The sequence below is a fragment of the Vibrio sp. JZG120 genome, assembly GCF_053890955.1.
Genome location: NZ_JBSRRK010000001.1, coordinates 461,370 through 519,040, shown reverse-complemented (window position 1 = coordinate 519,040; position 57,671 = coordinate 461,370). Strand labels below are relative to the sequence as shown.

Annotated in this window: 46 protein-coding genes (1 of these 46 only partly in view); 9 read left to right on the top strand and 37 right to left on the bottom strand. The window is 43.5% G+C overall.

Translation table 11 applies throughout. The features are described from left to right. Positions 1-248, top strand: the final stretch of a protein-coding gene (locus ACWPOD_RS02230) for an electron transfer flavoprotein subunit alpha/FixB family protein (protein WP_005392603.1). The gene continues 679 nt to the left of window position 1, outside the view; only the last 248 of its 927 coding nucleotides appear in the window; its start codon lies beyond the left edge, outside the window; it ends in the stop codon at positions 246-248. Between the two features lie 87 nt (positions 249-335). Next, a complete protein-coding gene (locus ACWPOD_RS02225; protein WP_456231509.1) occupies positions 336-2,342 on the top strand; it encodes an acetoacetate--CoA ligase in 2,007 nt (668 codons plus the stop codon). A 25-nt stretch (positions 2,343-2,367) separates the two neighbouring features. Here the strand turns inward: ACWPOD_RS02225 and mnhG are convergent, their stop codons facing one another. The 9 genes from mnhG to ACWPOD_RS02180 all read right to left on the bottom strand — a co-directional run bounded on the left by mnhG (position 2,368) and on the right by ACWPOD_RS02180 (position 10,440). After that, positions 2,368-2,661 carry a monovalent cation/H(+) antiporter subunit G gene (gene mnhG / locus ACWPOD_RS02220; protein ID WP_109169828.1) on the bottom strand — a complete coding sequence of 98 codons (294 nt, stop codon included), beginning with the start codon at positions 2,659-2,661 and terminating at the stop codon, positions 2,368-2,370. Next, positions 2,661-2,939, bottom strand: coding sequence for a cation:proton antiporter (locus tag ACWPOD_RS02215; protein WP_005392606.1), 279 nt, complete (start codon positions 2,937-2,939; stop codon positions 2,661-2,663). The genes mnhG and ACWPOD_RS02215 overlap by 1 nt, the downstream gene beginning before the upstream one ends. Further along, the gene (locus tag ACWPOD_RS02210) at positions 2,932-3,408 is read right to left on the bottom strand and encodes a Na+/H+ antiporter subunit E (protein WP_432595736.1); all 477 of its coding nucleotides are present in this window, start codon (positions 3,406-3,408) and stop codon (positions 2,932-2,934) included. Before ACWPOD_RS02210 ends, ACWPOD_RS02215 begins: the two co-directional genes overlap by 8 nt. Beyond that, the gene (locus tag ACWPOD_RS02205) at positions 3,405-4,901 is read right to left on the bottom strand and encodes a Na+/H+ antiporter subunit D (RefSeq protein ID WP_456231508.1); all 1,497 of its coding nucleotides are present in this window, start codon (positions 4,899-4,901) and stop codon (positions 3,405-3,407) included. Before ACWPOD_RS02205 ends, ACWPOD_RS02210 begins: the two co-directional genes overlap by 4 nt. Continuing rightward, positions 4,898-5,251 carry a Na+/H+ antiporter subunit C gene (locus ACWPOD_RS02200; RefSeq protein ID WP_456231507.1) on the bottom strand — a complete coding sequence of 118 codons (354 nt, stop codon included), beginning with the start codon at positions 5,249-5,251 and terminating at the stop codon, positions 4,898-4,900. Before ACWPOD_RS02200 ends, ACWPOD_RS02205 begins: the two co-directional genes overlap by 4 nt. Then, positions 5,251-7,920 carry a hydrogen gas-evolving membrane-bound hydrogenase subunit E gene (gene mbhE / locus ACWPOD_RS02195; protein ID WP_456231506.1) on the bottom strand — a complete coding sequence of 890 codons (2,670 nt, stop codon included), beginning with the start codon at positions 7,918-7,920 and terminating at the stop codon, positions 5,251-5,253. Before mbhE ends, ACWPOD_RS02200 begins: the two co-directional genes overlap by 1 nt. 166 nt (positions 7,921-8,086) lie before the next feature. After that, a complete protein-coding gene (locus ACWPOD_RS02190; protein WP_005392611.1) occupies positions 8,087-8,278 on the bottom strand; it encodes a hypothetical protein in 192 nt (63 codons plus the stop codon). Between the two features lie 110 nt (positions 8,279-8,388). Continuing rightward, positions 8,389-9,324: a universal stress protein gene (locus ACWPOD_RS02185; RefSeq protein WP_456231505.1), complete on the bottom strand. Its 936-nt coding sequence runs from the start codon at positions 9,322-9,324 to the stop codon at positions 8,389-8,391. Between the two features lie 396 nt (positions 9,325-9,720). Then, positions 9,721-10,440: an SDR family oxidoreductase gene (locus tag ACWPOD_RS02180; RefSeq protein WP_046875926.1), complete on the bottom strand. Its 720-nt coding sequence runs from the start codon at positions 10,438-10,440 to the stop codon at positions 9,721-9,723. Between the two features lie 135 nt (positions 10,441-10,575). Here ACWPOD_RS02180 and ACWPOD_RS02175 point away from each other — a divergent pair, with 135 nt between their 5' ends. After that, positions 10,576-11,484 carry a LysR family transcriptional regulator gene (locus ACWPOD_RS02175; protein WP_456231504.1) on the top strand — a complete coding sequence of 303 codons (909 nt, stop codon included), beginning with the start codon at positions 10,576-10,578 and terminating at the stop codon, positions 11,482-11,484. 93 nt (positions 11,485-11,577) lie between these two features. On the opposite strand, the gene ACWPOD_RS02170 is transcribed toward ACWPOD_RS02175, so the two are convergent. Next, positions 11,578-12,351 carry an AraC family transcriptional regulator gene (locus ACWPOD_RS02170; RefSeq protein WP_456231503.1) on the bottom strand — a complete coding sequence of 258 codons (774 nt, stop codon included), beginning with the start codon at positions 12,349-12,351 and terminating at the stop codon, positions 11,578-11,580. 99 nt (positions 12,352-12,450) lie between these two features. Between ACWPOD_RS02170 and ACWPOD_RS02165 the strand changes: the two genes are divergently transcribed. Further along, positions 12,451-13,587 carry a multidrug effflux MFS transporter gene (locus ACWPOD_RS02165; RefSeq protein ID WP_456231502.1) on the top strand — a complete coding sequence of 379 codons (1,137 nt, stop codon included), beginning with the start codon at positions 12,451-12,453 and terminating at the stop codon, positions 13,585-13,587. A gap of 116 nt (positions 13,588-13,703) precedes the next feature. Here ACWPOD_RS02165 and ACWPOD_RS02160 read toward each other — a convergent pair whose 3' ends face one another. From ACWPOD_RS02160 to ACWPOD_RS02110, 11 genes are all read right to left on the bottom strand, one after another. Further along, entirely contained in the window at positions 13,704-14,807 is a 1,104-nt protein-coding gene (locus ACWPOD_RS02160) for an alpha/beta hydrolase (RefSeq protein ID WP_456231501.1), read from the bottom strand. A gap of 223 nt (positions 14,808-15,030) precedes the next feature. Then, positions 15,031-15,441: a hypothetical protein gene (locus ACWPOD_RS02155; RefSeq protein ID WP_053807869.1), complete on the bottom strand. Its 411-nt coding sequence runs from the start codon at positions 15,439-15,441 to the stop codon at positions 15,031-15,033. Positions 15,442-15,539: 98 nt separating this feature from the next. Beyond that, a complete protein-coding gene (locus ACWPOD_RS02150; protein ID WP_053807556.1) occupies positions 15,540-16,031 on the bottom strand; it encodes a hypothetical protein in 492 nt (163 codons plus the stop codon). Positions 16,032-16,039: 8 nt separating this feature from the next. Next, complete coding sequence (locus ACWPOD_RS02145) at positions 16,040-16,612, bottom strand: imm11 family protein (RefSeq protein WP_038899731.1); 573 nt, start codon at positions 16,610-16,612, stop codon at positions 16,040-16,042. 3 nt (positions 16,613-16,615) lie between these two features. Continuing rightward, the gene (locus ACWPOD_RS02140) at positions 16,616-17,383 is read right to left on the bottom strand and encodes an AHH domain-containing protein (RefSeq protein ID WP_053807557.1); all 768 of its coding nucleotides are present in this window, start codon (positions 17,381-17,383) and stop codon (positions 16,616-16,618) included. A 7-nt stretch (positions 17,384-17,390) separates the two neighbouring features. Then, positions 17,391-18,899, bottom strand: coding sequence for a PAAR-like domain-containing protein (locus ACWPOD_RS02135; RefSeq protein ID WP_456231500.1), 1,509 nt, complete (start codon positions 18,897-18,899; stop codon positions 17,391-17,393). A 148-nt stretch (positions 18,900-19,047) separates the two neighbouring features. Then, on the bottom strand, positions 19,048-19,839 hold the full coding sequence (gene icmH, locus ACWPOD_RS02130) for a type IVB secretion system protein IcmH/DotU (RefSeq protein WP_006741083.1): 792 nt from the start codon (positions 19,837-19,839) through the stop codon (positions 19,048-19,050). Beyond that, the gene (gene tssK / locus ACWPOD_RS02125) at positions 19,836-21,161 is read right to left on the bottom strand and encodes a type VI secretion system baseplate subunit TssK (RefSeq protein WP_047008196.1); all 1,326 of its coding nucleotides are present in this window, start codon (positions 21,159-21,161) and stop codon (positions 19,836-19,838) included. Before tssK ends, icmH begins: the two co-directional genes overlap by 4 nt. An 11-nt stretch (positions 21,162-21,172) precedes the next feature. Continuing rightward, positions 21,173-21,673 carry a type VI secretion system lipoprotein TssJ gene (gene tssJ / locus ACWPOD_RS02120; RefSeq protein WP_225460992.1) on the bottom strand — a complete coding sequence of 167 codons (501 nt, stop codon included), beginning with the start codon at positions 21,671-21,673 and terminating at the stop codon, positions 21,173-21,175. After that, the gene (locus tag ACWPOD_RS02115) at positions 21,666-23,165 is read right to left on the bottom strand and encodes a type VI secretion system-associated FHA domain protein (RefSeq protein ID WP_456231499.1); all 1,500 of its coding nucleotides are present in this window, start codon (positions 23,163-23,165) and stop codon (positions 21,666-21,668) included. The genes tssJ and ACWPOD_RS02115 overlap by 8 nt, the downstream gene beginning before the upstream one ends. A 9-nt stretch (positions 23,166-23,174) precedes the next feature. Further along, positions 23,175-23,774 (bottom strand): hypothetical protein, encoded by a 600-nt coding sequence (locus ACWPOD_RS02110; RefSeq protein ID WP_104972407.1) that lies wholly within the window; start codon positions 23,772-23,774, stop codon positions 23,175-23,177. Positions 23,775-24,312: 538 nt separating this feature from the next. On the opposite strand from ACWPOD_RS02110, the gene ACWPOD_RS02105 reads away from it, so the two are divergent. Genes ACWPOD_RS02105 through ACWPOD_RS02095 form a run of 3 tightly spaced genes read left to right on the top strand, consistent with a single transcriptional unit; the run spans position 24,313 to position 29,527 of the window. Next, positions 24,313-25,626 (top strand): type VI secretion system ImpA family N-terminal domain-containing protein, encoded by a 1,314-nt coding sequence (locus ACWPOD_RS02105; RefSeq protein WP_456231498.1) that lies wholly within the window; start codon positions 24,313-24,315, stop codon positions 25,624-25,626. Positions 25,627-25,653: 27 nt separating this feature from the next. After that, a complete protein-coding gene (tssM, locus tag ACWPOD_RS02100; protein ID WP_167427370.1) occupies positions 25,654-29,046 on the top strand; it encodes a type VI secretion system membrane subunit TssM in 3,393 nt (1,130 codons plus the stop codon). A 28-nt stretch (positions 29,047-29,074) separates the two neighbouring features. Further along, on the top strand, positions 29,075-29,527 hold the full coding sequence (locus tag ACWPOD_RS02095; RefSeq protein ID WP_005373369.1) for an Lrp/AsnC family transcriptional regulator: 453 nt from the start codon (positions 29,075-29,077) through the stop codon (positions 29,525-29,527). Positions 29,528-29,581: 54 nt separating this feature from the next. Here ACWPOD_RS02095 and tssG read toward each other — a convergent pair whose 3' ends face one another. From tssG to ACWPOD_RS02030, 13 genes are all read right to left on the bottom strand, one after another. After that, the gene (gene tssG, locus ACWPOD_RS02090; RefSeq protein ID WP_167427369.1) at positions 29,582-30,580 is read right to left on the bottom strand and encodes a type VI secretion system baseplate subunit TssG; all 999 of its coding nucleotides are present in this window, start codon (positions 30,578-30,580) and stop codon (positions 29,582-29,584) included. After that, the gene (tssF, locus tag ACWPOD_RS02085) at positions 30,577-32,325 is read right to left on the bottom strand and encodes a type VI secretion system baseplate subunit TssF (RefSeq protein WP_006741090.1); all 1,749 of its coding nucleotides are present in this window, start codon (positions 32,323-32,325) and stop codon (positions 30,577-30,579) included. Before tssF ends, tssG begins: the two co-directional genes overlap by 4 nt. Positions 32,326-32,335: 10 nt before the next feature. Further along, a complete protein-coding gene (gene tssE, locus ACWPOD_RS02080; RefSeq protein WP_005392634.1) occupies positions 32,336-32,746 on the bottom strand; it encodes a type VI secretion system baseplate subunit TssE in 411 nt (136 codons plus the stop codon). 61 nt (positions 32,747-32,807) lie between these two features. Beyond that, positions 32,808-34,283, bottom strand: a complete 1,476-nt coding sequence (tssC, locus tag ACWPOD_RS02075; RefSeq protein ID WP_005392635.1) for a type VI secretion system contractile sheath large subunit — start codon at positions 34,281-34,283, stop codon at positions 32,808-32,810. Between the two features lie 8 nt (positions 34,284-34,291). Next, the gene (tssB, locus tag ACWPOD_RS02070) at positions 34,292-34,798 is read right to left on the bottom strand and encodes a type VI secretion system contractile sheath small subunit (RefSeq protein ID WP_006741091.1); all 507 of its coding nucleotides are present in this window, start codon (positions 34,796-34,798) and stop codon (positions 34,292-34,294) included. A gap of 26 nt (positions 34,799-34,824) precedes the next feature. Beyond that, a complete protein-coding gene (gene tssA, locus ACWPOD_RS02065) occupies positions 34,825-36,393 on the bottom strand; it encodes a type VI secretion system protein TssA (protein WP_456231497.1) in 1,569 nt (522 codons plus the stop codon). Beyond that, positions 36,380-38,380, bottom strand: a complete 2,001-nt coding sequence (locus ACWPOD_RS02060) for a serine/threonine protein kinase (RefSeq protein ID WP_456231496.1) — start codon at positions 38,378-38,380, stop codon at positions 36,380-36,382. The genes tssA and ACWPOD_RS02060 overlap by 14 nt, the downstream gene beginning before the upstream one ends. Before the next feature lie 237 nt (positions 38,381-38,617). Continuing rightward, positions 38,618-39,562 (bottom strand): hypothetical protein, encoded by a 945-nt coding sequence (locus tag ACWPOD_RS02055; protein WP_337168887.1) that lies wholly within the window; start codon positions 39,560-39,562, stop codon positions 38,618-38,620. Continuing rightward, positions 39,555-40,547, bottom strand: a complete 993-nt coding sequence (locus tag ACWPOD_RS02050) for a DUF2169 family type VI secretion system accessory protein (RefSeq protein ID WP_456231495.1) — start codon at positions 40,545-40,547, stop codon at positions 39,555-39,557. The genes ACWPOD_RS02055 and ACWPOD_RS02050 overlap by 8 nt, the downstream gene beginning before the upstream one ends. Then, positions 40,528-41,847: a hypothetical protein gene (locus ACWPOD_RS02045; RefSeq protein WP_456231494.1), complete on the bottom strand. Its 1,320-nt coding sequence runs from the start codon at positions 41,845-41,847 to the stop codon at positions 40,528-40,530. Before ACWPOD_RS02045 ends, ACWPOD_RS02050 begins: the two co-directional genes overlap by 20 nt. 111 nt (positions 41,848-41,958) lie before the next feature. After that, on the bottom strand, positions 41,959-42,441 hold the full coding sequence (locus ACWPOD_RS02040; RefSeq protein WP_456231493.1) for a hypothetical protein: 483 nt from the start codon (positions 42,439-42,441) through the stop codon (positions 41,959-41,961). Positions 42,442-42,443: 2 nt separating this feature from the next. After that, positions 42,444-44,522: a type VI secretion system Vgr family protein gene (tssI, locus tag ACWPOD_RS02035; protein ID WP_109169809.1), complete on the bottom strand. Its 2,079-nt coding sequence runs from the start codon at positions 44,520-44,522 to the stop codon at positions 42,444-42,446. Positions 44,523-44,594: 72 nt separating this feature from the next. Further along, positions 44,595-45,113, bottom strand: coding sequence for an Hcp family type VI secretion system effector (locus tag ACWPOD_RS02030; protein ID WP_005373415.1), 519 nt, complete (start codon positions 45,111-45,113; stop codon positions 44,595-44,597). 455 nt (positions 45,114-45,568) lie between these two features. Between ACWPOD_RS02030 and tssH the strand changes: the two genes are divergently transcribed. Both tssH and ACWPOD_RS02020 read left to right on the top strand, forming a co-directional pair. Next, positions 45,569-48,241 (top strand): type VI secretion system ATPase TssH, encoded by a 2,673-nt coding sequence (gene tssH / locus ACWPOD_RS02025; protein WP_167427862.1) that lies wholly within the window; start codon positions 45,569-45,571, stop codon positions 48,239-48,241. Then, positions 48,228-49,859 (top strand): sigma-54-dependent Fis family transcriptional regulator, encoded by a 1,632-nt coding sequence (locus ACWPOD_RS02020; protein WP_085343953.1) that lies wholly within the window; start codon positions 48,228-48,230, stop codon positions 49,857-49,859. Before tssH ends, ACWPOD_RS02020 begins: the two co-directional genes overlap by 14 nt. A gap of 80 nt (positions 49,860-49,939) precedes the next feature. Here ACWPOD_RS02020 and ACWPOD_RS02015 read toward each other — a convergent pair whose 3' ends face one another. The 3 genes from ACWPOD_RS02015 to ACWPOD_RS02005 form a co-directional block, all read right to left on the bottom strand. Beyond that, a complete protein-coding gene (locus ACWPOD_RS02015; protein WP_456231492.1) occupies positions 49,940-54,682 on the bottom strand; it encodes an OmpA family protein in 4,743 nt (1,580 codons plus the stop codon). Beyond that, positions 54,679-55,803: an SMP-30/gluconolactonase/LRE family protein gene (locus tag ACWPOD_RS02010; RefSeq protein WP_151515697.1), complete on the bottom strand. Its 1,125-nt coding sequence runs from the start codon at positions 55,801-55,803 to the stop codon at positions 54,679-54,681. The genes ACWPOD_RS02015 and ACWPOD_RS02010 overlap by 4 nt, the downstream gene beginning before the upstream one ends. 72 nt (positions 55,804-55,875) lie before the next feature. After that, positions 55,876-57,627, bottom strand: coding sequence for a hypothetical protein (locus tag ACWPOD_RS02005; RefSeq protein WP_456231491.1), 1,752 nt, complete (start codon positions 57,625-57,627; stop codon positions 55,876-55,878). Between the last annotated feature and the right edge of the window lie 44 nt (positions 57,628-57,671).

Genomic DNA, 57,671 nt, shown 5'->3' with positions numbered 1-57,671 from the left:
GCGCGGCGGTTGATGCTGGGTTTGTTGCCAACGATTTACAAGTGGGTCAAACCGGTAAAATCGTTGCGCCTAAGCTTTATATTGCAGTTGGGATCTCCGGTGCCATCCAACACCTTGCAGGAATGAAGGAATCCAAAGTGATTGTCGCGATCAACAAAGATCCAGAATCTCCTATCTTTGAAGTTGCCGACTATGGATTGGTTGGTGATTTATTTGAGGTACTACCTCAACTTGCCGAACAACTTTAAACAATCAGATAAGGGGCGAACACTGCTATGTTCGCCCCTTTATTTTGTTTTGGTCATATTCAAAAAGAATCGAAATTAGAGGGACCTATGCAAAATTCTGCACCTATTTGGTCACCATCTGCTGATCGCATCAGCAATAGCAACTTGCTACGATTTATCGAGACGGTTAATGCGCACCAAACCGAAGATATCTCAATCAATAATTACACGTCTTTACACCAGTGGTCCATTGACCACAATGACGAATTTTGGCGACATACCTGGCATTTCTGTAACGTCATTGGAAATATTGGCTCGCAAGTCAAAAGCCTTGGCAGTCCCAAATGGACACAACCAAGTTCTACTTATAACCATGTAAATAGAGACACAGTATGGTTTGCTGACGCCACGCTTAACTACGCAGAGAATCTCCTCTCTCAGGCCGAACAAACACCTGAGCGTGAGTTTATCGTTTTTACTAATGAAAGCGGTGAACACAGGCAGCTCACCGGGAAACAGTTACTGGAACAAGTGTCTGTCGTTCAGCAATGGCTACTCACTTGTGATGTTGGTAAAGGCGATGTCGTTGCAGGCTACTTGCCCTATCTCCCAGAGACCGTTATAGGTATGTTAGCAACTACAAGCCTTGGTGCCATTTGGACTTCAACCTCGCCTGATTTTGGTATCGATAGCGTTGTAGAGCGTTTTGGTCAGGTCAAACCGAAAGTAATTTTTTGCTGTGACGGATACCAGTTCGGAGGCAAAACCTTCGATATGGTAGAGAAAAACATCACTCTTAGTAGTAAGTTAAGCAGTACCTCCGAAGACGCTACTATTAGCGTATGCCAAATCGAATATTTACAAAATGCTAAGAACGCTAGCACTTCTGACTTTGTGTATTGGTCTGATATTACTCACCACTTTTCTCCACAATCAATTCAATATCAATCAACACTGTTTAATGACCCGTTATTCATTTTGTATTCTTCTGGCACAACGGGGCAACCAAAGTGTATTGTCCATTCCGTGGGCGGAACCCTGCTCAATCACCTCAAAGAACACCAACTACATTGCGATATCAAACCACAAGACAAGGTTTTCTACTACACAACATGTGGTTGGATGATGTGGAACTGGCATGTTTCCGCTCTTGCGAGTGGTGCAACCTTAGTGATTTACGACGGTAGTCCGGTTTACCCTGATCACTCCGTCTTATGGCGATTAGCAGAAGAACATAGCGTGTCGCTGTTTGGTACTTCAGCGAAATACTTAGAGGCACTGGAGCATGCGAGCTACTCTCCCAAGTCAGAACATGACCTGAAATCACTCACAACCCTGTGTTCGACTGGTTCGGTGCTTTACCCAGAACAATTTAATTATGTCTATCAGCACATCAAGCAGGACTTGCATCTCGCTTCTATCGCTGGCGGCACGGATATTTGCGGGTGCTTTGTACTTGGAAACCCTATCTCACCAGTTTACAAAGGTGAATGCCAAGGCGCAGGGCTGGGAATCGACGTGCGTGTTTTGGACGACGAGGGAAAAACCATTACACAGCAACGCGGCGAACTGACTTGCAATAACTCACTACCTAACTTCCCTATTGGGTTTTGGCACGACAACGGCGAACGCTATCACAACGCTTATTGGAGCAAGTTTACTGATATCTGGCACCACGGCGACGATGTGATGCAAACCGAACATGGCGGCTTTATTTTTTATGGCCGTAGCGATGCGACATTGAATCCAGGCGGCGTACGAATCGGCACCGCTGAGATCTATCAGCAAGTGAACGCGTTACCCGAGGTCGAGGACTCCATCGCCGTCGGCAAGTTAAACCAGCAGTCTGAAGAAATCTGGTTACTAGTAAAACTCGCTCACGAGGTCGAGTTAACCCAACAACTCACCGATTCAATTCGCCAAACACTAAAATCAAAATGTTCACCACGCCATGTGCCACGCCAAATTTTTGCTATCAGTGATATTCCTAAAACGCGATCAGGCAAACTCGTTGAACTAGCCGTGAAACAATTGGTGAACGGGCAAGCTGTAAAAAATATTGGTGCCATTGCTAACCCAGAAGTGCTGGAAGAAATTAGCCAGCTGAATCAATAGTGACAATTGGTTAAACAAGAAAAACTTAATCATTACGCCAAATTTTGTAGCCGACCTCTCGCATTGCTCTTCCGAGCAGGTGGGAGGCGATTGGTGCCGTGAGAACGATAAACAACATCGTACCGATAACTCGGGAGATCACGGTGACTTCAGGAATTGAGAAGGCAACTGCTAGTAGTAAGCAACTAACTCCGACGGTACCGGCTTTGGTTGCGGCATGCATTCGGGTATATAAATCTGGCAACCGCAACACACCTAAACTAGCGCTTAGGATCAATAACGTCCCTAAACATAAAAACAGCCCAATCAGCACATCCATTATTCTTTCTCCTTCCTTTTAACGATCAAACGCGCAAATGCGATTGTGCCAAGAAATGCGACCAAACCTAATGTAATGGCGATATCTAACAAGGCATCCTCACCACTGTCTAAGGTGTAAACCGTAATAAAACCGATGGTGATAAATGAAATCAAATCTAACGCCACAACTCGGTCAGCCAGCGTTGGTCCTAAAATTAAACGGAAGAAAGCCATAACAAAACTGAGTAATAGCCCTGCATAGGCAAAAGTGACACTTATTTGCAGCCAACTATCCACGCGTCACCTCCAAAATTCGATGCTCTAATCCGTTTTTAATTCCACGGATAACTTCTTCATGCTCAGGCGCAAACATGGCATGAACGATAAGATGCTTTTTATCAGGCGTAACGTCCAAACTGAGTGTGCCCGGTGTTAAAGAAACCATATTCGCAAGTAAGGTGATTTCAAGGTCGGAATCGACGTCCAAAGGAACATAGACGATATCTGGCTGGCTCAAATGCGTTGGCGTCACGACATCCCACACGACTCTTGCAACCGATATGATCATTTCATAAGCGAAGTACACCAGTAACTTTAATGCCGACGCAAAACGTCGAAAGTAGCTGGTTTTTAATCCAAATGGTTGGCTCAACCGTAAGGCAAAAAAACCGACCGTAAATCCGACAATAAAATTCAAACTCGAATAACTGCCGTTTAACAACATCCATGCTAATGCTAAGAAAAGATTGAGGAATAGATAGATCATAAATTTCCTCCCAATACCGCTCGAATGTATTCATTCGGATTTAACAGTTGTTCAGCGGCTTGAACAGAAAACTGATAAAAAGGCTCCGCCACCAAGCCTATGATCAACGTGAACATGGTCAATACGGCAATTGGAACGCAATACAACCAATGTACTTTGACTTGCAGAGTCTGTTCTGTTTTCTCCCTAACCGGCTTTTTCCAGAATGCCTCACTCCAAATTTTCGTCATCGAGTAGACGGTAAGCAGCCCCACCAATAGCGCGGTACCTGCTAACCAGTAATATTCAGCCTGTAAACTCGATTTGATCACCAAGAATTTGCCCCAGAAACCAGAGAGCGGCGGAAATCCTGCCAGAGAAAACGCAGGGACAAGAAACAAGAACGCTAACCAAGGCATTGCTTTATATACCCCGCCCAACTGTTCAAGTTGACTAGACCCATATTTGCGCTCAATAAAGCCACCGATTAAGAACAAATTCGCTTTTACAATGATGTGATGGATAATGTAGAAAATAGCGCCAGCCAAAGCTAAAGGAGTGTAAATCGCTAATCCCATTATCATGTAACCTATTTGGCTAATAATGTGAAAAGAAAGAATTTTCTTAATGTCGAATTGACTTGCCGCCCCCAAAACGCCCGTTAACATGGTGAGGCCAGCAATCCAAATCAACGTCGGCTGCCAACCACTCTCGGCGAGCGGAAATACTAATGTGAAGACTCGTATTAACGCGTATACGCCGACTTTAGTAAGCAACGCAGCAAACAGCGCAACCACACCACTTGGTAAGGTGTGATAAGAAGCTGGCAACCAAGCAAATAAAGGAAATAGTGCCGCTTTGATAGAAAAGGCAAACAAAAACAAGGCGGACAACATCATGTTGATGCTCAGTTCGCTCTCTCCCGCTTTGGTATAGAGATCGGCCAAGTTCAAGGTGCCCGTTGCGCCATACAACAAACCGATGGCAAGTAAGAACACTAGCGTCGAAATCAGGTTCAACATCACATACTTCACTGCCCCATCAATTTGAGTTTTCGTTGCATCTAATACCATTAAACCAAATGACGCGATGAGCATGACCTCGAACCAAACATACAGATTAAAAATATCTCCGGTGAGGAACGCGCCATAAACACCAGCAAGCAACACGTGCGTCAACGCATGGTAATTGCTATAGGAAGGTTTTCGGTGAAGGTCCGCCATGGCATAGAAAACACATATCGCACCAATTACTGCCGTAGTCATCACCATGGCAACGCTGAAGTAATCTGCGACAAAGACGATACCAAACGGTGCTTGCCACTGGCCAAAAGCAACGGCTTGAATACCATTACTTATGATGTTTTCTGTGAGAAGGCCTGTGACAACAAGGTTCAAAATCGCACTCGCGCCACTTAACCACTCAGCACTTTTTGTTGAGCGACGTACAAAGAAAATGGTCAGCGCCGTACTCAATGAAAGAACAACAGGTAACGTCAGCAAAATCGAACTCATTGACCCTCCTCAGAACGTTGCATTTCGTCGACGTCTGCGGTTCCAGAATCTTTATAAGCTCGATAGAACAACATTAAAGCAAAAATAAGTAGCCCAAAACCGATGACTATCGCGGTTAAAATTAGCGCTTGAGGTAATGGGTTTGCTGCGCTATCTGGTGGCAAAAGAGCATTATCGCCAATCAATGGCGGCTCTCCAGGAGTCAGCCTTCCCGCGGTAAAAATAGCAAGGTTAACCGCACTGCTGAGTAACATGATACCGAACAAAAGACGCAAGATATGTTTTTCTAGCATTAAGTAAATGCCTGCGGCGACAAATACTCCAACGACAACACTCCAGACTATTTCCATCACTCTAGCTCCTCATTAATACGAAGCAGCATCCCCATCACGCCACCTATAACGGCAAGATAAACACCAACATCAAAAACCAATGGCGTCCCTAGTGGTATCACATCTTTCCACCACAACCCGGTTAAAAACGGTTTATCAAACGCAAAGCTCAAAGCTCCTGATATCAAGCTCAATGCGATGCCAAATAACGCAATGAAAAACGGCTTGAAATACAATCTAGAACGAACGTATTTCGGTGATTCCGCGAACATGAGAAGCGATAAGCCAATAACGGCAATCAATGCACCAATGAAGCCACCACCCGGTTCGTTATGACCACGTAATAACAGATACACTGAGAACACGAGCATGAGCGCCGCAACGATATGTGCCGTGGTTGCAAAAATTAATGATTGAATACGGTTTTGCTTTTTCGCTCTTGTCTTAAGCAAGCTCACTGCTGCAATCCCAGCAATGACAACGACGACAACCTCTCCCAATGTATCGAACGCACGAAAGTCGACGAGAATGACGTTGACAATATTGCGCCCATGCCCGCCTGGGACACTATTTTCCGCAAAGAAATCCGACACCGATGAATCCATCGGCTGGGACGTGATTCCTAACAAGAGGAAAGTAATCGAAACACCTATCACGCCCGCTATACAAACATTCGCCAATTTGCGTTTTATTGAATGCTTGGGCACGGTGGTTAAACGCGGCATATGACGCATTAACAATGCTAAAAAGACCACCATTAATGTTTCCACTAACAGTAGAGTCTTCGCGACGTCCGGAGCACTGTAGATCATAAAAACAAGCGTGGTCATAAAACCAATCATACCTAGCGCAGAAATCGCAAGAAGCCTTGAGTGAGACAACGTACATACGATCGCTGCACCAACCAGCAATAAGGCAATGCCAATTTCATAGAAAGCCACGTTTGAAAGCTGTTCAAACAAAGGCAGAGGAATAAATGCTACCTGACCAAGCAAAGCGACGGCGAGTACCGTGAAAAATAGCAGAACATAACGACTCAACTGCTTTTGCTGCAACAGCGCCGTTTGCCACTTCGCCAGTGTCATCATGCCATCTAATAGTCGTTCAAAAGCGTTCTCCGCTTTAGGTACGAACAGATGTAACCGCTGAAAAAATGCAGACACAGTAGGATAAACACGGTACACCACATACCCCAATACTAGCGTGATAACGCTTAGGACCAGCGGTACATTCACGCCATGCCATAATAATGTAGCTTTAATATCGGCTGCAGGCAGAATGTCAGCAGAACCAGGAAAGATGATGTGGTGATCTAACCAATTTAAACCGACTAAAGGAACGATGAGACTGCCAAGTGCCAAGAGTAAAGGTGAGATCCACATGGCTTTTTTTGTCTCAACTGGCTTCGTTTCAATTGGCACGAGATCACGGCGAGCAAAGAATGGTCTCGCAATAAGCATAATGGTTAGCGCAACCATCAATATATTGACCATTAAAAGTACAAAGGCGATCCAGTTATTGAGCTCTACTGCGGATTTGTACATGTATTCTTTGCTCAAAAAGCCTAACAACGGCGGAAACCCAGCTTTAGACAATGCAGCCAAACTCGCCGCAACCATACTGATGACGAGCACTGACTTCAAGCCGTACAGTTGATCGATATCTCGTGTTCCTGTCGCTTTGTCGATATTGCCCACCACCATAAACAGTGCAGCTTTATAGAAAGAGTGAGCGAGAATAAACATCAATACTGCACTAACGGCCAAATCTGTGCCCATACCTAGTAATAATGTTAATTTACCCAAAGCAACATTCGTGCTGTAGGCTAGCATCAGCTTCAAGTCAGTTTGTTTTAATGCGACAAACGTGCACCAAACGGCGGTGATACTCCCTGTGATCACTAGGGCATAAAACCAAACCTCGCTATGAGCATAAACTGGCGATAAACGCGCTAACAAGTAAATGCCCGCCTTTACCATTGTTGCCGAGTGTAAATACGCACTGACTGGAGTGGGCGCTGCCATCGCGTTAGGTAGCCAAAAATGAAACGGGAACTGCGCAGATTTAGTAAATGCACCAAGTAGTATGAGCACTAGAGATGGCATAAACCATTCGTGCTGCGCAATCGTGTCCGCCTGAGCGATGATCGTATGTAACTCATAACTCCCTGCCATCGCTCCCAACAAGATAAGGCCAGCTAACAACGCTAATCCACCAGCACCGGTAACGATCAACGACTGCAGTGCATTTTTTCGTGACGTTTTGTTTTCGTGATTAAAACCAATCAGCAAGTAAGAAGTGATGGTGGTGAGTTCCCAGAAAACGAACAACAATAGGATGTTATCGCTCATCACAATCCCTAGCATGGCAAGCATGAATAGGGTTAGGTATAAATGAAAGGAAAATCGGCTATCACTCTCTCGTAAGTAAGCCAAAGCGTATATTTGGATCAGTGCGCCAATCCCGCTGATCAGCCCGGCAAAAAGGAATGACAGACCATCTAACCTAAAGCTGAAGTTAATATCGAGGCCAGGTATCCATTCCGCATTCCAGCTTACGCCTGCGGGTGTGTAGATGTAAAAAAGAAAAGAGAAGATTAAAATTGGCAGCACAGGGAAAATCAGTAAGACCAACTGATTATCGGGATTTTTCGGCAGGTTTTCTTTACCCGTTATGCTATTCAACATCGCAGCCCATTCATTTTTATAAGAAAGTTCGCCCTATTTGGCGCAAAGATAAAAAGCTCCACTTGATTGATTTAGCCCAAGTATTTCAAAAAAGATCATAAAACCAAGGGATAAGTAGCAAACAGCAATCACTGAATGCTACTTAAAGGAACGTTAATACAAACAGCTACTTACTGTCCGCTACGGTGTAAGAACGTAGATCACTACTTACGTGTTCTCGACTGAATGTGTATGGATTATCGTCATCAGTTAACTCGAACGCATCGTAGGTGCAGTCACCGATATCATTTCTCGGACAAACATAAACGTTCGAACGTTCTATCATTTCTGTGTGGCATTTCGGGCATAGGTTTTTCATGTCACTCTCCTCTGATAACTTATTGATACACTGATAATTCCATGTTCTAGAACTCCGTCTCCCTCCTTTACCTAAAACAACCACTTAAACCTAGGTTTGTTACACACCAATTACTGAATCGGCGATACAAAACCATCGGGCTTAAGAGCGACCAAACTACAGTTTATAGATTGCAAAATGTTTTCAGCCGTATTACCAATGACGTAGCCAGATATCCCAGTTCTCGCTAAGGTACCCATGACTAGAACGTCCACTTCTATGCTTTCTACGTAATCCGGGATTTTTTCATCAGGCTTTCCGTGTAAATGATGAATCACAATTTCACCCGTAATCCCCGACTCTTCCAGCAGTTGTTGTAGAGCTTGTTTATGATCGGCTTTTGCTTTGTCGAGTTCATGTTCCAACTCAGCATCATCGACTTGAATCCAAGCGTTGTCATGTAGGTAGTTCTCTAAGTAATATTCCCAGCAAGAAATCACATGTAAACGACTGTCACAGGTGTCGGCTATTGAACGAGATAATTCAAGCAAACGCACCGCTAATGAGTGCTGTTCATCGCTCGCCGTTAACGGATCTATAGCAACAGCCACACGGCGTTTTTCTCTCGGCTTATCAATCGGTCGGTGTAACCATAATGGACAAGGACATTTGCGTAACAGTGTCATATCAATAGCTTTGAAGCCTTCAGCGCCTTCACCGAGTGGTTCAGCTTCTTTGATGATAAGATCTTTGTTGTCAGCTAATGCTTCTTTAATGATACAGACAGCGGGTTTTTCACTGCTTTTCACAGTAAGAGGAAATGCCAGATCATCTTCAAAAAGATCGAGCTTCTGTCTGTATTCCTGAATGCTTTGTTTGAGGGAGTCTTGTAGCGATTGCTCATAACTTTGCTGATACTGGAGCATATCCGCGGGGAAATTGGGGCACGCAATTAGCCCTGAAACAGGTACTTTGTTGCTGGATGCGATCCTCATCGCTTGTTCGAGCGCCTCACTATGACCAGGCAATCCTTGTGTTGCAAAAAGTATGTTCGCGAATCGTTTCATACACACCTCCTTGTTTGGTTAAATATTAACCACCCACAAAGTATAATACCTAACGGATAATTGTAACGGCTTGTGACGTTGATGAAATCAATTCTCATTAAGCTATGGATATTGCTTCATTTTGCTTTACGTCACCTTCTCCTTTTCTTTACGACTGTGGCCCGCTGACCCCAATAGAGCTACATACTAAAAATTGAGACCAAATAAAAACCCAAATTACTCAAAGTTTTTTCTCACCTTGAGTAACTTGGGTATAAGCAATAACACACTTAGACTACGGACTTAAATGGGTAACCTAAATTTTCATACGACTTAGTTGAAAGATGCCATATCAATCACGAATCAGTGTGCAAATATTCACAGCCCTAATGATCCAGAAGTCGCTGTAAATTAATGTTAAGGTTGCTGTTTTGTTGGTGCCAAAGCAATTTCGCGAACACATACACCTTGCGGTTGCTGATAAGCAAACAGCACTGCTCGTGCAATATCGTCGGCTGCCAACACGCCCCCCATATCCTCTTTCCAAGCATCATAGCCATCTTTAATATCTTGAGACGTAGTATGTGAAAGTAATTCAGTTTCCACTGCGCCAGGTGCAATAGTCGTAACACGAACATTCGATGATGCGACTTCTTCACGTACGTTTTCAGAAATCGCATGAACCGCAAATTTGGTACCACAGTAAGCGGCATGATCAGGAAATGTTTTCTTGCCCGCAATAGAGCTGATATTAATGATCGTACCACTGTTACGCGCTTTCATCGGTGCTAAAACGGACTGCATGCCATTTAGCAAGCCAAGTACGTTCACATCAAACATGCGCTTCCACTCCGATGCGTCCTGAGTATCTATCTGGCCTAGAAGCATAACGCCTGCGTTATTTACAAGTGCATCTACCGGACCATACAACGCTTCTGCTTTCTCAATTGCCGCTTCAAAAGAAGCTTTATCGGTCACATCTACCTTTTCACAAAGCGTATTTGGTAAGTTTAATGCTTCTAAACGTTCTACACGTCTTGCTAACAAAAGAAGAGCATGGCCCTGTTCGCTGAAATGACGTGCAATCGCTTCACCAATGCCTGAACTAGCGCCTGTAATAACAATTAACTTTTTCATTTTGAATCCTTAGTAGAACGGTTTACCTCAATGGCGATAAGTTTAAGAAAACTTTGTTTGTTGATATATACCGACCTAGTTGAAACACTGTTGTTATACTGCAACAATACTTTTTTGAATTACGCAGAAGTCATCATGCAAACACACATCAACCTTGCGGATATTCGCTCTTTCGTCCTAATCGCTCAACTAGGAAACTTCACAAAAGCAGCAGAGGAACTTGGCGTTTCTCGCTCACACGTTTCACGTCAAATAACAAATCTGGAACAACAGATTGGTGCCACTTTGCTACAAAGAACCACTCGAACACTGAACCTCACCGAAGCAGGCAAGGTTCTGTATAAACAGTGTGAAACTGCCCTTCATAATATTGATCAAGCTGTTATGGCAGTGGTTGATGATGTAGAAGAATTAAGAGGCGAAATTCGTATCAACTGCGTGGGGGGTTATTTAGGGGAAGACGTTGTCGCAGATATCGTTGCTCAGTTTCTAATCCAACACCCACAAGTGAACATTAACTTAGATTTTAGCAGCCATCGTGTCGATTTAATCGCGGATGAATTCGACATCGCTTTTCGAATGGGAAAGTTAGACGACTCCAACTTTATCGCTCGCAAACTGATTGATGTGGAAATGGGGACGTACGCAAGCCCAAGTTATTTAGAAACACATGGCTATCCTTCGCATCCAAAAGACTTAGAAAAACACATTTGTTTGACAGGTAGTGTGACACGCTGGGCATTCGAGAACACAAATACAAAGCAGTCAACGGAACACCAGATACGTGGACAGTTACGATGTAAGAGTGGCAGAGTAATGATAAAAGCAGCGTTGGCGGGAAATGGTATCATCCGTGTACCAGCACTTTATTGCCAACAAGAACTCCAGACAGGCAAGCTAAAAGAAGTGTTTACCGACTGGAGCATTCCGAGTGTGGAGTTTTCACTCCTTTATCATCACGACCGACATCAACCAAAACGCATCCGAGCCTTTGTTGATTTTGCTACTCAATATTTTCGTCAGCTGCCGAGTAAGCACAAGTAAAGTGCTCGATAGAATTTCCCTATGTGAACCAATATATACGGAATCTATAGAGCCCAAATTTGTACTAAAGAAATACGTAAGCATCGTGATGTTTTAAGGTCTAGTTTTCATAAACATTAGCGGTGTTTGCCCAGTTTGCTTTTTGAAAAATGCAATAAAAGCACTGTCTGACGAAAACTCCAGCCACTCAGCAACTGCGCTGACTTGCATTCCCGTTGATAACAATTCAACTGCTTTTAAGAGCCTCCACTGTTGACGCCAATCTTGATAATTCATACCCGTTTCCGACTTAAATAATCGTGTTACCGTCTTGGTACTTGCCCCCACTTTGCTTGCAAGAGTAGTAAGCGAAGGAGCGAGAAATGAAGGTTCAACCAACTCCCGGCGAAATGTTGTTAAGCGCAGATGTGATGGCAAAGGCAACTGAAACGAATAACGTTTCGCAGCATAAAACTCCTCCCAGAAGAGTGCTGTCGTATTTATCATCTCGCTCTTACGCTTATCCCACTCCCAGAATGACATTTTATCAATGAGAGCTTGGAGTAAAGTATTCACTTCTATCATCGCAATCTCACTCGGACACGCAAACACCTCACAATCAAAATACAAAGATCGATACGCAACCACATTCGTCATCAGCGCGCGATGCGGCGTATTAGGTGGGATCCAAACCGCCTTTGTCGGGGGCAGAATACAAATCGAGTCTTTCAGAGCAAAACTCATACAACCTTGAGGTGCGTACAACAATTGCCCTTTCTTGTGCTGATGCATGCCTGAGTCGTGCTTGCCAATATCCGCAGCAATTCCCACTACACAATTAGAAATTTTGTCTGCGTCAAATGGTGTTTCTTCGTCAATAAGTGCCATTTTGTCCGAATATTGATGTATTTGGTTTTTATGTTGTTATTGGCTCAATCATAGCCTCATTTATACTGCCCGCCAACTTCATTAACGATGGGTAAAAATATGAATACTAAGCCCTCTTTATGGCTCATGCTGGTTATGTTGATGTTTCCACAAATTGTAGAAACCATCTATAGCCCAGCGTTGAGCTCAATCGCTCTATCATTTGATGTAAACCACGCACAAGCAGCCCAAACATTGTCGATTTACTTCCTAGCTTTTGCCATTGGCGTTGTAGTTTGGGGAGTGCTCGCAGATAAACTGGGAAGAAGGCCCACCATGCTTATTGGGCTCTTTATCTATGGTTGTGCATCTTTACTCGCAACTCAAACCGAAAGCTTTGCTGTTGTCATGGCTGCGCGGGCCCTGAGCGCATTTGGTATCGCGGTAGGTTCCGTTGTCACACAGACCATGCTTCGTGACGCGTTTGACGGTCAAGAACTGAGTAAAGTTTTCAGCTTAATGGGAATGGGTATATCAATCAGCCCGGTAGTAGGCATGCTATTAGGCGGACAGCTTACAGGGCTTGGTGGATATCGTTATGTGTTTTTCGCTTTATTTTTAATCGCGTTAGTATTGCTCGCTTATAACGTTATTAAGCTTCCTGAAACACAGAAAGAACAGACACCAGTACGGTTGCGTCAACTTAGCTGGAAAATGGTAAGAGACGCGCGAATTTGGCGCTCAGGATTACTGGTCGCTTTGTATAACATTGCTCTATTTTCTTATTACCAGCTTGGCGCATTTACTTTCTCAGCACTTGGGTATAACTCCGAACAATTTGGATACAGTGGCATGGTACTGGGGTTAGGCACTATGCTTGGAAGTTATTTAAACAAATCCCTAGTGTCCAAAAATGTTCAAAAAAGTCAGCTACTTTGGTTCTCAGCAATATTGATTAGCGTTGGATCAGTCGGTGTGTTGATTCTGAACCAATCAATCTGGTTTGTTGCTCCAATGGTGTTAGTCGTCATGTCGTATGGGATTGCGATACCCAATATACTCAGTGACGCACTCGTTGATTATAAACAACAGGTAGGTAGCGCAGGCGCTTTATTTGGGCTCATGTACTACATCATGATCGGGACGGGATTAGCGATGGCTGGAACAGCACAAAACTTAGGTGTCGTTCTACTAGCATGTAGCTGTTTAGCGATTTTATTAGCGTTTTCTAAAAGGCGAGTTCATACCGACTTGTGAGTATAATAATGAAATACTCTCCGTAATGGTTCACCGAGAATCTAGAGAATTTTTCAATCAATAGGAACTGAGGAGCACAATAGTAACCGCTCCTCAGTTGTCTTCTAGAGGGCGATCTAAACTAAATTAACCTTAAAGAAGCTCTCTAATTTATCAAATGGGATCACATCCAATTGATCGTAGAGATCCGTATGATTCGCATTTGGAATGATCATCAATTCTTTAGGCTCTGCCGCCGCTTCATACGCCGTTTCACTGAAATAGCGAGAGTGCGCCTTTTCGCCATGAATGAACAACACTGGGCGTGGAGATATCTCTTCAATGTAGGTCAGAATTGGCATATTCATAAACGACAGCGGCGTTGTGAGTGTCCATGCTGCATTTGAGTTAATCGCTCGTGGATGAAAGCCACGTTCAGGAGACTTGTAATAGGCTGCATACTCAATAACAAATTGGGGCTCACCTCCAACTAACTCAAGCGATACTGGCCCGTAAGTAGGTGTTCCATTTTCGGCATCTTCCCATCGCTGCAGACTTAGCTGCTCTAACGTTTGCGTGCGCTGTTCAAACGTCGTGCTGTCGTTATAGCCTTTAGACATTACACGGGTCATATCATACATCGTACTGGTTGCGACTGCTTTGACGCGTTTATCTGCAGCAACTGCGTTTAACGCCATGCCGCCCCAACCACATATGCCTATCACACCAATTTTCTGACGATCAACGTCTTTCTGTAGGCCAATAAAGTCCACAGCTGCGCTAAAGTCCTCTGTATTGATATCAGGTGATGCAACGTTTCTTGGTTCACCACCACTCTCTCCGGTATACGACGGATCAAACGCTAAAGTAATGAAGCCTCGCTCGGCTAATGTTTGAGCATATAACCCTGAAGACTGCTCTTTCACAGCGCCAAATGGACCACTAATGACGATAGCCGCAAGCTTGCCACTTTTATTTTTAGGTCGATAAAGATCCGCTGCCAACGTGATGCCATAACGGTTTTTAAAACTCACTTTGCGATGTTGAACTTGGTTACTTTTCGTAAATGTTTTATCCCAGGTGTCACCAAGATTTATTTGCGTCTCAGCTTGAACAGAACTCGTTGAGAGCGCTCCAACTCCCATAGCAACCACGCTGGCACCCGTCATTTTCATCATATTGCGACGACCTTCATCAGGTTCATCTTGGTAACTTGCTTGATTGTCGTTCTGGCTTTTCATGGTAGACACTCCTAATTAACGTAACACACGATGAGTACAGTACGCGGATGCTTTATCGCTCCTACTTTACTGACACGTACATTGTTGCAACTTTCGTATTTTTTCGTTAACCAGATACTACGCATTGCTTGCCTAATATTCCGAAGATTGGTCTAAACCTCTTCTAACGTTAATTAAGGCGTAAATAAAAAGCGCCTGTCGGCGCTTTAATTATCTATAGCTCTTATTGCCATGTTGGCTCACCAAACTCTTCACAACGTTGCTTGTCGTAATTTTCAATGCGCCCGCGTTTACCTACAAACTGAACCTGAACAACCATTCCAGCTTCAACATATTCACTGAAATAATCGCAAGAAACACGAAAACTAGTATCGCGTATCACAATTGGTACCCATTCATAGCCGCCGCTGCGTGGTAAGTAAGACTTGAAGGTAATGACCCCGTCATCTGAAACGTTGATTTCTTGATCATATTCATTCAACTTATAAAAACGTTGTCCATCAAACTCTGCCTTTGCTTTTTCAATTATTTCCTTCGTTGCTGTCGATTGCATCGGCGTATTTGACACCAGTTGACACCCAACAACAGATGTCAATACGGACAAAGCCAAAGCGAGTTTAGTTATTTTATTCATTTACCTAACCACTGTAGAATTATTCAACACTTACCATTTTAAAAGGAGGGAGACCATACTTTATTTTTAATAAAAGAAAAAGCGCCTTTCGGCGCTTATTATACATCCCTAACCCAAACGTCCTTGACGTCTTTTTTAAGAAGATCAATCACACTTTGGTGAATGAAAACGAAGCCAAAATCTTCTTCTAGTTTAAATATTAATCGTTCCTCTAAGGGAATATTTTCTAATTTAGAGAAATCAAACTCTGTTGACTCGATATCTAACCAGTTCAACTTACCGTATTGTTTTTCTTTATCCGTCAATTTATAAGTTTGATGGATATAAGGCATACGATAATCTTCGTAAACTTTAATTTCATCATCAGATGGTTGGCTTGGAGAACAATCCACGCGAGCGTCTAACCACTCTACTCCATGTACGACCAGTTTCTCTACTTTTGACGCAATATCACTGATGATAAATAGCTTTGGAGAAAAGGTCATTTCCAAAAGCAAATCTGGCTCTACTGGCACTATTGGCTTAGGGCTTTGTTGGAATGGGAAGTTACCTAGGTCTTGTTTAGTTAGTAAATGATATTGTTCTTTCATTTTAAGCCTCAGTACTTTGGTACTTCCTTATCACAATCCAATTTAAAAGCTCTTAAATCACTAAATGATTCAGTGCCACTCACAAGATCAAAAATTTCCTCACAGAAAATTGTTGCGGTCTCTGCCCCTTTAACGCGGAACAAAACTCTATTTTGAAGAGGGATTTTTTTTAATTTCTCCTCAGATAAATAAAGTTCCATAACTAACATCTTATTTCTCTTGGGTGACTTTCTCATTCTAGATTTAGATTCATCAATAACATCTAAAACATTATTTAGTGCCAACAAATAACGATTTGATAACGAGCCATCTGGTAATCTAAGTTCTGCGGGGTAACATTCGATCCCATAAGGGTCAAAACTCATCACCAGTTCAGCGAACTCCTTACTAACACAGAGATCACCATTATCCGCAATATTACCTACACCTTTAATAAAACCATCCGTAGATTCCCAAACAATAGGCTCTAAAGAGCTTGTGGGCTCAAATTGCGCTTTGCTATACAATGGTTCTCTACTGTCAATACAAACAAAACTTGTTGTAGACTCATGAAAGTTTTCACTAATTATTGAAAAGTTCATAGGCTAAACTAATTCTCCCATTGTTTTTAATGATGCCCCTTCAAAACAGAACTTTTTGACCTTGGCTTGACTAGGCACTGGTTCATCAAAATCTCTGCTTCCACTCAAGTAATGCAATCTTGGTGTGCCTACTTTACCACTTCTACACATATGACAACCTCCACCTGAAGGAGTCAAATGCCTACCACGTGAAATCAAATGAAGTTTGTGGCAACCCAAAAGATCGGCAATATCGATAGATAATTCATCCAAGCTATCAACATACTCTTGAGCCTCTGTGTCACAATCTAAATTTTTTAACGTTTTAGCTAACATAGAGCCAACGACCTTGTGATAACCTCGCACACTAGCAACCATAGACAAATCTCCAGCTAGCAACTTTGATTTATCCGCATCTGCCTCTTGCTTGAGACCACTTTCTAACTCGGACAGCTCGCCTTCAAGGTTTTTTCCGGATTCTCTCTGAAAATACTCTTCGAGGCGACGATCGGTATGCCCTGATTTATGCAATGGTACGTTATACTGGCATGAAACTTGGTCAATCGTTGGTAATAATACTAAATTATACAGATAGTTAATATCATAACCCTTGTAAACAATTTGCTTTTTTCTGATGCTTGATAACTTTTTTGCAACCTCGCAAGAAATTAAGTGGTGAGCAGCCATCGAGTAAGTTTGAAAGTTAAGTGGATGCTTATTACGCAGCGATTTAACTTTGCTGTTGCTTAAACTAGAACGCTCCCAACGACCTTTATCTTTGATGATCCCCATAACATCCTCACATTTTCAACGCTTCTTGGCATTGACCTTTCTTTCTACCCGCAATACGCTTACAAACCTTACATTTGATCGGTTTCTTATCTTTATCCTCATTCGCCTTTGCAGAGTTCTTTCCTGACTGAGCAGACTCACCGGTATTATGTTTTACTTTTGCTGGGTACGTTTTCTCGCCCTTACCTAAGATTCGAGCAAAAAGATCATCAAACTCGCCCATCGCTTCTTTAAGCTTGTCCGGCACCATCTTATCGATGATTTTTACCTCATCCGCTAACTTTAAGAAATACGCACCGAGCTCATCTGCGCCCATTCTATTTGCGTAAGACGCCAACTCAGTTGCCACTTCAATACAAGGTTTTAGAACATCGCTAACAATCTGGCTGGTTTGTTTCGCGTAATCCACCCAATCTAACGTGCGCAAAAATTTTTCTGGATCGCCTTTACCCATGCCTCTTAAAACGGCCAGCAAAGTATCTTTTGATGTTCCTTTACCGCCTTTTAGCGCAACTTTACATGTGCCTTTAACCGCACTACCAAACGTAGGAACACAGCCGACAAGGGTAAGTGAAAGTGCTAACCAATTTTCGGGCTTATCACGCTCTTCTTCACTCAACAAAGTCATAATGTTCGCAGATAAATCGCGTACATCAGCAGCTTGGTCTACAACAGGAATCATCGTCAGCGCCGTATTGGCGATGATCTGCTCGACAGAAGCATCATCGTTGAAATCACCAAGAATCACACCCCAAATCCAGCTGGCAGCACCAGACATTCGCGTCCAAGCATTTTCCCAGAAACCAACTTCGCCTTTCTTTGTTTCTTCAATGATCAGTTGAGCGTTAGCACTAGGATTAAAGTTCGGATTGGTCTTAGTTGGAACATTCGGCATAAAGTCTCGGCTGTCCTCGCCGTACTCTATGGCAAACTCACCCGGAGCAACGCCACCAACAGATGCTTTACCGTTGTTGTCGAGAGTTCCTTCAAACACCGCGCCAGATTGATCTGTGAGAGTGTATGTTGCGCCTTGAACGGGTTCACCGTCTGAGTATGAGAGGTATAAGTCAACCGTATACGTCCCTTCCTGCTCTTCCGTCACAGAAACCGATGGGTTTTGTGCCCCACCAAGACACATGGTATTAGCTTTGTTCATGGTCATTTGATCGGATAGACGACATACGCCTTTGCCCTCAAATTTAACCGTTGGTGAAGCTGAAATGAATTTTGCTTCGGCTTCTATCGTGCCTGAGGCAACGCCTTTTCTGTCACCGCCCGCATCGCCAGTACTTTTTGAGAACGTACTGCCCTTGATAGCGACACTGTTACCGCCATCCATAGAGACTGTCGTAGTCCCACCAGCAAGGTCTGCTGATTTAGCATTGTTGCCATAAGGGATAGGAACGACTGGCTTGCCGACCTTAGTTAAACAAACATCTGGGAGCGTTGCATTCGCTTCACCACCTGAGCCTTTATGAACTATCGAAAGTCCATTCGCACCAACTGTTACGCCCATAACCAATCCATTTGAATTTTATTGATTGAATGATAAAAGAGATCGCACATTGCAATCTCTCTAAATGACTAGTGAATTTCACTAAAAGACCAGTGATATTCACAGCAAACCTTAAAACTGGCAGAAGATCTCATTTTTAGATTTCTGGTTATCTATACACTTCAAGCAGTTGCTGGAATTTTAAGTCTATGACGATGTAGGTTGCCGCATACATAAGCGCAAACGTAATCGCACTAAGACTCAAGATCAGCTTGGGTGAAATTACCCTTTTTAACGGCTTCTTTAGGTATTTAGCTTTAAGGTTGATTAAAGAAACTTTTTCTTGTTCTGCTAGGCGGTCATCTCGCACTAATCGATAAATGGTGCTGCCAATTTCCGCTAACTTTTCGTTACCACGCTCTTCACGGCCGTACTTGCCTTGGAAACCAAGTTGAAGCAATAAATAGAGAAACTCTATAACGTGACGGTATTTGCGAGGGTCAGCTTTTAAGCGGTCGAGAATAACGAAAAACTTGTCACCACCAGATGTTTCGTTATGGAATTCAGACAGTAAGCTGTTCTGGCTCCAGTGACTATTTGCTCCCCATTCTTGCCGACAAACAGATTCATCAATCGCCGCACACAAGCAGTAACGAATAACAAGAACCGAAGCACGATCGAGCTCCATTTCATTAAGTTTTCGTTCGCCTTTTCGAATCTCACGTGCCACTTGTTCACGAAATGGCATCGGGTCATCAAGCCAAGGGATCGAAGACATACAAGACAGACTGGCGATCAACCATGAGAATTGATCTACCAGCGGGTTAATACCCATGTTGTCGATAGATAGATCTTGTACTGCGATGTTTCTCGATAAGTCAGGCGCTGGCATTACCTCCATTGGTTTGCCAGGCTCTGGTTGGAATAAGACTACGGTGACGTCTGTTTCTGCGTAACTCATAGACGAACGGCCCAAAGTTGCAATGATAAGTTAGCGAAATCGCCCGCAACGTGAATCGCAATCGCAGCAGTGTTCTTCAATGCCATCCACTCTTCGCCCGTTTTATCGAGCTCGAAATAGGTATAGCCAGCGTGATACGGCAGCGCGCGTGGCACAACTGGCATTGGTTTGATCTCAATCCCAGGCAGTTGAAGGTTAATCAAGTCGCGAATGTTATCGATTGAACCGATCTTCGTTTGGCTGACAAACTGCGTATGCAGGACATCCAAGGTAACGTCGGCTTTAACTGCAAGAATAAAGGTCGTCGTATCAATGATCTTATTGTCAGGGATCGCTGCCGTTCTGATGCCATAGTTCTGATCTTTTAAGGTCAGTGGAATTGCTCTTTGTTCAGACATCACGCTCAATGTCATTTTCGCACTGTCTAGAACGCGAGAAAGACAGCTAGTAAGATCACCATGATTGTATTTAGTAAACTCAATAGGTCGGCGTGTCGTCGAGCACAGCGTCGAAAGCTCGCCCTCTGCCTGAAGAAGAATTCGATACAAAGACTCAGGGTGTACAGCTTCTGTGTTTGCAAAATGCCAAAACAAGGGTTCGTATCTATTGAGCGCTTGCAATAGCATAAAGTCAGAAACTGATGATACGCCTTGTTGATCCACCACTCCCAGTCGCTGAACTATGGATTCTGCGCGGTGCTTGAGCATAGAAGCAAACTCCGTCGCGAACTTATTAAGTACCGTAGATGCGTGAATATCAATACAGGTAGGAATGAAACTATCATCTAAGATCACGCTGCCATCTGGCTTCACTTCCGAGATCTTGAGGATCGGAATAGACGTGTAAGCACTTTTATCTTCATGGTCGTACATTAAGCAAAAGTTAAGCTTACCGACGACGATATTTGCCATGTCTTCCGAATCATAACAAGCATCAACCGCTTCTTGAGATTCCATCGTATAACGTGCACCGTCTTTTTTAGTGCCAAATAACTCAGAACGTTCCGATGGTAACGGACAGCACAAATAAACCACTTTATCGGCAATTGAAGGATCCACATCTTTCACTTCTGGTAGTTCAGCGAGCAGTGGAAGCTCAAATGGCGTGCGGTCCTGTAGGATGCCTTCTGCACGCGTAATACCAATTTTACCGAGGGCTAGCAGTTGTGAATTTATTTCCAAACGCTTAATCCCCCAATGTAAAGGAGATGCGTTGCTGCTCAACATACTCGACAGTTTACTTTGCGAACGATCGAGTTGTTGAAAATGCTGCGGCTTCATGAACATTCCATCTTGCCAAACAACTGGATTGTATAAAGACATGTTTCTATCCCTTAAAAGTAAACCTGTTCAATGCCGCGAGTATTATCAGAAATTAACTCACTGCCTTCTAACTTGAGCTTGATGTAGTACTCGCTCTTCTCTTCAATGACTTCAACTTTACGCCATGACGAACCATCAATATCACGAAAGGCCACAGAAAAACCGATGGCACGAGTGTCAGGGTCTAGCGTTAGCATTTCATGAACTTTTCCACCTGGCTGTATTTGATATTCATAACGTTTGATGTACTCATCACCCAACGACGCTTTATCGTTTTCAAACAGCGCAAAAAAATCTAAGCTCCGGAATAAAACTGGCGAATTTAATTCGTGAAGGCGGAGAATGACCGGAGATGACTGCCCCCCATCTCTCACATTGAGTACAGGTGACGCCTCAATAACCAATTCAATGGACGAAGTTTCTGGTGTGATACCCGTGGACTCTTTAAATTGATCCCACATGGAACAACCGGACAACATGGCAAATCCGAGTAATACGGCGATACTACGCATGGTTTCCCTTAATCACTTTGTTATAGTTTTTCTTAATCAGCCCTTTTAAGGATGTTTCGTTGAGCAGGCGACGATTGTTAGAGTAGAAATCTAAATATTCGCCCCACAGTTTTGACTTCGTTGAGAACAAAGATTGACTCGCCACTTTGTTAGCAAATGCAACGGGATCGTTCGTCTCTGATTGTTCTAAAATGAGCTCATTCAGCGCTTTGTTAAACATGACTTGGTGGTCATTCAACTCATCAAGCATTTGTTCTACCAGTTCATTTGGAGCCAGTAGATGTTGGCTATTGAGAGTCAGCATCAGCTCTGCAATGTTAGAGTTAGACTCACTCGTACTCTGCTCTTCTTTCAAGGACTCTACTTCGTGTAATTCTTTCTGCAGGTTATCAATACATAAGCGCAAACAAGTGCCCATTTGTTTGAACAACTGAGCTTCATTCGTCATTAGCTCAGGATTTCTTATACCCAAACCATCAAAAAACGCTTGTGCTATATCTTGAGAACAGGCGGTTGCTTCGATACCCGCTTGCTCTTTAGTCGTACTGTTTATCGTAGGTTCTACCGCAGGCATTTGAAGTGGCTGATTAGTTTGAGAAGAAGGAGTAAATGACTGTGTCATCTCTTCCCATTTTGAACCTTTAGCAGTATGTTCGACGATCGTCTCTGTGGAGTTAGGTGCACGATGTTGTCTTTGAACTGCCCTATCTAGAATCGTCGTTTGGGGTTGAACCGTCTCTTCTGAGACAATATCTTCTCTATGTGGCGTACCGTTCTCTACCTCTATCCCTAACGAACCATTTATTGATGCGTTACTCTTGGTCTCCGTAGCCATCCAATCTTCAGGGATGAGGCTTGGCTGATCGAACTCGGAGTATATGCTGAAACTGTCATCGACCACCTGACGTGTGCTTTCCACCGTTTTAGGCTGTTCAGGTTCTGGATGCTCATCGTCACGAATTAAATAATCATCATCTCGCTGCATTGAAAAGTTAAGGTGCGCAACAGGATCATGACAATCAATGTCATCCTGTTTAGTCTCCATAAACAAATCTTCTAAAGCGCCTACTTTTTCTTCTTCTTCGACAACTGCGTCACCGAGGCTAACCAAAGGATCATTGGATACTCGCTCAGGGGCTATATCAGCGGCAATGTCTTGTGTCGAGGTAACATGCTCCAGAGAAACGCCAATTTCATATTGTCCTAAAGAAATAATATCGCCATCGACTATCGCAACAGGTTGATTTTTCAGTATTTTGTTTCCGTTAACCATAGTGCCATTAGTGGATACGTCACTAATATAGTAGGTATCTCCATACACACTGATCAGGCAATGAGTGCCTGATATAAAGCGGTTGTGATCGGTTAAAGACACACTACAACTTGGTGAACGCCCTATTGAACCACCACTCTCGGGCATTTCAATGTGCTTGACACCTGTGTATTCCTCTGGGCATTTAGAAATAAATAGAACTAGCTGATTTGAGTGCATCTATATACCTCAAAATAGCATAGAAACAGACAGTTCAAGCCCACCTATCCCATCATTGATAACTGGGAGAATATAAGAGGCTTGAGGAATGATTTGTATATGAGCATCTGGGTTACTACCTAGCTTAATGACCGTACCAACGGCGATAACTGCACCCAGCTCGAACTGATCGATGTCCTCGACACTCTTATAGCGGTAACCTTCTGGGTCAACTTGCCAACGGTTTGAATATTGTGAGTAACCTGCAGATAAACCAGCACCTACGTACGGTGTGAAAACGCTCCAAGAAGCCAGCGCATATTGCGGTACAACACGAAGTTCATAGTTAGTTACTTCTTGATATAGACCGCTAGCTGGCGCTTCGATATCTTCTGCTAGGTAGTTAAACCCTAACCACCAGCGCCAACGGTTATTATTTTCATCAATAGGGCGAGAATGAACCAAGCCAAACCTCAGAGTGTCTTGTTCACCACTGTTACCTTCTTCGTAATTAATGCTATCGATAGTCAACATACTGGCAGAGAGTCCATAACGCTCTCCCTTTGCGACTGCAAAAGAAGAAAATAGACACATGGCTGAAATCAGCCCGATTTGACTTGGTTTTAGCATTTCGTCCCTCTAGGAAAACCGATATTCTACTTAGAGGCGAAAGATATCAATTATATTCTCTTTTTCAATAAGCCTAAAAAAACACCTATAACTTAATACATTTCAACTACAGGGTTGGTTATTTTACCTACAAACAAAAACTAATGGACCGAACTGAGTTAAAGCAATGAGCCTGTAAACCTATTTAATTAAATAAAAATTAAGAAGGCTCTATCACCAATTTAAGAGGGCTATTTTAAAGAACACAGACGAACAAAAAACAGACAAAATTAACAATTTAATCACATTTATTAACTCAAAAGATCGACTTCGTCATATATAAGGCTCTCCTTAAAAACAAATCGAACTATTGACATTAATATTATGAACAAAGATCACACTAAGGATAATTTAATTTATTTTTTAAGTGTTTTTATTATCTAAACAACTTCTTTTGTCTATAGAATCACTTCGGTAATGCACTGCTTACAATTTAATATAACAGCAGTGGAGTCCTATATACCTTAATACTTCTATATGATCAGTTGGAATTTGCCTTATGTTTTTTAGCGACTTCGCTCGAAGACCAATCGATGAAAATAACCCAAGCGGCTCTAACCCTAATGGCTCTGAAGACTTTGACGAAATAAAACGTCAAATAAATAATCTTAATAAAGTCACCGGAAGAGTCTCTTGGAAAACGGTTCAAACACTCTCAAAAAAAATCTTGAGCACTCACGCAAAAGACTTACGTTGTTGCTGCTACTTCACGGTCGCATCAACATATAACGATGGTCTAAGAGGCCTTGTTGAAGGGTTAAATTCATTGCTTGATGTGTGTGTCGTCTATTGGAACACCGCATACCCTGAACATTCAAAGTCAAAAGCACGAATGAGCGCAATTGAGTGGATGGTGGAGCATACTGAAAAACGTATTAATAAGCACCGTGCGTTGCCGGAAGAACTTCCACTGATTGAAGCTGCGCACCAGTTGTGTTTAAGAATAGAGGAAGAGCTTCGCCTTCATTACGGTATTCAAGCGCCTTCATTTGGTCGCATTCGTCGTATCTTAAATCAATGGGCTGAACAGATAAAAGAACAACAACATGCCATAGAGTTACGCGAGAAAAAACAAGCAAATACTAACGCTTCAGCTTCCGCACAGGCAACACCTGAAATTAAAGTGAATGTATCTCCCTCTCCTGCCCCGGACTCGCCATCCCCCCTCAACAACAGTGAAAAAACGACCCCAACAAAGTCCGGCCGATTTATGATCTACTTCATCATTGGCTTGATTGTTACGGCGATATGTTCACATTTTGTTTACGAACAACAACGCTATCGAACGCTGGAGCAAAAAATTAGTCAATCTTCACTTAATGAACTTGTAAAGTTGGTCGCCTCGTTAGATTACGAAAATAAAAAATATGCCCAGTCACTGAAAACACCAACTATTAATCGCGTAGATATTATGATGAATAACTGGTTTTTAGACTCGGCCAAAGTAAGTAACGTCAGCGAGCTCGATAGCTTGACCAATGAATTAATCGCAATCTATCCAGATTCATCTTCTGCCCAGCAGCTACGTCAAAACTTTTTGACACAGAGCGCCCATTTAGAAGACCAGTTTATGGATGTGTATAAGCGATTCTCAGACGCAAGAACGGTGTTTGCCAACGTAGCTAGACAGAATGTAGATAAGAACTCTAAAACGGCGTACGAATATAGTAACTCACTATTCCCGCTTCTAGGTCGTATTGAATACGCTGAAAAGTATTCACAGCAAAAGGAAATTGACCGCGCAACCCTTTTACTGAACATCTACCTATATAAATTGAGTCAGCTACAAGCTGAAAAAACTGACAATAAATAACAATACAATTAAAGAAGTTTTAGGCTTATGTTCAAACAAAAACTGTTTAGAAATCCAGTTGTGATTTCTACTATATTAACGCTTTTAGTGGCGATAACCATTACCGCTATTTATCTTCTTTTTCTAAAAGATGCAGATAAACTGTATCTTTGGCTGAGCCTTGGTGTTATCGCCATTTTCTACATCACTTTTCAATTCACACTATGGTTGAAAAAAAAGAACAGCGCTAAAGCTCAAAATTTGGAAACTGAGGAAGAAGCTCTTTCTATGGTTATCCAACCTCTTCTTGCTAACTCAGGCAAGAAACCAATTTATCTGATGCTTGGTAATAAAGGGTCAGGGCGACGTCAATTTTTATTTAATTCTAGTGCAATTAAACCAATGGATCGCACGAGAACCGCTAAGAATGATTTTTTTGAATGGTACGAATCTGACAGCGCTGTATACATCAAACCTGACCAACGCTTAGTGTTTCAAGAAATATCAAGCAGTGATGCTTCTTTATGGAATACATTCATCGAAGAAGTGATTCGCCACCGACCTAGAAAACCATTTTCTGGCTGTTTATTCTTTATCGACTTCGAGTTCATGATCGTCTCTGAGCCAGAACAAAAAGAGTACACTATTTCGTCGTTATTGGAGCGCTTGAGCACTATCAACTCTAAAACGTCGTCAGCATTACCCATTTATCTAATTATGTCGAAGCTAGACAAGTTAGATGGATTTAAAGAATACATGCACTTTAGTTCTCTTAAGACACGTGTAGAGTTCCTTTCTATCCCGCTGAAAGAGGCCAAAGGTGTTTTTTCAGAATACTACCGTGATAGCTACCGAAATCTAGTTAAAGTGCTTGAAAGTAACGCGCTAGATGCATCAGCTAACTCAACAGATATCGACGAGAAACAGGCAATTCTCGCTTTCCCTAAGCAGTTTGAGCTATGTCAGTCTGAAGTCAGCTATGTTCTTGAGCGTCTGTGTGATGTTAACAACGGTGTTTATTCGCTAGATATCCGTGAAATTTTCTTTAGCTCAAATTTACAGGGCGGTCGTAAATACAATTTACTAGCAAAAAGTTGTAGTAATTACTTCAACTTACCAATTATCGCCTCAGAGCATACCCAGTTGACGGAAACACCGTATTTTTCTCGCTTTCTGATTGATTCGCAAATATTGCCTGAGAGCGATTTTGCGGGAGAAAACAAGACGTATCTTCGTCTAATTCAGAGACAAAGCCGTTTAGCCATACTCGGCTCCATTATTCTGCTTGCTGGCGGTGGTTACTTTTTTGCAACTACGTTAGACAGTAATTTACATGTGATGAATCAACTACTAAGTATTGATGACAAATCACAAGCAGAGCACGATGCAAGATTTAGTGAGCTTTTAGAAAATGCAACCAAAGCGATAGAACCGTCTTATGGGGCATGGCTTAAAGGTTCTAAGGCTTTAGATGAGGAAATATTACCACTCAATATTAGCCGTTTGGATCAAAGCACTCGCATTGCCTACGAAGCGTTACTTAAGGAAGTCGCTCAGCAGCTAATACCTCTGATTGAGAAAGGTTACCGCCTACAATTAGCACAAAGTCAAAACGCTTTCACGCGCGCTTTACCTCTATTGAAGGGGTATTTAATGCTTAACGATCCATCTAAGCGTGATATCCGTTTTTTACGTCATCAAACACTCCAAATGATGAGTGATTTGAGTAACCAAAGTGACGTCGTTGATCAGGCCATGCGCTACTTAGACGCCTACTTTCGCACACAATTTGCTCCAATCGATATCAACATGGATCTTGTTCGTGCAACACGTCGCTCATTACTTGCAAATTCGAATGTCGACCTCGTGTATGCAGGCATTTTAAACGAAGCAAGCTCTATTGATTTAGGAACATTAGATCTGCAACGAGCCGTCGGTTTTGAGTTTAGCAATGTATTTAATACGCCAATCGATAGCGAACGCTTAATCGTCGATAAGATCTATACCTCCACTGGTTTCAGCACCTTTTATCGACCACGCGTGGACTTAATGTCACAACGAGTAATCAGCGACAACTGGGTTCTAGGTCTATCGCAACATGTCATCCCTACCAACGAAGAGCAAGAAGCCTTTAAAGAAGAAGTGCGAAAAAAATATACTGATGACTACATCAATAACTGGCGTAATGCGCTGAGTGAGCTCAAAGTCCAAAACTATGACAACGTTGGTGACCTGACCAACGCGATAGACTTAATCTCTGGCCCTTCTTCACCAATGACAACGGTATTGAAGCAGGTCTATGCCAACACACAATTTTCACCCGTTGGCGAAAAAAGCGCTCTAATTTCAAAACTTGACCCGAAACTCGCGGCAGCAGCAGATTCTGCATCAGATGCCGTAGAAGAAGTGGTAAAGCCTGATTACTTGCTAATGCAACGTGTTGAGCAAGCCTTTCACCTATTAAACCAGCTTCAAGTGAGTGAGACACCAAACTCCCCAACTCCTTGGGATGAGACCGTTGCAGCGTTGAGCCGTGTTCGCACCTACATGAAGGACATCGCCGACGCGCCAGATCCACAAATGGCGGCGCTAGCAGCAGCACAGCATCGAATGAACAGTACTGAGGCGGACCCATTAATCAAGCTTAAACAGATTGCACAAAAATCACCAGAACCCGTTCGCAGCTGGTTACTAGATGTGGTTCAGCAAAGCTGGTCAGTAATGATTACAGAGTCCGCAAAAGGCATCCAAACTCAGTGGTACAGTGAAATTTATACCAAGTTTAAAGAGATTGGATTAGGGAAATATCCATTTGACCTAACAGCGACCGAGGAAATCTCAATTGAAGATTTCGAATTGCTATTTGCTTCAGGTGGCTTGTTAGACACATTTATTCAGAAAAACTTTGCACCGTTCTACGATACGAACTTGTGGACGCCAAAGCAGGTAGATGGTGAGACGATGCCAATCTCTCCAGCTCTGCTAGTGCAACTACGCAACTATAATGTCATTCGAGATACATTAATTAATAAAAGCACCAACCGAGTTCATATTCCGTTTAGTGCAAGAGTACTCGACCTTGACTCTAGTGCAATTAGAGCCAGTTTAAAAATTGCGGATACCAATATGAGTTACTACCACGGTCCAAGCCGAATTCGTGAAATGGCCTGGCCACCGCAAAATGGTGACTTCAATATTAGTATCACACTCCAGGATGTAACCGACGAAGGTAGACAGCACGTTTTAAATAAGAGTGGTCAATGGGCGATATACAGATTGCTAGGTGACTCGACCTTGACAAACACTCATAACGGCAGCTTTGTCAGTGACATAAAAGTGTCAGGGAGGGACTTAAGCTTACGCATCACTCCATTGACGCAGAAAAACCCATTCACTCTTGCTGAGCTATATAACTTTACGCTCCCAGAGTCGATTAAATAACAATATAAAAACAAAATAGGCAGAACACATGATTTCAAACATGACTTTACAAGGTTTAGATAAATTAGATCGAAAAATACTTTCAAGTCTATTGTCAAACGGGCGTGAGTCTATTGCGAATCTATCTCGAAACATTGGTTTGTCTCGTACAGCAGTAGCAGAAAGGATTAATCGTTTAGAAAAGACCGGTATTATCAAAGGCTATACCGCACAAATTCGTGTAGAAAACGAAGGGCGCAAAGCCGCAAGCTATCTATTGATATCTTGTGAAAAGGGTAAGAAAAATGATGTAACAAATGCGCTTAAAGAAATCCCTGAGGTTCGCTTAACAAGCGTTGTTGGTGGCAACTTTGATATTATTGCCCTAATTGAAGCGCCCGATCTGCAGTCTATTCATCATCTTTGTAACGAAATTGAGTCATTTAACGGGATTCAAAGGCTTGATACTACCGTCGTACTTCACCAGCCGATCAGCCGTTAAGCTTTTCTGACCTTTTTGATGACAACATAAAAAGCCGCTCGTAGAGCGGCTTTCTTATATGCTTCCGATAACTCGGATTTTGGCATCTTTATCACTTGGGTTACCTAACCAGAATGTTTGTCCTAAGTGGTTCCCTTCCCCATTACCTAGCTTATTCTCTGGAATACTATCTAAGTTAACTGTCAACTTTAAGTCCCACGACATCGGGTCACGCAAAATGAAACGCATCAGGCCAACCAGTGTTTTGTGTAACTCACCATCGTAGGAAAACTGCTTAAATGTTTCAAAATCGATGCTGTCGATGCAGAGGTTAAATTTGCCGTTTAAATCCGCAATGCTTTGTCCTAAGTGCAAATTTTGCCCTAATATGCAATTAGCACGGTTGAGTTTATTCCGTTGGCTTTCTGCGATTTCTACGCGGCGATATACCCACTCTTCAATGCGCACATTCGGCAGTGAAAAGTAGTGCGAAACAATACCGGATATCAGCTTTGGAGAGCGTGTACGCGTAGAAAGTTGGTTTACATAAGACAGTATTTTCGCTCGATCTAACTCTGCGACCTTACTATCTTGCATTACGCTAGATAGGCCCGCCAAGTGCAGAATACGTCCAGAGAAGGCATCACTTGCCCCGCTTTGGTACTGCACGTGATATCGGTATTTCTTCCAAACCCGGTACAACAAACTGGTGTACCGATTATGGAAAAAATCAAAGAAATCTTTTACCGGATTGTCTTCAGGATCTCGCCCTGCCAGTTTCTCAGTATAAGAAGCAGGAAGTGGTGAGCTTGAACCATGCAAGCCAAGAAAGTTGGTTTCGACTCTAGAATACTGCTGGCCATTTCTCTCCATATGAGCAATAAAGTCCATATCGCTCTTTGGAAAAGATAAGTTTGGCGAAACGCTGAACTCAATACGTTCTTGGTGGAAGTACTTGTTCTCACCGACGGCGACAAAGTTAGAGTTCGGCTCTAGTTGATAATGCTTCTCTAGCAGCAAGACTGCTTGATAGAAACTAAACTCATTCGACTTATCAGAAAGTGTATTAATCATAGTATCGTCTGCTGTCCGATAAGACTTGCCCAGTTATAAACCTCGCCTGTCGCTTCATCAAACACTTCCAGTTCGGTAAAGGAGTTCACACTCGAATACAAACGGATGAATTCGTTAAGCACCGTCGCCATCAAGAACATGTCGCCTTCATTGACAAAAAATTTGGAATTGGTGACCAACTTAAACTGATTGCCGCGTACCGAAACGCCACGAAACACACGGTCGATTGGTTTCATTTCCGAAGAGATAACCCCATCAAGTCGATGAATTGATGCACGGTGCGCTTGTCTGTCAACTCGAGAGTGGAAATCATAGGTAGAGAGAAGTACTTTAAGTACATCAATATTTGCCAGCGATAAATAGTTGAGTGACATATTCGCAATTAGCTGCCACTGAAGCTCACCATTCACTTGCGGACTGACCGATTGAGTGGGCTTGGTAATATTCCTAAACGTCGCATAGGTCGGTGATTTATGAGTCGCGTAAGTGATATCCCCCACTGACAAACGTTCCGCCAAATCTGCGTTACTACATTGCAGTTTCATGAGTACCGTTTCTGTCCCCAGTTCCGCAATATCCCCATTATGAGTATGAAATGATATGTAGCGTTCAAGGCCTCTACCGCTTACACGCTCAGCAACTTTAGATTTGTAGAACTCGCGCTTATCTCGTTGGTTAATTTGATGCTCAAATGATTCAAATTCAATCAGAGACTTTCGACGACGCTCGTCCTTACTCCAGCTTTCCACTTGCTCAATGGAATAGACTTCGTAATGCTCCTGAGTGTTGCTTTGCGGACGTACCTTGTACTCGTTACGTCGGTGCTCTAAACGAATTGGATCGCCATCTTTTTCAAATAAATTAACGGCAGGCGTACAGTGCAACTTCAAGTGTTTATCTTTAAGCACCACTTCTGACGGTAATGCACGCTTAAAGTGGAATTTGATTTTGACCGTGCTACGTTGTGGAATGCCTTTTAGCCACTCTAAGCCTTTAATGTCGAAGAACATGAACTTATCTGGCAAAGAGAAGAATTCTTGCAGCAAACGATAGCCTGCAAATGAATTTTTGCTGTAAGGCAGGAGCGCTTCGTCCTCTTCATGCCCAACTGGCTTAACGTATTCTGGCCCTAAGCGATGTTTGTAACCACCACCAACATCTAATTCGACATAATCTAGGTAACGGAACAGCCATAAAAAGACAGTTCGAGTAATATGAATCTCGCCATGTAGGTGTAATCGCAGCGTGTCTAAACCGATCCGAGACAGTTCAAGACCATGCTCCGTCGATAAAGTCACATCAATCATCGAACTGGTGCGGCTGTTGGTCTGTTCGATGTTAGTGATCGTAATTGGGTATAGATTGACGTCGTAACAAGTACGGAACAAACATTGCGTGCCCTCTACCTGTTCACTTGCCATTTCTGCGCCACGTTTCACCACGGTTTTCTCAGTAACACTTCCGGTATGCGGTTTTAGTTCGCTAATGCACAAAGACGGAATCGAACGCATGTAATGTGGCCACAGCAAAGTCATCAGAGATTGCGTCAGCTCAGGCAGTTCATCATCAATCTTCTCGCGGATTCGACCTGTCAGAAAGGCAAAACCTTCGAGCAGTCGTTCGACATCTGGGTCAAAGGTTCCCTCAGAGAGAAAGTGAGTTAACTTCGGATGATATTTGGCAAACTCACTACCCGACTCACGCAAATACGTGAGTTCATCTTGAAAGTATTTACTGTTACTCAAGTGGCACCTACTAAACGTTAAATTGGCCGTCGGTTCCCATGTAGACGTCTATCGACATTGGGACTTTACCGCCGTTATGGGAAACTTCGCCGCGAATACCAAAGCCGAGTTGTAGCGGGTTATGGTGATCTTCACGATAATTAACCTCGACATTCAACAGTCGCGGTTCAAAGCGTTCTATGGTTGACGTGATGTTTTTTTGAATGTGGCGAACTAGGTTCGTGTTGTTAGAAAGTACGTCATTAAAATCTGGTAAACCATACTCATTGTCGATCATTGCATTCCCAGAATGGGTATTCAGCAAGTCTGCGAGATGAGAATGAATAGATTCAATCAAATGCTTGTGAGAAACGACTTTCTCGTAACAGTTTTTGGGTTCACCAAGCTCAATCCGCTCTAAAAGGCGATAACCTTTTTCCATCTTCACTCCTACGAAAAAAGCAGCCAGTCTTTACTGGCTGCTTTATGGTTTCAGCAATGGGTTATTGGTCTAACTTACCAACTAAAGACAAGTCGAAGCTTGCACCCATGTACTTGAAGTGAGGACGTACAGACATTGATACTTTGTACCAACCTGGGTCGCCTTCTACGTCTGATACTTCAACCTTAGCAGCACGAAGCGGACGGCGACCACGAACTTCCGCTGGCGGGTTTTCCTGGTCAGAAACGTATTGACGAATCCACTTGTTCAGTTCGATTTCTAGGTCAGAACGCTCTTTCCAAGAACCAATTTGCTCACGCTGTAGCACTTTGATGTAGTGTGCTAGACGGTTGATGATGAACATGTAAGGAAGCTGAGTACCTAGCTTGTAGTTCATCTCTGCTTGTTTGCCTTCTGGCGTGTTCGCAAACACTTTCGGTTTTTGAACTGAGTTTGCAGAGAAGAACGCCGCATTGTCAGAACCTTTACGCATAGTTAGCGCAATGAAGCCTTCTTCTGCTAGCTCGTACTCACGACGGTCAGAAACAAGAATCTCAGTTGGGATCTTAGTTTCGATTTGACCCATGGCTTCAAAGTTGTAAACCGGTAAGTCATGCACAGTACCACCGCTTTGAGGACCAATGATGTTTGGACACCAACGGTACTTAGCGAAAGATTCACTAATTTTTGATGCCATCGCGTACGCAGAGTTACCCCATAGGTAGTTGTCATGGCTGTCTGTTACTTGCTCATCGTAGTCAAACGCCTTAATTGGGTTATCTTCTACAGAGTAAGGTGTACGTAGCATAAAGCGAGACGTACATAGACCTAGGTAACGTGCATCTTCGTGTTCACGTAGACTACGCCATTTAGTGTATTGTGGGCCTTCAAATACTGACTTAAGATCTTTTAGATTCGGTAGCTCTTCATAGCTATCTAAACCAAAGAACTTCGCAGACGCCGATGTAATAAATGGTGCATGAGACATTGCACCCACGTTTGCCATGTACTCCATCAGTTTGATGTCTGGAGACGAAGCCGACATATCGTAGTCACAAATGACTGCGCCAACAGGTTTACCACCAAATTGGCCATATTCACGCGTATAGATTTGTTTGTACAAACCAGACTTCACCACTTCTGGTGCGTCTTCGAAGTCATCAAGAACTTCATCTTTCTTTGCAGAGATCAATTCAATTTGAATGTTCTCACGGAAGTCAGTGTGATCAACCAGGTACTTAAGGCCGCGCCACGTTGATTCAATCGCTTGAACTTCTTCGTTGTGAAGAATTGCATCAACTTGCTTGGACAATTTTTGGTCGATTTCAGAGATCATCAGATCAACCAGAGATTGGTCGACTTTCTCTGTGTTCGAACTGCTTAGTAACTCACTGATGAATGCTTCTACGCCACGTTTTGCAACGTCAAAACCTTCATCACTTGGCTTTAAACGAGTTTCGTTAAGAATGCTATCCAGAAGTGAGCCTGATTCAACTAAGGCTGCTTCTTGTTCTGGCGCTTGTGCTTCTGCAGACATGATATCCCTTACTCTTCTTTCGCTTCTTGGTCGTTGCCAATGCTTAGTTCATCCAACAGTTTCTTTCTCGCGTCTTCATCTTGAAGTACTGATGCGATCTTCTTGCGGAATGCAGGAACATTACCTAGAGGGCCTTTCAGCGCCACCAAGGCTTCGCGAAGTTCAAGCAGGCTGTTTAGTTCAGGCACGCTTTTCGCAATCGCTTCTGGAGAGAAGTCCTTCATGTTTTGGAACGTTAGATCAACACCGATTTGGCCGCCTTCTTCATCAGAAAGACGGTTTTCAACGTTCACTTTAACGTTTGGAGACATGCCTTCTAGCACTTCGTTAAAGTTGTCTTTATCGATATTGATTGGAGTGCGTTCTTCAATTGGCGTCTCATCTGCACGTGCAGTAAAGTCGCCAACCACCATCATGCTTAGCGGCAGTTCTACGTCTTCTTGCGTATCGCCAGTTGCTGGAACATAACGGATATTAATTCGCTCTTTAGGAGCCACCGAGCCGTCACGTGACATAATTCGTTCCTTATCTAACTCTTTAATTAGTCATAAATTGCTTTCCACTCTTCATACTTCTCAGGTAAAAGATCCTTACTTCTGAATAACTGATGGAGTGTTTTTCGAATCAGGTCTTCTAACTGCGACGATAAGTGGGGTTCCCAGCTCGCGAGATTAAACGCATTTTGTACTTCCCACCCCTTCTCAAGATACGGCAAACACAACGGGTATAATCCAACAGACTGGTAAGCTGCTATCAATTGTAAATACAGCATGAACTGTCCACGCCCTGAGCCATCCAGCTCAAGTTTGCGGGCGAGTTCTGCGGCATATTCCCCTAGATTTTCTAGAGTGATATCCTCCACCAGCAATGAATCTTCTTCAGCGATCACAACCGTCTGTACAACAGTTTGTGCTGCCGATGAAGTAGCATCTTGAGTAGACAACCAACTCAATGTTGCTTCATCTGCAAATGGTATAGAATTCTTAAAAGAGAGGCGTTCGATGCCCTCCAGTGACTCAACAAACCGCTTTACTTCTTGTTTCACGGCAAGTGCTGCGTCATCAAAACCTAAGTTAGTAAGCATCAAATACACGAAATGGTGGCCTGTGAGCCAAAATGGCGCGTCAGTTAGCGTGCGCTCCAAACGTTTAATCGTGTCGATGTCACTTTCCTGATTGGCTTTGTCGCGGTATTCCGCTTGTTGATCGGACGATACCGCCAAGCTCAATGGCGTTTGATCGTTTTGGTGGTCAGGTAGACCATCAATGTCATCCCAAGTCAGATGACGATAAATTCGGTAAGCCAGCGGATCACTTGGATTCGCATGAAGCATGACTTCCGCGACTTTTTTTAACGTGCGTTTTGAAGCCGTAGGCGATGAGAAATCTGTATCGACATCGACTTCTTTTGCTACGGCTTTCTTAACTGGCGCAGGTTTAGGGGCCGGCGGAACCGTCTTCGCTGAAGCGGTTTGAACATCGTTCTGTGCTGGCGTTTCTACCGCGGCAGGCTGCGTAGCTGGTGCCGCTTGTTCGATGGTAGCGACTGAGTCATCGCTCTGGTCATCGGCAGCTGCTTGTTGAGATAAAACATTGAGCTGCGTGCGAATCTCAAAGAAGTCAGCTTCGGAGTCTTGGTAAACATCGTCGTACTGACGCTGCACTTCTTCAATCGCCGAAATACAGCCTGAAACTAATTCCCAAGATTGCGCACTGTCCGCAAGCTTAGTGCTCATCAATTTAAATTGATGATTCAACCACTCCACCGCTCCGTCTCTACCGCGTTTCCGTGACGGGTAAAGATCACTACCGAAGCAAGCTAACGCCTCATTAATCAGTTTCAGACCTTGCTCAAAACCTTTGAGCCCAGATTCCTCGGCAAGCGCTCGTACTAAATAGCAAAGTGCTTTTAAATCTTTACTATGATGCTCGAGCACTTCCATCGCATTGGTTTTTACTACATTCCAGTCGACTGTTTCGCCAAATAGAGAGCCGAACTTTTTTACCTCGGCTTCCATCATTTCATAGCAAAACTCGTAACGAGCATCGTTACCCGCAGGAGATTCATCAGAAATCGGTTTAAGAAGGTGATCAGTATCAATGTTGGACAAAATTCGCATCTCCTTCAGTCAAGTAGTCTCTCAATGCACGAGCTACGGCAATGGCACCATTTGCAGGCTTAGAAAACTGATGACTCTGATTAATCGCATCCGACGCCATGCTATCTAGAATTTTTGTGATTTCTGTAAATTTTCTTGGCGCATTTCGTTCTAAATCAGCAAGGGACTCATGCAATTTCTGTTTGTCGAAAATGGATTGCTCCATCACCGTACTAAACAAAATAAATTCGCTTCTTGCGATGATTAAGTCTGTTATTTTTTTTTCTAGTTCTGGCGTATTACCAAAGTAGTCTTTGGCTAATTCAGCTTCTTCAATCGCTTTGGTATAAAAGTGCGCTTCTGCATGTTTATCAATGGAATCATTAATATTTTCCATCACTCTCTTTGGTAAGATTTGGCTATAGAAATATGCCTGTGACTGGTTTAATAACCACGCCTCTTTCATTTCTTCTTCTGCGAGCTTAGCTTCACCATCTAAAATTAAGTGAGCAATCTGCTTATCACGACTGCCAGCAATGGCAGATACTTTCATGGAATCAACAGAGGCGACATTCAAACCCGACATCACTTTAGTCAGTGTTTCGTCCGCATAGGGAAACAATGCACCATCACGAACGAGTTCCTCTCGCAACGTGACAAGCTCCTTGCGTAAATCCACTAATGTCTGTGGTAGTCCATCAGCTAAAGCTTGATAAGACTTCAACTGAGTCTGTTTTTCATTATATAAACCCGAAAGGCTTAGTTGCTGAACTCGATACGCTTCTCGGTAGGCTTCAGTCGTATCAACGCTCTGCTCAGTTTTTGCTAATACTTCTTTGATATCCCATGGCGGCTCAGCCAAAAAAGAAGCAGTATCTGTGGGCGTGATTGTGTGACTTAAAGGTGTCGTTTCTTTGGCAAAAATAGCATCCAATGCATCCGAATTTTGCTGATACAAATAACTTCCTGTCATTGCCACCACACTCAACACTAAACTCGCCTCCAATAGTTTGAAGCGTCCGTACGCTGTTTTATCATTCGACTTACAGTGTGTAAGCAGAAGATCCGCATTACGCAAGCTACTAAAAATTGGTGCGTTAGAATTTGAGTTAATCGATTGAGTATCGATTCGTGCTAACTGCTGGGCGAAAGAAATAGCGGTATAGCCATGCCCTCTTGGTTTATTGATGACTTGTTTCAACAACTTCCAAATATGAGCCGGGATCAATGCAGGACGCTTTCGGTCTTTTAATTGTTTATTCCAAGTATCACCAAATATTGAACCCAAAAATAAATGTCCAGCGAGCAAAGCAAGGGAGTAAACATCATCTTGCGGTTCCGCGATGCCAGTTTCGATATAAAGAGGTGAAGCGTAGTTCAAGCTTGCTTCTGCGTAAGGTTCCGTTTCTCCAATATAACGAGCAGCACCGAAATCGATGAGTTTAACGTAATCGCCTTCACTCAATAGTACGTTGGATGGCTTAATATCAAGATGGCAGATGCCTCTTGTGTGCATAAACTCTAAGGCACCAGCGAGTTGATATACCAACCAAGCGATATGGTCGTGGCGGAAACCTTTAGAAGAGTGGCGCTCCATCTTTTCTGCGAGTGATTCACCTTGGATCCACTCGTACATCAAATATGGGCGTTCGAATTCGTTGCCGATTTTTATGAAGTTAGCCACGCTCGGATGTTGGGAAAGCTCTAATCGACTCGCTTCGTTAACCAACATTTTGCTCGCAAATTCTGGCGAGTCATCATTGATAACTTTGCAACAGATCTGCTTTTCTGGCTGCCCTTTTTTTGCGAGATGATAAACGGTTGTTTTACCATTTTTAGAGGGAAGCTTGTCTAATACATCAAATTGTGAAAAAAGCACGTACTCAAGCTTTGGCTTATTTTTTTCTGCTAGCCTTTGCTCATTCAGTTTCTTTTTCTCAATAGCTTTCACAACCAACTGATCGATATATCCTTTGGCTGTACTCTGATTATTAGACACTTAGTACTCTTTCATAGAATAAATATTATTAGAGTTGAATAATATTTTCTTGAACATACTTGTATCAAGGCTAGTATTTAAAACAAACAGTAAGCCTATTATTTTAGTTATTATTACTAACTTATTAGAGTTTTTTACTTACGCTTTCACTGCATCAGTTATACGCTTTTTCATGATACAAACGTAAACCTAATAATATGAGTGTATTTTCATTGCCATTTGTTCGATGAGTGCCTACTAACATTGCAGCAACTGGAGAATCCCCTTGTCACCATGAAAGTCAAACATTAACAACGTGGTTGGTTGCCTAAAATGGTGATCTCTGACCGCAAAGGCGATTAAGGCTAGAGAAGAGCAACTGCCCATCGTGCCCCACAACTCATTGATAAGCTGCGGTTGTTCTGGGTTCGTGAATCGTTCTGCTTTAGCCCCCAGAGCAAAGCCGTAATCTTCCGAGTGCATGCGAAGGTTCGTCATATCGGAATACACTTCACCAAATGAATCGAGCTTTTTACTCGCACGTTGAACAAGTCGAAACATGCCTCTTCGGTCTGAAGTGTTTAATTCCGTATCAATGTAGCCAAGCTGCGCTTGAGGCTTAAGTTTCAATGCCTCTATGGTATTTCTGCGACAAAGAATTAAACCTGCCCCACCCTCGCTCGGAATAACGCCCCATGGATTATTCGTACTCATTACCATCGCATCGTCGATGAGTGTTTGCATCGAATTCACCAAGGAATCGACACTGATACACATCATGGCATCATATTTATCCAATGATTTCATGGCCTGGAGAACGAAACTAGGCCCACTGGCATGGACTGCATTCACCACAGAGAGAAAGTCAGCGTAGTGACTTTCACCAAGCCATTCTTGCACCTTTACTAGTGAAACAGACGCAGGCACCGCTATAAGCAAAGGTATTGGTCTCAATGAACGTGGTAACTGCGCTAACAATGAATCAAGCAAGTGGGTTATTAACTCACACGTTTTCTCAAACTGCTCAATTTCTTTGGTGTATTCGATTTTTGCGTAAGTAAAACGCTCGATACCATCATCCCCTACACATTGGTCGAATCTTCCTAAATCAGCATACGAAACTGCACTGGCAATATCTAAATTCATACCGGTTGGCGTCATCACTTCCATACCTAGCACGTAACGGCCTGTTGAATTATGCATGCTCGCTTACCTCTTCCAACTTAGCGATAGATGTAGACACCAGCAAGTGTTCTTTCCCCTGACAAGGAAACGCGGCGGTGTAACTGATTGATATAGTTTTCTTTTCAGCATCAACGAATAAGGTGTACATCGCCATATCAACTTGATAGCTATCGTTATTAAAAACGGCAGTTGCTCGATATTTCTCTTTAGGAATGCGGAATGAAAGCGTGTCATCATGACAAAAGCCACTCATCATCAAACGCTCTCCTCCACGAAGGAAGCCTTTGCACTGTTGATCAATAGGCGCGCTTTGGAAGAAACGCTTATCAAAATCGAGTGGCAACATTGGCTTGCGGTTCTCAATCCAATCGTCATCGAACGTGCCGGCCAGCTTCTGGCGCGACTCAAAGAAAGGAGGCACGGGCCCGAACCCCGCAACGCGTAGTTTTTTCGCGGCGGCACTCCAGTCTTCACGAGGATAAAAAACCGAGGGCACTTTCTGCTCAAGCAGTTCTTTGTTGGAATCGGCAACCCCACCGCCTATTCGGTTACGTAAATCACCACCAATCGCGCGAGTGTAATCAATGTCTTTTTCAATAAATGGGACTGGGTTACTCAGCGTGATACTGCCAGCATGCTCAACCCATACGCGTTCCCCGTGAATAGCGAGAGTCTTATCGATATGACCATCAATCAGCACACGACACTCTTGGTATGTCACTGGCTTTTTCGCGTAGCTGCGCGCTTTGCCGTAAACAAGTACATCTGTGTTTTCTTTGGTATACGCGAACTCGTGGTCAACTTTCATCGCAGAGAAGCCTTCTTCGCCCAAATATTGGGGATCATCGAAGATTTCACTTTCACCTAATTCTTGCCAAACCACACCATCGAATTGCCATGTGCGTTTGGCGACCACAACCCAGACTTCATCGCCGTTTTCGTCACGTTGAAAACGACCTTTAAGTGATAGCTCAGGGTGCGCCTCAATATCCCATAACTGCATTGCTATTCCTTAAGTTGAATCGTTCGCTCGCAGAAGGTGCGGCCTTTAAATTGTTAAAGTTCCAGTCTTGTTGATGAATCGGCATTGCCATATCCCAAGGCACGTAGGCTCTGGATTGAATACAGAGTTGACGCCATAGCCAATCGCGGAACAGCACATCAACGTTAGCATCTTGCATCGCAGCTAACGTAGACTCGAAGCTCAATGCGTAACCCAAGCGGCTTGGTAGATTTTGGATATATTTTTCATCTTCCACCCACTCATTGAGAAGATCGACGATCTCTTCCCATTCATACTCGACACCAACATCTTGCGGAGTCAGAGGAAGAAGTTTTCCGTAGACGACATACAAGGCTTGAAGCCAAATTTCACCCTCAGCTTCCTCCAGACTTTCCAAGTGCTCGATGATTGGGGGCATCAACTTCCAATCACCACTCAGAGCAAAATCAACAGGTGCTAATGGAGAAGAGATATCAAACGCCTCAAACTCTTTTAACTCAAGCAACTTGGCATAAGTGAGCACTTGCGCTGATGGTAATCCACTTGGTTCGATGCCAAAGCTCTGACGGAACCAAGTGCCTCTGTCACGTTTGGCAATCAAGCGTTCAAATAGATATTGTTCGCTGCCTGCATTGTCATTAAGCCAATCAATCCCCTCTTTCACGTCTTGTAAAGCGAGTAGTGGCAAAGCAACATGAGAGCTAATGATGCTGGCTTTGTTCCAGCGCTTGATGAGAGAGACGCTTAGTGTTTGACGTACACGTAAGCATTCAAAGTAAAACGCACTGGATGTCGCATTACCCTCAATAAGCTCCGAAAGCGTGCTATCCATAGATTCAACCGGAGATTGCACGGCAACGACCATTGCAGTTTTAGCGTCAATATCTTCGAGCAAACTCAGTCCACACAAAAGGTTATCAAGATCTGAACCTAGCTCTCCTTGTAACATGAGCCAGATATAGATTTCTGGCTCTTTGCTTCTTAATTGATGGAGTAAGCCCGGCGCTAATCGATAAAACGACAAGTACACCTGCTCCAGTTCTTCAATTTGGCGTTCGATCAGCTTGAGATACGCCAACTCACGACTTGGATAACCCCTTTTGTGAATTTGAACTCGCTGCCTGATTAAAAACCCGATACTTTCAGAAGCAATGGACAGCTTTTCATTACAGAAATCCAGCCATGTTACTGGCAACTGGGAAAGGTCGTTCACAGCGCGCTCAGCTTTTGCTAACGCGCCTTCGACTTCTTGATTGGTTATGGGTGCCTTTAGGTGCTCGACACCGATTCTTTGTCGCATCTAGTTATCCGTTATTAGCGTGCCATAACGCGATTGCAATTAGTTAATACGAAGTAATTAGCTAACTCGGCGTAACTTGTTAACACAAAACCATTAGCTAACGCGAGGTAATTAGTTAATTGCTATCGTTCCGCCTTGAATTTTTTGTGCGTTTTCTGCTTGAGAAGTGACGTACTTCGCTTTAGTGGTAATTCGTCCATCGCGCCCGCTATAGCGAGTTTCTGTCTCACCACTTTTGACTACCAACTCTTGTTCTGTCTCGATAACCATCTTCTTCGCTCGCAATACAAACTCATCAGAGTCATCCAGAATGGAGAAGAAAATGTCCGTCACAAGAGGCAAGCTTAAGTCGTCGTTCAAAAACTCAATTCGACAACTTAATCGATTATCAATAGCCATTTGCAGTTCAGAACGACGAAAGCCACGTCCTAGCCTCGCAGTGAGTGGCTGCTTAAATGGGTTACCATCAAAATCAACTCGCACACTGCCCGTAGACTCATTGATAGCCACTATTATTCCAAAACGCGAAAAGCAAGCCGTTGATTCGGCTTGCTGCTCTGATATTACTTCTGTTGTAAGAGGTAGTTTTTCCATTGTTAGTTAACCACTACGTTGCCACCTTTCACGACGACTTTGTCACTGCCTTCGATCGTAATAGCCGAGCCTGATAACTTTATTGAACCATCACTGTTCATCACTAAAGAGGAACCACCCGTTTTCAATACAATCTTGTCGCCACTGATAATTTGCGTCGCACCATCGGCTTTATAAGCGGTGTTCCCTTTCACTGATACCGTTAAGTTGCCACCAACCGTCTGGTTATCATCAGCACCAATGTCTGAACTCTTAGACGCACCGATAGTAAGGTTACTGTTTTCACCAATATCTAAGTCATCATTTTTGCCGATCTTAGTCGTACGGTTATCACCAATTTCTAAGTCAGAATTGTTTTTCACATACTGAGCTTCATTCGCGTTGTATGTGACGGTAACGTCTTGCTCGACTGTCTCGGTAAACGTACTGTTTACTTGTGTCGTTTTATGCCCATGAATGGTTTCTTTATGGTCACCATGAACTTCATTCGTTTGGTGACGTGCAACCTTCAAGAATTCATCTTGACCGATATCACGGTAACGGTTGTTGAGCACCTTGGTCGACATGTCTTTTTGAGCGTGAATATAGACTTCTTCTTGGTTCGCTTCGTCTTCAAAACTCAACTCGTTGTAACCTGTTCCTTTATGCGTTTGCGTGCGGAACGTGGTACGAGTTTTGTTTTCTGGCAAAGAGTACGGTGGGAAATGCAAACCGTTGTAAACTGCGCCCGTAACTAACGGGCGATCTGGATCCCCCTCAAGGAAAGTCACTACGACTTCATGGCCAATACGCGGCAAGTACACTGCGCCCCAAGTTGGCGCCGCCATGGATTGGCTTACGCGGATCCAGCAACTTGAATGTTCATCGTTATCGCCATAGCGATCCCAATGGAACTGTACTTTCACTCGACCAAGTTTGTCGGTGTAAATCTCTTCACCTTCTGGTCCTACAACGACCGCCGTTTGAGGGCCATCAACCACTGGTGCTGCTAGTTTAGGCGCTTTAAAAACCACATCACGTGGAATACATGAGAACTGGTTGTAGTAAGTGGTTGGCATACCACTCGCTTCATCTTCATGCACTTGCGGATCTTGCCCTGTGTGCATTACAGACAACATGAGGTAATCGCGGTTAATCTCAGAACGTGGGTGGTCACTGACGTTAAAGCTGTAACCAGATGCTAAGCGCATTACGTCACTCGTTGCTTCCACTTGTTGATTATCGACTATGTGTTCCGACATCCACTCCGTGGTTCTCACTTGGCCCATCAGCGGGTCAACGTATCGTCCAGGATAATCAAACTGCTTGAGATCTTGGTCGAGCTCGCCAGCCTGTGTCATCTCTTGTGGAATTTTAGGGTGTTCGTAGTTGTAATCTGTGTACGTAACCTGTCCCGTTCTAACGCGGTTAACTAACTCGAGATCAGAGATATGTTCGCGATCGGCAACACCGCCACCATCGGCATGATAAACAATCGGCCCAATGTATGAAGCATTTAGTGGTGAGCTTATCAAAGGTGCAATCGCGTCATTACTGTCGACAATGACCATCGTATGATTTGAATCGCTATGGTCAAAGTAATACCACATACCGTGTTCAGCCATCATGCGCTGCACGAAGTGCAAGTCAGACTCACGATATTGCAGAACGTATTCTTTTGGAGGATAAGTACCCGACACTTCAAATCGGTAATCGGTGACTGCCCCATCATCGAGTACTTCTGTGATGATGTCTTGCGCTGACTTTTGCTGGAAAATACGACAATCTTGGCGCTGAGATAAGAACCAAGCTTGAGGAACCAATACTAATTGATAACGAGAAAAACGACGTCCAGTCCCTAAGTAACGAACTTCATTCACCACGCCGTTGAACACACGCGCAGCCCCAACACCTTGTCCGTAAAGTGTCAATGTTCCTGCTTTACGTATTAACTCATCGAACGAGATATCTGGATCAAGTGAAAGTAATGAGAGATTGATGTGGAAAGGCTTAGATAACTCTTCATGAACATGAAAGCTCTCAACCCGAAATTCATGCCCACATCCAGGCACTTCAAATTTAAATTCTACGTCATTCACCATATCTTTTACCTGATACAAATAATCGAATTAGGGCCAACAATCGTTGGCCCTGAATCTTTACGCGACGAGCAATTAAGCTTCGCGTGGAGCACGCCAGTCGTCGTTACCCGCAGTACCACAGTTTTCGTGAGTTACTTCGATCGCACGGTAAGTGAACTTAAGCACTTCTTCTGTCACGCGGTCAGCTGTTGCTGCGTCTTGACAGTGGTTCATACGAGTTTGGATATCGACAAGTAGCGCATCAATCAATTTGATTGAGTAGTAGTGCTCTTGTTTACCTTGAACTGAAGTACGGTAGAAGCGGATCACACACTCAGGAAGTTTTTCGCCAGATACTAGTGCGTTGAATAGTAGTGGAGATGAGCGATCTTGAACTTTAGTTACAACAAGTGGACGGTGTACACGTTGACCAGTTGGCTGACCACTTTGTGGATCACGTGGAACAGTTAGCACGTGATCAAGTTCTTGTACTAGGAACTCATCAACGTGAGCTTCTTGCCATGTGTTACCTACTGAATCTGCAGAGTAAGTATCTTTAGTAATATGGCCTTGAGTCTCACCTTGGATAGACATATATGCTGGAGTTGGCATCGCTATTTCCTTTTCTAAAATCTGTTTTGTTTAAATCACCAAATCGCTTATCACCGCGACTACTTGGTATAATCAAAGTCCGTGCCAACTTTAAAAACACAACAAAAACAACGAGTTAAACAAATTAAGACATTATTCACTAATATCTTGAGTACAATTTATTGGATAAAAAAACAAAAAGTTGGATTAAGATAATAATAAATTGTTCTAATTTTAAAAAGTGAAAATAACCATATAAAACTGTGTAAATAAAGTCATTAAAACTAATAAATCCGACACTTTTACTATCAATTAATTTAGAATAACAACGTCATTAAAATAACCACAAACATTAATGTCACAATAATCATTAAAAATAACCAACAAACGATAGTCAAAATATCTTGATAAAAAAAGAACGCAATCACTTTTAGTATAATAGCCGCTACTCTTTTCCTCTAAAGAATAAAATGGCTATGATAAATATAAACCTTTCTTCATTAATTCAGCGTCTACACCCGATTGCAAAAGTAGCATTAGAAGACGCCGCTGCACTTGCAGTCTCTGAAAAAGCAAACGAAGTTCAAATTGAGCATTATTTACTGAGTCTATTAGAAAGGCCAAATAGTGATTTTGACGTCTTATTAAGTCATTTTGATTGTTCTGAGAACTTATTAAGACAATCGGTTCGATCTACACTCGACACCAACGCCAAAGGAAATGGCAGCAAACCTGTTTTTTCTGCTTTATTAATCGAATGGTTACAAGAAAGCTGGCTGGTTTCTTCTTTAGATCTATCCGAAACACAAATCCGCTCTGGCGCCCTACTCCTTACTCTTGTTAGCAACCCTCTCCGTTACGGCCAACATGGTTACGCCTCTATCCTTGAAGCAGTAAACCCTGATAGCCTTAAACGTAACTTTGCAGAACTAACAAGCCACTCTATTGAGGCGCAAGTTGCTACTTCAGAGAAAACACAAGCTCGTGAAGATGGCTCAGCACTGAGCAAGTTCACAACCGACTTCACTGGTAAAGCACGCAAAGGCGAAATCGATCCTGTTTTCTGCCGCGACCAAGAAATTCGCCAAATCGTAGACATTCTTGCTCGTCGCCGTAAAAACAACCCTATTGCTGTTGGTGAACCGGGCGTTGGTAAAACCGCAGTAGTAGAAGGTTTGGCACTTAAGATTGTACAAGGTGACGTACCAGACAACCTCAAAGGTGTTGAGCTTTACGGCCTGGACATGGGTCTTCTGCAAGCTGGTGCAAGCGTAAAAGGCGAATTCGAAAAACGCCTAAACGCAGTATTGGATGAAGTGAAAAACTCGCCAACTCCAATCATTCTATTCATCGATGAAGCACACACCCTTGTTGGCGGTGGTAACCAAGCAGGCGGCAGCGACGCGGCAAACTTGCTAAAACCAGCCCTAGCGCGTGGTGAAGTGAAAACCATCGCTGCGACAACATGGTCGGAATACAAGAAGTACTTCGAGAAAGATCCTGCTCTTGCGCGTCGTTTCCAATTGGTGAAACTCGACGAACCGTCTCCTGAACAAGCAGCATTGATCATTCGTGGTCTGCGCCCAGCGTACGAGAAGTCACACAACGTTTACGTGCGTGATGACGCCATCACTGCTGCGGCAACGCTTTCTGCTCGTTACATCTCTGGTCGTCAACTACCAGACAAAGCGATCGATGTACTAGATACGGCGTGTGCACGAGTGAACATCAGCCTTAATGCTATTCCTGCTTCTGTAGAGACCCTGCAACAAGAACTTGCAGCTCAACAGCGCGAGCTTGAAGCACTTGAGCGTGATGCTCTGCAGCAAACTGGCGACAAGCACAGCCTTGCTAACATTCCAGACCTAAAACTGGCAATGGAAACAACGAAAGAAGAGCTAGCAGAACAAGAAACGCAATGGCACAAAGAAAAAGAGCAGATCCAAGAGATGATTGCTCTACGCTCTCGCTTACATGAACTGGTCTTCGGCGAAACAAATGAAGAAGAGCTTGTTGCAGACGAAGATTCAGAGCAAGACGTTTCTCCATATGCAGAAATGGATGAAGAAGCCGTTCGCATTGCAATTTCGGCCTGCCAAGAACAGCTAGATGCAATCCGCAATGGCAACCCACTAGTTCACTTTGAAGTGGGCCCAGATGAAGTCAGCCACGTGATCTCGGACTGGACTGGTATTCCTATGGGTAAGATGCTTCAAGACGAAGCAGAAACCACGCTAAAACTGAAAGAAAGCCTAACACAGAGCATCAAAGGCCAAGAATACGCTATCGATGCACTGTCTGAAGGCATTCAAACTGCGAAAGCTGGTCTAGGTAACCCAGACGCACCAACAGGCGTATTCCTGCTGGTTGGCCCAAGTGGCGTGGGTAAAACCGAAACGGCTCGTGCGATCGCTGATCAAATGTTTGGTGGTGAGCGCTTTATGACGACCATTAACATGTCTGAGTTCCAAGAGAAGCACACGGTATCTCGCCTAATCGGTTCGCCTCCGGGTTACGTAGGTTACGGTGAAGGCGGCATGCTGACAGAAGCGGTTCGTCAACGTCCATACTCTGTTGTTCTTCTTGATGAAGTGGAAAAAGCCGACCCTGAAGTGTTGAACCTGTTCTACCAAGTGTTCGACAAAGGCACGCTGAACGACGGCGAAGGTCGCACCATCGACTTCAAGAACACGCTGATCATCATGACCAGTAACCTTGCAACGCATGAGATCGAATCTTTGGTTCATCAATCAAAAGACATCGATGCGAACATCATCGCAGAAGCTATTCGCCCTACTTTGAACCAACACTTCAAGCCGGCGCTGTTGGCGCGTATGTCTGTGCTTCCGTTTGTTCCGCTGTCTGATGAAGCGATGACAGAAATCATTCACCACAAGCTGAACAAAGTTTCTCAACGTCTACAGAGCCATCACAAGTTGTCGCTAAGCTACGAAGAAAGCTTGGTTGAGTTCGTACTAGGTAACTGTCGCCTTGCTGAAACAGGCGCGCGTAATATCGACGCGGTCATCAACCGTCAGTTGCTGCCGCAACTATCGACTCAGCTATTAGTGCATGACAAGGATGATTCACATACGCAAATCGAAGTGTCTGTCGATGAGCAAGGAACACTAACCTATGCGTTCAGCTAACCATAGCGAACTTAGTAACGCCCTACTTGCGATCAGTCAGTCTTTGGCTGATCGCAGCCAGCTTACCCAAACATTGGATGCTGTGTTGACCGCGGCGAGACAAATGACCCTCGCAAAGCACGGCATCATTTATGTTTTGGACCAGACTGGGCAAGCGTTGATTCCAAGTACCGCTCACCATAACGATAAAACGATTGTTTCCCACCCTTGGGAAGCATTACAGTTAGACTCAGCCAGTGAGAACGACCCATTTAACTTTGCCATTCGTAATGGTGAAGTGGTGTTGATTAACGAGTTGTATAAGTACAACGGCTATGACTGCGAAAGCATCTATCAAACTGAGCAGACACTGGGATTAAAAAGCGAGAACTTACTGGCTTGGCCTTTGATTGATAGCGAAAGCAAAACCATTGGACTGTTAGTCTTACTCGATTTGAACGTCATCGACAACGAGGCAGCCTTGACTGAGTTTTGTCGTATGGCTGCGAGTAATATTCGCCAAGCCGTTTGGTTAGAGCAATACGGGCAAGTAATAAAAAATCTCAATGCCGACAATCAAGCCTTAGTACGCGAGAACACTCAGCTCAAAAAGCGTACCCAGAAAGCCTATCAAGGTCCTATTGCAGAGAGCGAAGAAATGCTCAATGTCTTGAATCGTCTTGATAAGGTGCTATCTCTTCCTGTCGATGTGCTGTTGCGTGGTGAAACGGGCGCTGGTAAAGAGGTGATCGCGAAATACATTCACGAAAACTCTAATCGTTCAGAACAACCTTTGATCGTACAGAACTGTGCCGCCATCCCAGAGCAGTTATTAGAGTCAGAACTCTTTGGCCATAAGAAAGGCTCATTTACGGGCGCAGACAAAGACAAAGTCGGTTTGTTTGAAGCAGCCAACGGCGGCACGCTTTTCCTAGATGAAATTGGCGATATGCCAATGCTACTACAAGCGAAGTTACTGCGTGTACTGCAAGAGCGTAAAGTTCGCCCAATCGGCACTAGCAAAGAGATTGAAGTGGACGTTCGCGTTATCGCCGCAACCCACTGTAATCTTATGCAGCAAATCAAAGATGGCGGATTCCGTGCCGATTTGTTCTATCGTTTGAATGTGTTCCCTATTACATTACCACCACTGAGAGCACGCAAGTCAGACATTATTCCCCTTGCCGAACATTTCGTGCAACACACAACCAACACGCTAGGTTTGCCGCAAGCGCCAGGGTTAAGTGCCAACGTACGTAAACAGCTTCTTGCCTATCAATACCCCGGGAACGTGCGTGAGCTTAAGAACATCATCGAGCGCTCGGTGCTACTGTCTGATTTTGAAACCATTACTCACATCGAGTTTGGCGAACAAATCCCAGAAGATGTGCCAAGTATCGACATGAAAGCAGCCTCACCTACCCCAGACCAACCTGCTTACGAGCGGCAGGCACAAGCGGATTTAGAAGACGCTTCAAAGAGCCTTAAGGACGTCGTTAGCCAATACGAGCGTACTGTGATCATCGACTGCTTAAATGCCTGCAATTGGCACACCAAGAAGGCCGCTGAGCAATTGGCGCTGCCAATGAGCACTCTCAACCATAAGATGAAGAAATACGATATTTCTGCAGCGGGTTGATGGGGCTTAAAAAGAAAATTCTAAATTCAGTATGAAGTCATAAGAAAAGAAAAACCGCCCGAAGGCGGTTTTTTTTGCATCTAGGAAGGGTTATCAAGTGACTTTTCCAAGGGCTTGGGTGCTTGAGTTACCGCAGGTTGTTTCTCAATCCAATCTTTCAGCCATTTCTTGCGTTGAGATTCGTTATACTGCTTCCAAGTTTCAGCCGCAGACTTGTCTACGCCTTCCTCTGTCGACTCTTTCTCAATTAACCAAGGCATATCACTAAAGAAATTACCAGCCAAAGCACTATCCGCATTTAAAGAAGGAATAGAAATTACAGCATCACGACCAATATCATAGTCATCAACTCCATTTAATCCGACTTGTTTTAGATGAGCAACCGAAAGCTCCAAGTTCGCTTTACCACCAATTACACCACCAAACGGTCTTAGGCCTTTTAACCTAACTCCCGTTGGTGCAACATATTCCAAGTTAAACCTCATGCAGTACATCGTATAGTTTTTGCTCTTAGATAGTTCATTCTCTTTAGTGAGACTACCTACAGCTTCACCTATAAACTCACTCATGGCATCAACTTGTTCTCGATGGTTTTCTGAAATAGATTCAGTAAACATCCATTCTTCGTTTTTATAGGCAAACTCACCAATATGATACATATCGGTGAAGTAAAGAGGACCTTTAACTGGCTTGCCATCATTTCCGTCGAGCGCCAGTTGAATACACATATTCACAGCTTCCCACGGCATACCCAAACGTTCATAAAGTGCTTTTTCATGACTCTCACCCAAAATCAGTACATAAATACTGGCAGGATCGTCTTTCTTTTTGTTTCCCCATGAGAAACCATCACGCCAGATATTATCAGCCGATTGGTACCACTTTCTTTCACTGAAAAAGTTCAAACCAGACGCTTTGGTGTCTATAGCCACCAATTGCTGTTTAATGCCATGAAGTATAGGGATGGTATTTTTGTCTCCCTCACCTGCCATTAAGGTAAAGCTCTCTACCATAAGGTCCTGTTCACGTAGACGCAGTTGCTGCTCTCCCAAGTAGGTATCAAGCAAAACCAGTCTAGTTTCTGTACTTAAAGCGCCAATTTGCAACTCATCTTCAGCATCATCAAACTTCTGCCCCAGACTGTACTCTTGTGGTAAGTAAAAACTATGTTGCCCTTGATTCGTTCTAATTCCCAAGCAGTAACGCATATTTTGGAAGCCTCCGCCTTTTACATAGCGCTTAAAGGAATCCGCTTCTGCAAAATAGTCGCTTGGCTGACCCGATATCGCTGCTCCGGAAACTGCCATACTGAACATTGCATCAGAGAATATTAGCTTTGCTTTAGAGGTCATTGGTTTCATACCGTCGATCATCACATCACCGAAGCGGAATGAGGGAATATGCTCAATAGCAATCAACGTAGCGCCGTCATCAATCCCCTGTTGCTTGTAAAAAGCACTTATTCGCCCATCAGGATCAGCTTTGAAGTCACTAACCTTCATTGGCAACATCCAGTCACTGAAAGCTGGGCCTTTAATATTTTCGAGCCCGTCGACGCGATCGTAGCCAATAGTAACTGGTTTCGCATACTTGTTTTCTTTTTTAAGTACCAACTGCACTTTCACTTTATCGTATGGACCTAGACGACTGTTGCTAGATTGCTGAATCCAACTATCGTATGACATCCATTCCGGTTCATCACTTTCAGCATAGCGAGCTGACTGAACTAGTATTCGACAATAGCCGATTTCATCTTTCTTTAACTCACTTCCCTGCGGGTTAAATGACTCGGTAAAGTTATCAAACATCGTTTCATTTGGATGTTCAAACAACATAGTTTGTATCGGGAAGATTTGATTAAATGCACCTGCCGCTTTAAGGCTATCCCTGTTTTCGGTTATAGAGAGATGAGAAACTTTGCTATTAGTTGTTATTGGAGCAGGCCAATGCTGTGCACCTTGTGGCATATTTGTCGATAATTCGATGTAGTACTCGTTATCACAACGGTTCTTCCAGTTAGCCGCTAAGGTGTTTCCTTTGATCGTATGTACAGACCAATCATCGCTCAAAATGTAATTCTCAATGTATTCCTTCACCTTGTAACGCTCAACCAAAAACCTAAACGAGATATTAGAATTCCGTTTGGTTTGAGATCCTAGGTCAGCAAGTAATAACACTAAGCCATTAATAGCAAGCGCTCGTAGTTGGTAGCGTTTTAACACCTCCTTACGAGCTTCTTCGCTCTCAAGGTGAGTAATGAGTTCCTGATAAGACCTACATTCAATACCTACATCTACCTTACTGCGTCGCAAATCGTTAAGTAACTCGATATGTATTTTTGCTAGCCTTTCAAGCTCACTGACAACCTCATGGCTTTGCTTTAACTCTTCTAGGAAGGAGTCCAACATTAAACTATCAATCACTTTCACCGCAGATATTGCTGTCTTTGACCCCTCTATGGCAAGCATAAACCCTCTTGCCGCAGGAGCTATAGCAGGAATATAGGAAGCGACGTCAACGACACTGTCAAAAATCGCCATTCGCAGTGCGACTTCTGCTTTATCTTGCGCAACCATCTCAGCTTCTAGAGCAAGCCTAGAGCGTTCCATTGCATGCGAGCCATAGCGACTGGGATGAAAGAATATGTTCAGGGATTGCAGGTAAATACGGATTACAACCCGACGGTTTTGTCTTAGATTAGGGTTGTTGCGGTCGACTTTTTCACCTTGTTTGGGAACATAGACAGGTTTACTTTCACCAAAAGCGGCTACCGAAACACGACCTTCAAAAACAGGGAACTCTTTCATGAGCAGTTTTTTCGCATATTCTGCGCGCTCTGCCGAGACCTGCATATTTGCTTTCTCGGTACCGACTTGGCAAGCATGCCCTTCTATCTCTACTCTAAGGTTTGGCTCATTCTCTAAAACGTTGGCAAGAGAAGCAGCAAGCTGTTTAAATATAGATGCATGATCCTTTAACTCTTTTTCACGCGAGTTAAAGGCAAATTCTATTTTTATTCCTGCGCCTCTAGAGCTATTTACGAGAATGGCGTCAATCTGATTGCCAGATTGATCACGCGCATCTTTTAAAGCCTGTTCTAGTTTTTCTTCCTGGATATGGTTAGCTGTCTTCCAAACTGGAATTTGAGCAAGGTAGTCTTTTGTAACTTCTTCTGTTCCTTGCTCTGCTTTATCAACCTTTTTATTTTGATTAACCAGCTGTTTAGCTTTTTTATACAAACTAAGTGCTGTCAGTCCCGTTCCGAAGCCATTAAAACCAACGGTTTTACCACCAGAAAGCCAAGCTTCCGCAACTCGCCCGGCAACCACACGTCGGTTACCCAGACGTGATTCTAAAGAAAGTGCTAGTGCGCTTGCCCGAGCTTCATTGGTGTTAAAAACCTTATCGTGAAATAGCGCCTTCCAACCAATACCCGCGATAGCTGGATTGTGGAGTTCCTGCAATTTATCAAGCGCTTCTTTCGTACTGTAAATACCGTAATACAATTCGCCCGCCGCTTTCATCGCAGGCGGCATCTCGGACTTAACTGCATCCCAATACAGTTTCGAGACGTTATTAAACACCGCTTGGCGGCCATCACGGTCTAAAGTGTCTTGCAAGCTACCGCTCAGCAGCCCTGCTCCTAGCTGAGCAGACACATCTCGGATATTCTTGAGTAACGCAATACTTCTTGAAGCTGGCGTATTGGCAGTTGCACCTTGTACATTACCGTGAAGGTAATGTTTCATATTTCCAAAGTACTGAGGGTATTGATAAATCAAGGATTCCTCAAGGGAGATCATATCGCCACTGACAATAGCAAATTTCCCTAACGGAGTGCTTGAAGAAAAGGTAATCTGTTCACGTAGCTCGTAAGTGTAGACTGTATCTAAACCTTCAGAAAATTGCTGAATATGAGCGTCTTTAATGAACTGTGGAACGCCATTTTTCATCTGGCTTGGAATAAATTCAACACGGATACTGTATAAGCCTTCTTTAAAATCAGCAGGATCAACGTGAAACATCGCGCATGGGTATTGCTTAGCATTTTCTTCTGAATGCTCATCTTCAGGTAATGCTGCTTGTACTGAAGAACCTATTGTTTTGTATTCCCCACCTTCTTTGGTTGAGTCAAATTTTTGCAAAGTAACCGTCGCACTTTCATAACCTTGATCAGAAAAAACTACAGCGCAACTCGCCACAACAGGTAAAACGAAGCCTTTTAGTGTCTCTCCCGATTCACTTACATCTTCATACCACTTGTTATATTCTGCCTGTTCTTCGCTGAGCCCCCCGTTCGCAGCTGGTTCGTAAGGCTTAGCCAATTGTTCAATGCTGATCTCTGTCAAGGTCAGTTTTGCTTCGCTGTTTTCCAACTGGCTACTCAACTCTGCAACTTTTGTAGCTAACTCTTTGGGGTTTAACTCAGAAAGTGAAGCTATTAAAGGCAAGGGCGGAAAGCGGAAAGTGAAGGTCTGCTCACCCTCTTTGGGTAGATCCCTACCTAAAGCATGAATTGTGTGCTCTGGTGTCAGAACCTCAAAAGCCCCATATTGATCGGGCTTTCCGTTACCCAGTGAACATAACTTAAATTTATGGTCGGTAGCCCAAAGCTTAGGCCTATCGCTATCGGTGACGTTAAGCATCGGCACTTTCGCTAAAGGGCGAAGATTAGTCACGTCTTTATTTTTAAGCAAGCTAGGCTCTTCGTGCCAAGTTGGATAGACGTTTTTTCTACCCTCCTGAGTAGCAGGAAAATAAGCACCAAACAAATAGTAATTGGCACGCAAAGGTATCGCGTTACAGGTATCATGAGTGCTCACAGTTCATCCCCTTTAACAAAATCACCATTGTTGGCAAAGGCATTGTAAAGAGAAGAATTACTGGCACTGTGGCCCGTCCCTATTTGCTCCCATTTTAAATAAGAACCAAATTCTTTATTTTCTTTTAGTTTACTGAGGATGGCCCGTGCCGCTCCATCCCGAGCATAATTCGCATCTTTACTCAAAATCTCAAAATAGCGCAGTTTACCTACCGCTCGCGGTACGATTTCTTCTGATTGGAAGGTTCTACTTTGGGTATCAATAAGATAACGGTGCGTTCTAGTTTCGGCCCAAGAATAGCGCCCCGTTGGGCTAATTGATTTCTTACGAAAACGGGCTTCATCTGCAGAACGTGAACTATCCGGCACTATCGAGTAAAGCTCCTTTCCCGTGCGCTCATCAAAGACACCAACCCCATATTCATCGACCATATAACGCTTGCCATCATAAATCACGGAGTACTCATTAAACTCTGTGTCTACTTGCTGTTTGTCGCCTGTCGCTAAGGTGTACTTCCAGTCTTTAAACTTGTCTACGTAGTAAAGATAGCTGCTGTCTTCTGCCCATAGAAACTCTGGGTAGCCACGTGAACGACCTAGTTCAATATACTCACCCGTCTTAAGATCTTTAATTACTTTAAACATCCCTTCTGAGGCCGAATAGGCCAAAGCCAAGTAGCGATTATTTGGAGAGACACGCATTAGACGAACTTTGCCAACAAACTCATCTGCGACCAGACGTAAGTCTGTCCCATCCGTTTTGATACTCCACACTTTATCCCTTTGATCATAGTGGTCTTTCGCTTCATTTCGGGCGTTATCCCAACGAAACACTACACGTGGTAAATCATAAGAGCCTTCATTGGTGAGATCTTCACGTGGCCATTCTTTAGCTTTAAAAATAAAGTGTTTAGGTTTACCCGTCTCTTTGTCATAAATAACGTAATTGTTTTCTGTGATATAAACACGACCATCTTCCCACTGTTGAGCATTTTTTTCTGCGATTCGGTCTTGAACCGTCTGAGGTTTTGGCGCGTGTTGTTCAGGTTCCTTGGCCGATTCTTGATTACAGCCAGATAAGACCGCTAAAGTAATCAAGCATAATGTATGACGTAGATTCATCTTATATTCTCTTCGTTATCTTTCTCGATCGCGTTTAATGGTGTGACAACGCAACCCGAATAAGTTGTTTTGTTAACTTGTCTGATCTTTTTTCTTATAAGCCAGTAAATCCGCAATGGGTGTTTGAGCAAAAATGACCGTTTTATTATCTCTTCCGTGATGACTATTGCCCTGATAACCACGGAGAAGATCCACTTCTTTAACCTCTGCAGGCCAACCAGTAAAACGAATCAACCTAGAACCATTCTCTTTTTTTATACATTGGCGCAAGCACACTCGCTGCGACCAATCACCATCGCTTTGCCTTAACTCAAAGTAATCATCTGACTCGTCCAGCGTCGTATAGCCCGGATATTCGAAAACTATCTCGACAGATTTAAGTAAATACACGACCGCTACATTTTTATTTACCTGGCTTCGTAACATTGCGTATTTTTCAGGTTTTGAGGTCGCAGCACTTGGTAATACTGAGAGCAGGCGAACAGAACCGTCTCCAATTTTAAAGCTTTTCTCACTGCTGTAATGGTTAAGATCAGTGACTTTTATGGCCTTGGTTCCGGGATCACTCTCTAGTTCAGATAGTTCACTCTCGCTCAATCGTTTACTGTTATAAGCCAAATATACTTCTTGAGGCTCACCTTTAATCTTGTAAGGAAGCCATATATGCGGGAGAGGGTAACCTTGCGCGCTCCGCTTCACTGGGCTAGAAGCATTAATAGGGCTCAAATTTGTTTCAATCTTTTCTTTGATTTGTGGCTCATAGCCGGTCATGACTATCTCAACTTCTTCCTCAACTAAGTTGAACACTCGAGCCTCTCCAGAACCATTCAAAGAGCCTTCACTTACCACCTTGCCGTTCTGCACGATTTGGAAAGGCTCATAAGCGAAAACACCGCCTGTTTCAGGATTGGTCATATAGATATCGGCGTGCCTTTTGCGTCTAGAGCCTTCACGAACACTATTAATGTCCGTATCTGAAAAGTAACCATTTTCCGTAATTGCCACTTCGCGCCAAATTTTATTGTTCCAAACAACATACACGTAGCCTGATGTAAACACTTCTGCAGCTTCATCTGATTTATCGCTACTAGGGAAGTGCAGCGGAACCACAGGCACCAACACGTTATCCCACTCATCCATCTGAGTGTCTTTATCAACGGGTTGCAGGTCTTCTGCGAGTTTAAGCAGGATTGGCTGAGGCTGGTCAGTACATGGGATTTTGATATAAAGCGTTTTGCCCTCAGCCTCGAGATCTTTAAATGTCGCGAGGCTGCGGTGTTTATTTTCTGTATCGGCCTTGCCTACAGTAACTTTTTCTTTTTGAGCTTCGGTTTTTCCCAACATCAAACATGCCGCGTTGCTAGACCACTGCCCTGCAAACTCGACAACGATTTTTTGATCTGGACTTGGCTCAGAGGGGACATGCGTGTAACTACGAACTAAAGCAACATCTTCGGTAACCTGCTTGTATCCTGCTTTAAAAGCTTTGCTTTCATTCGAAGCAGATACAGAGTCAACGAGTGTTTTAAGTCTAGGGAAGCTTTGCAGCTGAGAGTCCGTCAATGGCGACCGACGAGCAACGGTAGATAATGACACCCAATTGCCTTTTCCCAATTCGATTCTTATAGCAGCTAGCAATGCGCTGGTCGTTTTTTTGGCAGAGATGGAAATCTTTTGCGCCAACTCTTTAGGGAGGTTTCTAAGGATGTCATCTGAATTGCGCAAACGCGAAAGCTGCCCTATACACTCGTCCGGTGTAAGAACATAAGATAGCTCGTTGGAGGATAGCTTCGAGCTAGGTATAAATTTGCAAACTAAATGCATTTGAATTCTCCACAACCAACATCGTAAATATGGCTGCGGTGACA

What these genes read in the sequence shown, in the direction of transcription:
- tssJ (WP_225460992.1), bottom strand. Translation starts at nt 21,673, where the DNA reads ATGCGTAGTATCGCCGTATTACTCGGATTTGCCATGTTGTCCGGTTGT.
- tssE (WP_005392634.1), bottom strand. Translation starts at nt 32,746, where the DNA reads ATGGAAAAAGGTTATCGCCTTTTAGAGCGGATTGAGCTTGGTGAACCC.
- ACWPOD_RS02055 (WP_337168887.1), bottom strand. Translation starts at nt 39,562, where the DNA reads ATGCATAATTCAACAGGCCGTTACGTGCTAGGTATGGAAGTGATGACG.
- ACWPOD_RS02105 (WP_456231498.1), top strand. Translation starts at nt 24,313, where the DNA reads ATGTTTTTTAGCGACTTCGCTCGAAGACCAATCGATGAAAATAACCCA.
- ACWPOD_RS02115 (WP_456231499.1), bottom strand. Translation starts at nt 23,165, where the DNA reads ATGCACTCAAATCAGCTAGTTCTATTTATTTCTAAATGCCCAGAGGAA.
- ACWPOD_RS02045 (WP_456231494.1), bottom strand. Translation starts at nt 41,847, where the DNA reads ATGCGACAAAGAATCGGTGTCGAGCACCTAAAGGCACCCATAACCAAT.
- tssK (WP_047008196.1), bottom strand. Translation starts at nt 21,161, where the DNA reads ATGTCTTTATACAATCCAGTTGTTTGGCAAGATGGAATGTTCATGAAG.
- ACWPOD_RS02020 (WP_085343953.1), top strand. Translation starts at nt 48,228, where the DNA reads ATGCGTTCAGCTAACCATAGCGAACTTAGTAACGCCCTACTTGCGATC.
- ACWPOD_RS02140 (WP_053807557.1), bottom strand. Translation starts at nt 17,383, where the DNA reads ATGGGGATCATCAAAGATAAAGGTCGTTGGGAGCGTTCTAGTTTAAGC.
- ACWPOD_RS02040 (WP_456231493.1), bottom strand. Translation starts at nt 42,441, where the DNA reads ATGGAAAAACTACCTCTTACAACAGAAGTAATATCAGAGCAGCAAGCC.
- ACWPOD_RS02005 (WP_456231491.1), bottom strand. Translation starts at nt 57,627, where the DNA reads ATGCATTTAGTTTGCAAATTTATACCTAGCTCGAAGCTATCCTCCAAC.
- ACWPOD_RS02225 (WP_456231509.1), top strand. Translation starts at nt 336, where the DNA reads ATGCAAAATTCTGCACCTATTTGGTCACCATCTGCTGATCGCATCAGC.
- ACWPOD_RS02095 (WP_005373369.1), top strand. Translation starts at nt 29,075, where the DNA reads ATGATTTCAAACATGACTTTACAAGGTTTAGATAAATTAGATCGAAAA.
- ACWPOD_RS02050 (WP_456231495.1), bottom strand. Translation starts at nt 40,547, where the DNA reads ATGCAGTTATGGGATATTGAGGCGCACCCTGAGCTATCACTTAAAGGT.
- tssH (WP_167427862.1), top strand. Translation starts at nt 45,569, where the DNA reads ATGATAAATATAAACCTTTCTTCATTAATTCAGCGTCTACACCCGATT.
- tssI (WP_109169809.1), bottom strand. Translation starts at nt 44,522, where the DNA reads ATGGTGAATGACGTAGAATTTAAATTTGAAGTGCCTGGATGTGGGCAT.
- ACWPOD_RS02110 (WP_104972407.1), bottom strand. Translation starts at nt 23,774, where the DNA reads ATGCTAAAACCAAGTCAAATCGGGCTGATTTCAGCCATGTGTCTATTT.
- icmH (WP_006741083.1), bottom strand. Translation starts at nt 19,839, where the DNA reads ATGAGTTACGCAGAAACAGACGTCACCGTAGTCTTATTCCAACCAGAG.
- mnhG (WP_109169828.1), bottom strand. Translation starts at nt 2,661, where the DNA reads ATGGATGTGCTGATTGGGCTGTTTTTATGTTTAGGGACGTTATTGATC.
- ACWPOD_RS02030 (WP_005373415.1), bottom strand. Translation starts at nt 45,113, where the DNA reads ATGCCAACTCCAGCATATATGTCTATCCAAGGTGAGACTCAAGGCCAT.
- ACWPOD_RS02210 (WP_432595736.1), bottom strand. Translation starts at nt 3,408, where the DNA reads ATGATCTATCTATTCCTCAATCTTTTCTTAGCATTAGCATGGATGTTG.
- ACWPOD_RS02010 (WP_151515697.1), bottom strand. Translation starts at nt 55,803, where the DNA reads ATGAATCTACGTCATACATTATGCTTGATTACTTTAGCGGTCTTATCT.
- ACWPOD_RS02145 (WP_038899731.1), bottom strand. Translation starts at nt 16,612, where the DNA reads ATGAACTTTTCAATAATTAGTGAAAACTTTCATGAGTCTACAACAAGT.
- ACWPOD_RS02190 (WP_005392611.1), bottom strand. Translation starts at nt 8,278, where the DNA reads ATGAAAAACCTATGCCCGAAATGCCACACAGAAATGATAGAACGTTCG.
- ACWPOD_RS02160 (WP_456231501.1), bottom strand. Translation starts at nt 14,807, where the DNA reads ATGAAAAGCCAGAACGACAATCAAGCAAGTTACCAAGATGAACCTGAT.
- ACWPOD_RS02180 (WP_046875926.1), bottom strand. Translation starts at nt 10,440, where the DNA reads ATGAAAAAGTTAATTGTTATTACAGGCGCTAGTTCAGGCATTGGTGAA.
- tssB (WP_006741091.1), bottom strand. Translation starts at nt 34,798, where the DNA reads ATGTCACGTGACGGCTCGGTGGCTCCTAAAGAGCGAATTAATATCCGT.
- ACWPOD_RS02135 (WP_456231500.1), bottom strand. Translation starts at nt 18,899, where the DNA reads ATGGGCGTAACAGTTGGTGCGAATGGACTTTCGATAGTTCATAAAGGC.
- ACWPOD_RS02185 (WP_456231505.1), bottom strand. Translation starts at nt 9,324, where the DNA reads ATGAAACGATTCGCGAACATACTTTTTGCAACACAAGGATTGCCTGGT.
- mbhE (WP_456231506.1), bottom strand. Translation starts at nt 7,920, where the DNA reads ATGTTGAATAGCATAACGGGTAAAGAAAACCTGCCGAAAAATCCCGAT.
- ACWPOD_RS02150 (WP_053807556.1), bottom strand. Translation starts at nt 16,031, where the DNA reads ATGAAAGAACAATATCATTTACTAACTAAACAAGACCTAGGTAACTTC.
- tssG (WP_167427369.1), bottom strand. Translation starts at nt 30,580, where the DNA reads ATGATTAATACACTTTCTGATAAGTCGAATGAGTTTAGTTTCTATCAA.
- ACWPOD_RS02205 (WP_456231508.1), bottom strand. Translation starts at nt 4,901, where the DNA reads ATGAGTTCGATTTTGCTGACGTTACCTGTTGTTCTTTCATTGAGTACG.
- ACWPOD_RS02165 (WP_456231502.1), top strand. Translation starts at nt 12,451, where the DNA reads ATGAATACTAAGCCCTCTTTATGGCTCATGCTGGTTATGTTGATGTTT.
- ACWPOD_RS02175 (WP_456231504.1), top strand. Translation starts at nt 10,576, where the DNA reads ATGCAAACACACATCAACCTTGCGGATATTCGCTCTTTCGTCCTAATC.
- tssC (WP_005392635.1), bottom strand. Translation starts at nt 34,283, where the DNA reads ATGTCTGCAGAAGCACAAGCGCCAGAACAAGAAGCAGCCTTAGTTGAA.
- ACWPOD_RS02170 (WP_456231503.1), bottom strand. Translation starts at nt 12,351, where the DNA reads ATGGCACTTATTGACGAAGAAACACCATTTGACGCAGACAAAATTTCT.
- ACWPOD_RS02155 (WP_053807869.1), bottom strand. Translation starts at nt 15,441, where the DNA reads ATGAATAAAATAACTAAACTCGCTTTGGCTTTGTCCGTATTGACATCT.
- tssM (WP_167427370.1), top strand. Translation starts at nt 25,654, where the DNA reads ATGTTCAAACAAAAACTGTTTAGAAATCCAGTTGTGATTTCTACTATA.
- ACWPOD_RS02200 (WP_456231507.1), bottom strand. Translation starts at nt 5,251, where the DNA reads ATGGAAATAGTCTGGAGTGTTGTCGTTGGAGTATTTGTCGCCGCAGGC.